Origin of the sequence: Novosphingobium sp. CF614, assembly GCF_900113255.1 — a bacterium.
GTDB lineage: Bacteria > Pseudomonadota > Alphaproteobacteria > Sphingomonadales > Sphingomonadaceae > Novosphingobium.
In genome coordinates this window covers 1-56,531 of the sequence record NZ_FOOR01000008.1, presented here as the reverse complement: position 1 = coordinate 56,531, position 56,531 = coordinate 1, and the positions used below count along the sequence as shown (strand labels likewise).

At 65.5% G+C, this 56,531-nt stretch carries 52 protein-coding genes, 1 tRNA gene and 1 pseudogene (1 of these 54 running past the window's edge); 31 read left to right on the top strand and 23 right to left on the bottom strand.

What is annotated here, in order from left to right:
• Positions 1-2,186: the 3' portion of an efflux RND transporter permease subunit gene (locus tag BM052_RS11080; RefSeq protein ID WP_091146673.1), read on the top strand. 1,060 nt of this gene lie to the left of the window's left edge; the window shows 2,186 of its 3,246 coding nt (coding positions 1,061-3,246); the start codon falls outside the window, past its left edge; its stop codon occupies positions 2,184-2,186.
• 2 nt (positions 2,187-2,188) lie between these two features.
• Positions 2,189-2,545: an ArsR/SmtB family transcription factor gene (locus BM052_RS11075; RefSeq protein ID WP_255406083.1), complete on the top strand. Its 357-nt coding sequence runs from the start codon at positions 2,189-2,191 to the stop codon at positions 2,543-2,545.
• 26 nt (positions 2,546-2,571) lie between these two features.
• Here BM052_RS11075 and cydX read toward each other — a convergent pair whose 3' ends face one another.
• The 3 genes from cydX to BM052_RS11060 are packed head-to-tail and all read right to left on the bottom strand — an operon-like array spanning position 2,572 to position 5,442.
• Positions 2,572-2,682: a cytochrome bd-I oxidase subunit CydX gene (cydX, locus tag BM052_RS11070; protein ID WP_091146668.1), complete on the bottom strand. Its 111-nt coding sequence runs from the start codon at positions 2,680-2,682 to the stop codon at positions 2,572-2,574.
• Between the two features lie 16 nt (positions 2,683-2,698).
• Positions 2,699-3,847: a cytochrome d ubiquinol oxidase subunit II gene (gene cydB, locus BM052_RS11065; protein ID WP_091146666.1), complete on the bottom strand. Its 1,149-nt coding sequence runs from the start codon at positions 3,845-3,847 to the stop codon at positions 2,699-2,701.
• A gap of 11 nt (positions 3,848-3,858) precedes the next feature.
• Positions 3,859-5,442, bottom strand: coding sequence for a cytochrome ubiquinol oxidase subunit I (locus BM052_RS11060; protein WP_091146885.1), 1,584 nt, complete (start codon positions 5,440-5,442; stop codon positions 3,859-3,861).
• Between the two features lie 119 nt (positions 5,443-5,561).
• Between BM052_RS11060 and cydD the strand changes: the two genes are divergently transcribed.
• Together cydD and BM052_RS11050 are read left to right on the top strand one after the other, a co-directional pair.
• A complete protein-coding gene (cydD, locus tag BM052_RS11055; RefSeq protein WP_091146664.1) occupies positions 5,562-7,139 on the top strand; it encodes a thiol reductant ABC exporter subunit CydD in 1,578 nt (525 codons plus the stop codon).
• Positions 7,136-8,731, top strand: a complete 1,596-nt coding sequence (locus BM052_RS11050; protein WP_091146662.1) for an amino acid ABC transporter ATP-binding/permease protein — start codon at positions 7,136-7,138, stop codon at positions 8,729-8,731. The genes cydD and BM052_RS11050 overlap by 4 nt, the downstream gene beginning before the upstream one ends.
• Here the strand turns inward: BM052_RS11050 and BM052_RS11045 are convergent.
• Together BM052_RS11045 and BM052_RS11040 are read right to left on the bottom strand one after the other, a co-directional pair.
• Entirely contained in the window at positions 8,728-9,105 is a 378-nt protein-coding gene (locus tag BM052_RS11045) for an ArsR/SmtB family transcription factor (RefSeq protein ID WP_091146660.1), read from the bottom strand. The two genes, BM052_RS11050 and BM052_RS11045, sit on opposite strands and share 4 nt — an antisense overlap.
• Before the next feature lie 3 nt (positions 9,106-9,108).
• Complete coding sequence (locus BM052_RS11040) at positions 9,109-9,768, bottom strand: peroxiredoxin (protein ID WP_177198434.1); 660 nt, start codon at positions 9,766-9,768, stop codon at positions 9,109-9,111.
• A 196-nt stretch (positions 9,769-9,964) separates the two neighbouring features.
• Between BM052_RS11040 and trxC the strand changes: the two genes are divergently transcribed.
• Positions 9,965-10,420 (top strand): thioredoxin TrxC, encoded by a 456-nt coding sequence (gene trxC / locus BM052_RS11035; protein ID WP_091146658.1) that lies wholly within the window; start codon positions 9,965-9,967, stop codon positions 10,418-10,420.
• 39 nt (positions 10,421-10,459) lie between these two features.
• Here trxC and arsB read toward each other — a convergent pair whose 3' ends face one another.
• The 4 genes from arsB to BM052_RS11020 are packed head-to-tail and all read right to left on the bottom strand — an operon-like array spanning position 10,460 to position 12,589.
• A complete protein-coding gene (gene arsB / locus BM052_RS11030; protein ID WP_091146881.1) occupies positions 10,460-11,515 on the bottom strand; it encodes an ACR3 family arsenite efflux transporter in 1,056 nt (351 codons plus the stop codon).
• A gap of 5 nt (positions 11,516-11,520) precedes the next feature.
• On the bottom strand, positions 11,521-11,691 hold the full coding sequence (locus BM052_RS19925; RefSeq protein WP_177198432.1) for a thioredoxin domain-containing protein: 171 nt from the start codon (positions 11,689-11,691) through the stop codon (positions 11,521-11,523).
• On the bottom strand, positions 11,688-12,209 hold the full coding sequence (locus tag BM052_RS11025; protein ID WP_091146655.1) for an arsenate reductase ArsC: 522 nt from the start codon (positions 12,207-12,209) through the stop codon (positions 11,688-11,690). The genes BM052_RS19925 and BM052_RS11025 overlap by 4 nt, the downstream gene beginning before the upstream one ends.
• A 17-nt stretch (positions 12,210-12,226) precedes the next feature.
• A complete protein-coding gene (locus BM052_RS11020) occupies positions 12,227-12,589 on the bottom strand; it encodes an ArsR/SmtB family transcription factor (RefSeq protein ID WP_091146653.1) in 363 nt (120 codons plus the stop codon).
• Positions 12,590-13,020: 431 nt separating this feature from the next.
• On the opposite strand from BM052_RS11020, the gene BM052_RS11015 reads away from it, so the two are divergent.
• The 4 genes and pseudogenes from BM052_RS11015 (at position 13,021) to BM052_RS11000 (ending at position 17,790) form a co-directional block, all read left to right on the top strand.
• Complete coding sequence (locus BM052_RS11015) at positions 13,021-15,450, top strand: TonB-dependent receptor (protein ID WP_177198431.1); 2,430 nt, start codon at positions 13,021-13,023, stop codon at positions 15,448-15,450.
• Positions 15,451-15,654: 204 nt separating this feature from the next.
• Positions 15,655-16,444, top strand: a pseudogene (locus BM052_RS11010) (IS5 family transposase); the annotation flags it as partial.
• Positions 16,445-16,623: 179 nt separating this feature from the next.
• Positions 16,624-16,893 (top strand): GlsB/YeaQ/YmgE family stress response membrane protein, encoded by a 270-nt coding sequence (locus tag BM052_RS11005; RefSeq protein WP_091146648.1) that lies wholly within the window; start codon positions 16,624-16,626, stop codon positions 16,891-16,893.
• Positions 16,894-17,187: 294 nt separating this feature from the next.
• Entirely contained in the window at positions 17,188-17,790 is a 603-nt protein-coding gene (locus BM052_RS11000; protein WP_091146646.1) for a superoxide dismutase, read from the top strand.
• 178 nt (positions 17,791-17,968) lie between these two features.
• Here BM052_RS11000 and BM052_RS10995 read toward each other — a convergent pair whose 3' ends face one another.
• Positions 17,969-18,184, bottom strand: a complete 216-nt coding sequence (locus BM052_RS10995) for a hypothetical protein (protein ID WP_091146643.1) — start codon at positions 18,182-18,184, stop codon at positions 17,969-17,971.
• Between the two features lie 119 nt (positions 18,185-18,303).
• Between BM052_RS10995 and BM052_RS10990 the strand changes: the two genes are divergently transcribed.
• On the top strand, positions 18,304-20,199 hold the full coding sequence (locus BM052_RS10990; protein ID WP_091146878.1) for a DUF885 domain-containing protein: 1,896 nt from the start codon (positions 18,304-18,306) through the stop codon (positions 20,197-20,199).
• 142 nt (positions 20,200-20,341) lie between these two features.
• On the opposite strand, the gene BM052_RS10985 is transcribed toward BM052_RS10990, so the two are convergent.
• The gene (locus BM052_RS10985; protein WP_091146642.1) at positions 20,342-20,695 is read right to left on the bottom strand and encodes a hypothetical protein; all 354 of its coding nucleotides are present in this window, start codon (positions 20,693-20,695) and stop codon (positions 20,342-20,344) included.
• Between the two features lie 467 nt (positions 20,696-21,162).
• Positions 21,163-22,770: a phosphoenolpyruvate carboxykinase gene (locus BM052_RS10980; RefSeq protein ID WP_369821522.1), complete on the bottom strand. Its 1,608-nt coding sequence runs from the start codon at positions 22,768-22,770 to the stop codon at positions 21,163-21,165.
• A 246-nt stretch (positions 22,771-23,016) separates the two neighbouring features.
• Between BM052_RS10980 and BM052_RS10975 the strand changes: the two genes are divergently transcribed.
• The 8 genes from BM052_RS10975 to BM052_RS10940 all read left to right on the top strand — a co-directional run bounded on the left by BM052_RS10975 (position 23,017) and on the right by BM052_RS10940 (position 29,389).
• A complete protein-coding gene (locus BM052_RS10975) occupies positions 23,017-23,772 on the top strand; it encodes a response regulator transcription factor (protein WP_304528651.1) in 756 nt (251 codons plus the stop codon).
• Entirely contained in the window at positions 23,765-25,378 is a 1,614-nt protein-coding gene (locus tag BM052_RS10970; protein ID WP_091146637.1) for a sensor histidine kinase, read from the top strand. The genes BM052_RS10975 and BM052_RS10970 overlap by 8 nt, the downstream gene beginning before the upstream one ends.
• A complete protein-coding gene (locus tag BM052_RS10965; protein WP_091146634.1) occupies positions 25,375-25,806 on the top strand; it encodes an HPr kinase/phosphorylase in 432 nt (143 codons plus the stop codon). Before BM052_RS10970 ends, BM052_RS10965 begins: the two co-directional genes overlap by 4 nt.
• Positions 25,807-25,899: 93 nt before the next feature.
• Positions 25,900-26,844 carry an RNase adapter RapZ gene (rapZ, locus tag BM052_RS10960; RefSeq protein ID WP_091146632.1) on the top strand — a complete coding sequence of 315 codons (945 nt, stop codon included), beginning with the start codon at positions 25,900-25,902 and terminating at the stop codon, positions 26,842-26,844.
• A 48-nt stretch (positions 26,845-26,892) separates the two neighbouring features.
• A complete protein-coding gene (locus tag BM052_RS10955; protein WP_091146630.1) occupies positions 26,893-27,297 on the top strand; it encodes a PTS sugar transporter subunit IIA in 405 nt (134 codons plus the stop codon).
• The gene (locus BM052_RS10950) at positions 27,294-27,572 is read left to right on the top strand and encodes an HPr family phosphocarrier protein (protein WP_091146628.1); all 279 of its coding nucleotides are present in this window, start codon (positions 27,294-27,296) and stop codon (positions 27,570-27,572) included. Before BM052_RS10955 ends, BM052_RS10950 begins: the two co-directional genes overlap by 4 nt.
• A gap of 19 nt (positions 27,573-27,591) precedes the next feature.
• Entirely contained in the window at positions 27,592-28,431 is an 840-nt protein-coding gene (locus BM052_RS10945) for a TrmH family RNA methyltransferase (protein ID WP_091146626.1), read from the top strand.
• Positions 28,432-28,969: 538 nt separating this feature from the next.
• On the top strand, positions 28,970-29,389 hold the full coding sequence (locus tag BM052_RS10940; protein WP_091146623.1) for an META domain-containing protein: 420 nt from the start codon (positions 28,970-28,972) through the stop codon (positions 29,387-29,389).
• A 39-nt stretch (positions 29,390-29,428) separates the two neighbouring features.
• Here the strand turns inward: BM052_RS10940 and rmuC are convergent, their stop codons facing one another.
• Both rmuC and def read right to left on the bottom strand, forming a co-directional pair.
• Entirely contained in the window at positions 29,429-30,946 is a 1,518-nt protein-coding gene (gene rmuC / locus BM052_RS10935; RefSeq protein ID WP_091146621.1) for a DNA recombination protein RmuC, read from the bottom strand.
• 78 nt (positions 30,947-31,024) lie between these two features.
• The gene (gene def / locus BM052_RS10930; protein ID WP_091146619.1) at positions 31,025-31,594 is read right to left on the bottom strand and encodes a peptide deformylase; all 570 of its coding nucleotides are present in this window, start codon (positions 31,592-31,594) and stop codon (positions 31,025-31,027) included.
• Between the two features lie 244 nt (positions 31,595-31,838).
• Between def and BM052_RS10925 the strand changes: the two genes are divergently transcribed.
• Positions 31,839-33,386, top strand: coding sequence for a glycosyltransferase family 39 protein (locus BM052_RS10925; RefSeq protein ID WP_143084813.1), 1,548 nt, complete (start codon positions 31,839-31,841; stop codon positions 33,384-33,386).
• A 30-nt stretch (positions 33,387-33,416) separates the two neighbouring features.
• Here BM052_RS10925 and BM052_RS10920 read toward each other — a convergent pair whose 3' ends face one another.
• The 4 genes from BM052_RS10920 to plsY all read right to left on the bottom strand — a co-directional run bounded on the left by BM052_RS10920 (position 33,417) and on the right by plsY (position 37,962).
• Positions 33,417-33,596 carry a hypothetical protein gene (locus tag BM052_RS10920; protein ID WP_091146615.1) on the bottom strand — a complete coding sequence of 60 codons (180 nt, stop codon included), beginning with the start codon at positions 33,594-33,596 and terminating at the stop codon, positions 33,417-33,419.
• Complete coding sequence (topA, locus tag BM052_RS10915) at positions 33,593-36,148, bottom strand: type I DNA topoisomerase (protein WP_091146613.1); 2,556 nt, start codon at positions 36,146-36,148, stop codon at positions 33,593-33,595. Before topA ends, BM052_RS10920 begins: the two co-directional genes overlap by 4 nt.
• A gap of 99 nt (positions 36,149-36,247) precedes the next feature.
• Positions 36,248-37,378, bottom strand: a complete 1,131-nt coding sequence (dprA, locus tag BM052_RS10910; protein WP_091146611.1) for a DNA-processing protein DprA — start codon at positions 37,376-37,378, stop codon at positions 36,248-36,250.
• Positions 37,375-37,962, bottom strand: a complete 588-nt coding sequence (plsY, locus tag BM052_RS10905; protein WP_091146609.1) for a glycerol-3-phosphate 1-O-acyltransferase PlsY — start codon at positions 37,960-37,962, stop codon at positions 37,375-37,377. The genes dprA and plsY overlap by 4 nt, the downstream gene beginning before the upstream one ends.
• 110 nt (positions 37,963-38,072) lie before the next feature.
• Here plsY and murI point away from each other — a divergent pair, with 110 nt between their 5' ends.
• The 5 genes from murI to BM052_RS10880 all read left to right on the top strand — a co-directional run bounded on the left by murI (position 38,073) and on the right by BM052_RS10880 (position 42,442).
• Complete coding sequence (gene murI, locus BM052_RS10900; RefSeq protein WP_091146874.1) at positions 38,073-38,915, top strand: glutamate racemase; 843 nt, start codon at positions 38,073-38,075, stop codon at positions 38,913-38,915.
• 20 nt (positions 38,916-38,935) lie between these two features.
• A complete protein-coding gene (locus BM052_RS10895) occupies positions 38,936-39,715 on the top strand; it encodes a hypothetical protein (protein ID WP_255406082.1) in 780 nt (259 codons plus the stop codon).
• 112 nt (positions 39,716-39,827) lie between these two features.
• Positions 39,828-41,042, top strand: a complete 1,215-nt coding sequence (gene hemA, locus BM052_RS10890; protein WP_091146605.1) for a 5-aminolevulinate synthase — start codon at positions 39,828-39,830, stop codon at positions 41,040-41,042.
• A 154-nt stretch (positions 41,043-41,196) separates the two neighbouring features.
• Positions 41,197-41,766 carry an aminoacyl-tRNA hydrolase gene (gene pth / locus BM052_RS10885; RefSeq protein WP_091146603.1) on the top strand — a complete coding sequence of 190 codons (570 nt, stop codon included), beginning with the start codon at positions 41,197-41,199 and terminating at the stop codon, positions 41,764-41,766.
• Between the two features lie 304 nt (positions 41,767-42,070).
• Positions 42,071-42,442, top strand: coding sequence for a PEP-CTERM sorting domain-containing protein (locus tag BM052_RS10880; RefSeq protein WP_091146600.1), 372 nt, complete (start codon positions 42,071-42,073; stop codon positions 42,440-42,442).
• Between the two features lie 111 nt (positions 42,443-42,553).
• Here the strand turns inward: BM052_RS10880 and BM052_RS10875 are convergent, their stop codons facing one another.
• A complete protein-coding gene (locus BM052_RS10875) occupies positions 42,554-44,077 on the bottom strand; it encodes a tetratricopeptide repeat protein (RefSeq protein ID WP_091146597.1) in 1,524 nt (507 codons plus the stop codon).
• Positions 44,078-44,198: 121 nt separating this feature from the next.
• Here BM052_RS10875 and ychF point away from each other — a divergent pair, with 121 nt between their 5' ends.
• The gene (ychF, locus tag BM052_RS10870) at positions 44,199-45,299 is read left to right on the top strand and encodes a redox-regulated ATPase YchF (protein WP_091146871.1); all 1,101 of its coding nucleotides are present in this window, start codon (positions 44,199-44,201) and stop codon (positions 45,297-45,299) included.
• A gap of 193 nt (positions 45,300-45,492) precedes the next feature.
• On the opposite strand, the gene mutL is transcribed toward ychF, so the two are convergent.
• Complete coding sequence (gene mutL / locus BM052_RS10865; RefSeq protein ID WP_091146595.1) at positions 45,493-47,319, bottom strand: DNA mismatch repair endonuclease MutL; 1,827 nt, start codon at positions 47,317-47,319, stop codon at positions 45,493-45,495.
• A gap of 262 nt (positions 47,320-47,581) precedes the next feature.
• On the opposite strand from mutL, the gene BM052_RS10860 reads away from it, so the two are divergent.
• The 6 genes from BM052_RS10860 to BM052_RS10835 all read left to right on the top strand — a co-directional run bounded on the left by BM052_RS10860 (position 47,582) and on the right by BM052_RS10835 (position 53,554).
• Complete coding sequence (locus tag BM052_RS10860) at positions 47,582-48,628, top strand: rod shape-determining protein (protein WP_091146592.1); 1,047 nt, start codon at positions 47,582-47,584, stop codon at positions 48,626-48,628.
• A 73-nt stretch (positions 48,629-48,701) separates the two neighbouring features.
• A complete protein-coding gene (gene mreC, locus BM052_RS10855) occupies positions 48,702-49,586 on the top strand; it encodes a rod shape-determining protein MreC (protein ID WP_091146591.1) in 885 nt (294 codons plus the stop codon).
• Between the two features lie 2 nt (positions 49,587-49,588).
• On the top strand, positions 49,589-50,137 hold the full coding sequence (gene mreD / locus BM052_RS10850; protein ID WP_091146588.1) for a rod shape-determining protein MreD: 549 nt from the start codon (positions 49,589-49,591) through the stop codon (positions 50,135-50,137).
• A complete protein-coding gene (gene mrdA / locus BM052_RS10845; protein ID WP_091146585.1) occupies positions 50,134-52,257 on the top strand; it encodes a penicillin-binding protein 2 in 2,124 nt (707 codons plus the stop codon). The genes mreD and mrdA overlap by 4 nt, the downstream gene beginning before the upstream one ends.
• Positions 52,254-53,366, top strand: coding sequence for a rod shape-determining protein RodA (gene rodA / locus BM052_RS10840; RefSeq protein ID WP_091146583.1), 1,113 nt, complete (start codon positions 52,254-52,256; stop codon positions 53,364-53,366). Before mrdA ends, rodA begins: the two co-directional genes overlap by 4 nt.
• A gap of 112 nt (positions 53,367-53,478) precedes the next feature.
• Positions 53,479-53,554: transfer RNA gene (locus BM052_RS10835), tRNA-Lys, on the top strand.
• A 253-nt stretch (positions 53,555-53,807) separates the two neighbouring features.
• Here BM052_RS10835 and BM052_RS10830 read toward each other — a convergent pair.
• The 3 genes from BM052_RS10830 to BM052_RS10820 all read right to left on the bottom strand — a co-directional run.
• Positions 53,808-54,014: a helix-turn-helix transcriptional regulator gene (locus tag BM052_RS10830; protein ID WP_091146580.1), complete on the bottom strand. Its 207-nt coding sequence runs from the start codon at positions 54,012-54,014 to the stop codon at positions 53,808-53,810.
• A gap of 98 nt (positions 54,015-54,112) precedes the next feature.
• Entirely contained in the window at positions 54,113-54,652 is a 540-nt protein-coding gene (locus tag BM052_RS10825; RefSeq protein ID WP_255406081.1) for a lytic transglycosylase domain-containing protein, read from the bottom strand.
• Positions 54,642-56,531 (bottom strand): ATP-dependent DNA helicase (locus BM052_RS10820; RefSeq protein WP_177198430.1); only part of this gene is annotated, 1,890 nt, incomplete at its 5' end. The genes BM052_RS10820 and BM052_RS10825, both read right to left, overlap by 11 nt.

Here is a 56,531-nt window from a genome sequence, read left to right as displayed (position 1 = left end):
ACCTCGCGCTCGCGACGATCTCGATCGTCATCCTGATCGGCTTTGCGATCGGCTGGCGCGAGGCCGGCGTCACCGCCGTCGTGATCCCGACCACGATCCTGCTGACCATGTTCGCCTCGAACCTCATGGGCTACACGATCAACCGCGTCAGCCTGTTCGCGCTGATCTTCTCGATCGGCATTCTCGTTGATGACGCGATCGTGATGATCGAGAATATCGCCCGCCATTGGGCGATGCCCGACGTTGGCAGTCATGGGCGCACCCGGACCCAGGCCGCGATCGAGGCGGTCGCCGAGGTCGGCAACCCCACGGTGGTCGCCACGCTTACCGTGGTCGCGGCGCTGCTGCCGATGCTGTTCGTGTCAGGCCTCATGGGACCGTATATGGCGCCAATCCCGGTCAATGCGTCGGCCGCGATGGTCTTTTCCTTCTTCGTCGCGGTCGTGATCGCGCCGTGGCTGATGATCCGGTTCGCGCGCAAGGCGCTGTCCGCCGATACCGCGCCTGACAATGGCAAGAGCGGCCATGACGAGAGCGGCGGCAAGCTCGGCGGCCTCTATGCGCGCGTCGCGCACCGGATCATCGACGATCGCAAGTCGGCGCGGAATTTTTTGATCGCAGTCGGCATCGCCACCTTGCTTGCCTGTTCGATGTTCTACTTCAAGGCGGTGACGGTCAAGCTGCTGCCCTTCGACAACAAGTCCGAGGTGCAAGTCGTGGTCGACATGCCCGAGGGCACCAGCCTTGAAGGCACCGGCCGTGTCCTCGAAGACGTCACCCGCCTGACCCGCGAACTCCCCGAAGCGACCGCGATGGAGGCCTATCTCGGCACCTCCGCGCCGTTCAACTTCAACGGCCTCGTGCGCCATTATTTCCTGCGCGGTCGCCCGGAGATGGGCGATGTCATGGTGACCTTGCTGCCCAAGGGTGACCGCGACCGCTCGAGCCACCAGATCGCGCTTGCCTTGCGCCAGAAGCTCAAGGCGCTGAAGCTCCCCGAAGGAACCTCGATCAAGGTCGTCGAAACGCCACCGGGACCGCCGGTGCTCGCAACCCTGCTCGCCGAAATCTACGGCCCCGACGCGCAGAGCCGGCGCGCGACGGCGACCGAACTCGAGAAAATCTTCAAGTCGATCCCCTATATCGTCGATGTCGACAACAGCTTCGGCCAGCCCCGCCCCAAGCTCCGCCTGATCCCGCAGCGCGACCGGATCGATTATTACGGTCTCTCAGCGCGCGACATCAACGATTCGATCGGTGCACTGCTGGGTAGCAAGACCGTCGGCTACGCCCCGCGCGGGGACGAGCGCACGCCGCTGCCCATCACCATCGCCCTCCCCCAATCCGCGCGAAGCTGGACGCAGACGCTGGCCAGCACGCCGGTAGCGGTGTCGCAGACCCCGGCGGGACCGAAACTGGTCGAACTGGGCGCGATCGTCGAGGCACAGCAGGAGCAGAGCAGCCCGGCCATCTTCCGGCGCGACGGCCACTTCGCCGATATGGTGACGGCCGAACTGGCGGGCGATTATGAGGCGCCGATCTACGGCATGCTCGCGGTCGATCGCGCGATCGAAAGCTATGACTGGGCCGCCAGGGGTCTGCAAAAGCCCGTCATCCGTCTCAGCGGCCAGCCCACCGATGAAAACGCAACCAGCCTGCTCTGGGACGGCGAATGGGAGATCACCTGGGTGACCTTCCGGGACATGGGCGCGGCGTTCATGGTCGCGCTGCTCGCCATCTATATCCTCGTCGTCGCCCAGTTCCGCAGTTTCAGGCTGCCGCTCGTCATCCTGACGCCGGTCCCGCTGACCCTGGTCGGCATCGTCATCGGCCATATGCTGTTCCGCGCGCCGTTCACCGCCACCTCGATGATCGGCTTCATCGCGCTGGCCGGCATCATCGTGCGCAACTCGATCCTGCTGGTCGATTTCATCCGGCACACGTCCACGCCCGACAAGCCGCTGCGCGACGTGTTGATCGAAGCGGGTACGATCCGCTTCAAGCCGATCGTGCTGACGGCGGCGGCCGCGATGATCGGTGCTGCCGTGATCCTTACCGATCCGATCTTCCAGGGCCTCGCCATCTCGCTTCTGTTCGGTCTTGCCTCCTCGACCTTGCTCACCGTGCTGGTTATCCCGGCCATCTACGTGGTGCTGCGTGATGACGGGAGACCTGCAAGCAAATGATGATGGACGATACGGCGGAAATTCTGTGCGAGCGCGCGACCGAGGTCGCCGCATTCCTCAAGGTCGTCGCCAACGAGCAGCGCCTGCTGCTGCTCTGCCGCCTGCGTGAGGGTGAAGCGTCGGTCGGCGAACTGGTCGGCTTATGCGGTTTGTCGCAATCGAGCGTTTCGCAGCATCTGGGGCGGATGCGTGAAGCCGGCTTCGTCCAGACCCGGCGCGAGAACACCACGATCTTCTACCGGCTCGCCGATGCCAGGGTGCAAGCGCTGATGACCTTTCTGTGCAGTCAGTTCGGCAAAGAAGACGGCCCGCTCGCCGCGGATCGCGCATCGTCACCCGACCTCGGCCCGGCGTCGTGACGGCGCGTCGGTGTTTGAGCTGGCCTCTATTGCGTCAGGTCTTCGCCGGGATCCGAATGGAACTCATGCCAGATACCGTTGAGGATGCCGAACCCGACGGCCAAGCCAAGACCCAATACCCAGGTGAAATACCACATTGGTCAAGAACCTCGTTCAATAGTAATCGGGATTGGTGCGCACGTCCTGCGTGGTCACGCGGCCGAACAGCACCTTGTAGACCCAGGCCGTGTAGAGCAGCACGATCGGCAGGAACACCAGCGTCACCAGCAGCATGATGAACAGCGTCAGGTGACTCGAAGAGGCGTTCCAGACCGTGAGGCTGGAGCCCGGGTCGATCGAGCTCGGCAGGATGAACGGGAACATCGAAAGCCCGACCGTCGAGATGATCCCGATGGCGGCGAACGACGAGCCGCCAAAGGCCAGCACTTCACGCTTCGACCTAATCCCGATCAGCGCCATGACCGGACCAAGGAAGCCCAGCACCGGCGCCAGTAGCATCCAGGGGTGCGCGCCGTAGTTGGCCAGCCACGCGCCGCGAGCCGCCACGAGGGTGGACAAATGCGGATTGGACGGCCCCATGGGGTCTACCGCGCCTTCGGTTCGGAAACCCATGTTCATGGTCGCGACCATCACGCCGCCTGCGGCGAACAGCAGGATCGCCAGAACCGCCGCGATCTGTCCGAAGCTTTTGGCCCGATCATGGACCGCGCCGCGTTCGATCTTGATCGCGAGCCAGGCCGATCCGTGCAGGACCAGCATGGCTACCGACAGCAGACCTGCGAGCAGCGAGAAATGATGGAACAGTCCGAGCAGCGTGCCCTCGTAGAAGGAGCGCAAGTCGCCGTCGAGCCGGAAGGGAACGCCGGCCAGGACATTGCCGACCGCGACGCCGAACACCAGCGCCGGCACGAAACCGCCGACGAACAGCGCCCAGTCCCAGCGGCTGCGCCATGCCGGATCGGGCTTCTTGGAGCGGTATTTGAAGCCCACGGGCCGCAGGATGAGCGCTGCAAGGACGAGGAACATCGCAAGGTAGAAGCCTGAGAAGCTGACGGCATAGACGAAGGGCCAGGCGGCGAAGATCGCGCCTCCGCCGAGAATGAACCAGACCTGGTTGCCTTCCCAGGTCGCGCCGACCGAGTTTATAACCATCCGCCGCTCTTCGTCAGTCTTCGCGACGAAGGGTAGCAGCGAGGCGACGCCGAGATCGAACCCGTCGGTCAGGGCAAAGCCGATCAGCAGGACGCCCATCAGCGCCCACCAGATCACGCGCAGGGTTTCGTAGTCGATGGGAGGGGCCACGGTCGGTCTCCTTATTCGGCGGGCAGTGGGGCATAGCCGTGGTGAAGCGGGGCGTCCGGCCCGTCATGATGCTCGATCGGACCATGCCGGATCGCTGCCAGCATCAGTCGGACCTCGATCACCGCAAGCGCGCCGTAGAGCAGGGTGAAGCCGATGATCGTCGTCCAAATTTGCGGAACCGTCAGGCTCGAGGCGCCCAGGAACGTCGGCAGCACACCTTCGATAGCCCAGGGCTGGCGGCCGATCTCGGCAAGCACCCAGCCGAATTCGATGGCCAGCCAGGGCAGCGGAATGATCCAGACCGCCGTTCGCATGAACAGCCGGAAAAATCCGTCGCTGGAACCGAAGCGCCGGATCGAGGCAATGTAGAACGCCGCGCCGAAGAAGGCGATAAAGAAGAAGCCGAGGCCGGCCATCACGCGGAACAGCCAGAACATGACCGGGACATTGGGGACCGTCGTCCACGCCGCTTTCTGGATATCGGCGGGCGTCGCCGAGCGCGGGTCGGGCATGAAGCGCTTGAGCAGCATGGCATAGCCAAGGTCGAGCTTGTGCTGCTCGAACTGCGCGCGCGCGACCAGGTCGGTGCGATCGACCTTCAGCTTCTCGACCGCGTCATAGGCCTTGATGCCGCTCTCGATCCGGGTCTCGGCCTTGACCACCAGTTCGTTGATGCCGGAAACTTCGCCGGTGAGGCTGCGCGTGGAGATCAGTCCCAGCACATAGGGAATCTTGATCTCGTAACGCGTCTCGCGCCCTTCCATGCTGGGAATGCCGAAGATGGCGATGCCGGCGGGTGCGGGCTCGGTGTGCCACATGGCCTCCAGGGAGGCGAGTTTCATTTTCTGGTTGTCTGTAAGTGCATAGCCCGATTCATCGCCCAGCACGACGACCGATAGCGAAGAGGCGAGGCCGAAAGCCGCTGCGACCGTGAAGGAGCGCTTGGCAACCGCGACCCACTTGCCCTTGAGGATATACCAGGACGAGACGCCGAGCACGAACACCGAGGCGCAAACATAGCCCGCACTGACGGTGTGAACGAATTTGGCCTGCGCCACCGGATTGAACAGCACCGCCATGAAATCGGTGACTTCCATGCGCATCGTCTCGGGATTGAAGTGCGACCCCGTGGGATGCTGCATCCAGCCGTTGGCGACGAGAATCCACAGCGCCGACAGGTTCGAGCCGAGCGCCACCATGAATGTCGTGAAGAGATGCTGGCGCTTGCTCAGCTTGTCCCAGCCGAAGAACATGAGACCCACAAAAGTGGCCTCGAGGAAGAAGGCCATCAGCCCTTCGATCGCGAGCGGCGCGCCGAAGATGTCGCCGACGTAGTGCGAGAAATAGGACCAATTGGTCCCGAACTCGAATTCCATGGTGATGCCGGTCGCGACGCCCAGCACGAAGTTGATCGCGAACAGCTTGGCCCAGAAGCGTGTTACCACCCGCCAGATCGGCCGGTCGGTCATCACATAGATGCTCTCCATGATGACGAGCATGAACGACAGGCCAAGGGTCAACGGCACGAACAGGAAATGGTAGAGCGCCGTCAGGGCAAACTGCAGGCGCGAAAGCTCGATGACGGCCATATCCACCATGGGTGGGCACTCCTGTTCAGTCGGTACGTTGGACGACTCGGTCCATCATCGCGCGATTATGGTTAGCCGTTAGGCGTAACTATGTATATGAGCAAGCGAGTTTCGCTACGGACCCGATGACTTCCAACCGCGCTTTCCTGTTTTGGCTGCTCGACGGCGTGCTGGCGATTGCCGTGGCGGCAGCCCTGGCGCTTGCCGTCACCTGCCTCACCGAAGGCCCGTTCGGCGGCGAAAGGCTGCTCGCGCCGCTTCTGCTCGTCGCCGCCTGCCTGTGCCGGGCCCAAGTGCAAGTGCTGGCGACCACCGCTGGCCAGCGAGACGCGGCGCGCGAAAAACACACCTGGCGCACGCGCGCCATTGGCGCCGTCCTGCGCGCCCCGGCCGGTTCGCGCGCGATGCTCGGCGAACGGACCGCCGACGCCACCGACCGGATCGAGGATCTCGACGGCTACCACGCCCGCTTTCGACCACTACGATTTGCTGCGGTCGCCACGCCCCTGGCGGTGGCCGCCGCGGCAGCGCTGGCCAGCTGGGTCGCGGCCACGATCCTGCTGGCCACGCTTGTCCCGTTCGGGCTCGGCATGGCACTGGCGGGCACCGCCGCCGCACGCGCCGCGGCGCGCCAGCTTGACGCCTTGAGCAAGCTCTCGGGATTGTTCATCGACCGCGTGCGCGCGCTGCCGATCGTGATCGGCTTTGGCGCACAGGAACGCGTGGTCCGGCAATTGTCCGGGGCCACCCAGGAGGTCGCCCGGCGCACCCTTGCGGTCCTGCGGGTCGCCTTCCTGTCGAGCGCCGTGGTGGAATTCTTCGCCGCGCTCTCGGTGGCGCTGGTGGCGGTCTATTGCGGGTTCAGCCTGCTCGGGCTGCTGCCATTTCCCGCACCTGAAACGCTGACACTCGGCCGAGCGCTCTTCGTCCTCGTGCTCGCGCCCGAATTCTATCTGCCGATGCGCCGCTTGGCGGCAGCCTATCATGACAAGCAGATCGGCGAAGCCGCACTCGATCGGCTCTCATGCCTGGCACCCTCGCCCGGATCCCACATGGCTCCGGCCGTCAACCAGGATAGTCCCCCGCGACTCTGTTTCAGCGCCGTCGAGATCGATTATGGCGATCGGAAGCTTGGCCCCTTCACGTTCGACGTGCCAGCCGGCGAACTGACCGTGCTTTCGGGCCCGTCAGGGGCCGGCAAGTCGAGCCTGCTCAACGCGCTACTCGGACTGGCCCCCGTCACCACGGGCGAAATCCTGATAGACAACCTGCCGCTGGCGGCAACGCGGCTGCAAGGGCAAGTGAGCTGGGCAGGCCAGGCGACGACCTTCCTGCCCGGGACACTTGGCGACAACATACGGCTCGCCCGGCCTGGTGCATCCGACGCCGAGGTGGAAGATGCCGCACACAAGGTCAGCCTGGCGGCGCTACTCTCGGCTCGTGCCGCCGGCCTGGATATGCTTATCGACCCGCATGGCTCGGGACTGTCAGGGGGTGAGCGCAGGCGCGTCGGCATGGCGCGTGCGGTGCTGCGCGACGCACCGCTCTGGCTGCTCGACGAGCCCACCGCCGACCTGGATGCAGCCTCGGCATCGGACCTGATCGCCCTTGTCCAAACGGCCGCCAGGGGACGCACCGTCCTGCTGGTCACCCACGATCCCGAAATCGCGGCATTGGCCGATCACCATGTGGCGATCGCATGACCGACCGCAGGCTCGAAGCACTGCTGGACGAGGTCTCCCGGCCCTATCGCGGCGCGACGCGACTGGCGATGCTCTGTGCGGCATGCGCTGCGATCGCCGGCATTCTGCTGCTGGGATTGGCGGGCTGGTTCATCACCGGCGCCGCACTCGCCGGCGCAGCAGGGATCGCCGCCGTTCAGGCGTTCAACTATCTGTTGCCGAGCGCGGCGATCCGACTGCTCGCGATCGGGCGCACCGTGACGCGCTATGGTGAGCGGCTTTATGGCCACAAGGCCGCGCTGTCCGCGCTCGCGCTCTTCCGTATTCGGCTGTTCGAAACGTTGATCGCCAAGCCGATCGCGAACGTTGAGCGTGGTGCTGGCGACCTCGCCGCGCTGCTTCTGGAGGACGTTGCTGCCCTTGAGGACAGGTTCGTGCGCGCACCCGGCGACGTCGCGGCATTGGTTGGCACGGCCACGGCGCTGGCACTGGCCATGCCAGCCGGCCCGATGGCGATGTATGCGCTCGCCGCCATCGTCGTCGCCGTGCTCGTCCTGACGCGGCTGCTTGCCCGCCGCTGGCTGCCGGCGCGCGCGCTGCGCATCCAGCAGGATATTGCCGCACTCAAGCAGTTGTTCGTCGAATATGCCGCCGCGTCGCCAGAGATCGCCGCTTATGCGCTTGGGCGTTCGGTCGAAACGCAATTGCTGGAACGGGCCGCCGGCCTCGATGCCAAACGAACGGCGTTTGCGCGCGCTGAAGCGGTGCTCGCGGCGATCGTCACGGGAGCGGGCGGGTTGGCGATGGCGGCGATGCTCGGTCTCTCCACGGCGGCGCTGCCGATAACCCTTCTCGCCGCACTGGCTGCGGCCGGCGCGATCGAAACCCTGGGTGCCAGCGTCCGCTCAAGCGGGCGCGAAGCTGTTATTGCCGCCGGGCTTGCTCGCCTCGCGGCGCTGGTCAGCACGCCGCCCATGTCGGGCGTCCCCGGCCCGCTGCTTGCCGGGGATCAGATCAGGATCACCGGCAACAACCAGATGGCCACCCTGAAACGCGGGGATCGCCTGTCCATCACGGGCCGATCGGGTTCGGGCAAGACCAGCCTGCTCGAATACCTCGCAGGCCAACGTACCACTGGCGGCAATGTCGAGATTGATGGCCACTCGATCGCGCACTTGCCTCCCGATACACGGCGCGCGTTGTTCGGCTTCTCGCCTCAGAACGCCCAGATGCTTGCCGGAACGATCGCCGATAATCTGCGTATCGCCCGCATCGGCCTGACGGATGAAGCACTATGGCAGGCGCTTGAGGTGGCATGCCTGGCGGACGACGTGCGTGCCCTGCCCGAGGGACTTGCAACCTGGGTCGGAGATGGCGGAATCCGTCTGTCGGGAGGGCAGCGCAAGCGCCTCTCGCTGGCAAGGGCACTATTGGCCGATCGCCCGTGGCTGCTCCTCGACGAGCCGAGCGAGGGGCTCGATCCGCAGACCGAGGCGCGGATGCGGACGAACCTCGACGAATGGCTGAACGAGACCGGAGCCGGGCTCGTCCTCGTCACCCACAGGACAGCCATGCTGTCCCTGGCCGACCAGCATCTGGCGCTGCCGGGCTAGAGAATTTTCGCAAACATGGCGGCAGATCCGCGGGCCGGCGATGCCTTGCGATCGACCTGCGCTGGCTTATCGACAGGCCCGGTGCCGGCCAGCGCGGCGAGAAAAGTCGCCGCCGCGATGAACGCATCCGGCGCCACGCTGTAATAGACCTGCTTCGCAGCACGGCGGGTCTGAACCAGTTCGGCCTTGCGCAGCACGCCGAGTTGCTGCGACAGGCCCGGTTGCCCAATGCCAGTCACGGCCTCGATTTCGCCGACCGACTTCTCGCCTTGCGCGAGCAGCGTGGCGATCAGCCGGAGGCGGGTATCATGGCCCAACGTCCGCATCACTTCGGCGAGCGCTTCGAGATCGGGGCCGGGCAACGTGTCGACCATCGCCTACGCCTTCCGTGCCTGCGGTTTGCTGCGATGAAACCACACCGGATCATCCGCCTCGGCCAGCAGGGAGGCCTGGTCCTGGTGGGGTGGCAACAGCACCGCGTCGCCGGGATGCCAGCCTTCCGGGGTCACGACATGATCGGCATCGACAACCTGCAGGGCGGCCAACACCCGGAGCATCTCATCGACCGAGCGTCCGACCGTCGCGGGATAGCAGATCATCGCGCGGATGATCCCGTCGGGATCGATGAAATAGGTCGATCGCATCGTCGCCGCGTCGGGCGAACGATCCGAGATCATGCCGTAGGCACGGCCGATAATCAGCGACGGATCCTCGACGATCGGGAAACTCACCGTGACGCCGAACCCCTCGCGGATCGCGCGGATCCAACCCAGATGCGAATAGAGACTGTCGACCGAGACGGCGAGCAGCGCGCAGTCGAGCGCCTTGAATCGGTCGGTCGCCTTCGACAGGGCGACGAATTCGCTGGTGCAGACCGGGGTAAAATCGGCAGGATGCGAGAACAGGATCAGCCAGCGACCGCGAAAGTCGGAGAGATTGACCACCCCCATCGTCGTTCGCGCCTGGAAATTCGGGGCCCGATCGCCGATCTGCAGAAACTGCGGGGCATGGCCCCTATCGACCGACATTTCGTCCATTCCGGGAAATTCCGTTTCACGCACCTTGGCATTATTCCCTACACGATTACATTACAGATGTAAGCGAGAAAGTGGGTGCGGCAAGTATGAGAATCTTACAACGACGCATCGCATGGCTTGCGGCGTGCCCGGCGGGAACGAGTTCCGGTCTTCCCTTGCAAGCGGGCAAGCCTTGTCAATTACAAGGAATAGTGAGATGAATGCAGCCTCGGCTGATCCTGCCGTCATCATTTGCCCCTCGTGCGCAACGGCAAATCGCGTTCCTGCCGCCCGCATCTTGGAAAGCCCGAAATGCGGGCGCTGCAGTCAGATGCTGTTTCAGCATGCACCCGTTGCTGTAAATGGCATGGCCTTCGATCGCCACGTGCAGATCGGTTCCCTGCCTGTGCTCGTCGATTTCTGGGCAAGCTGGTGCGGGCCTTGCAAAGCGATGGCCCCGGCCTTTGCCGCCGCCGCCAAAAGTCTCGAGCCCAGGGTGCGTTTGCTGAAAGTGGATACTGAAGCGGAGCAGGCTGTTGCCGCCCGGTTCGCGATCCGGTCGATTCCAACGCTCATCCTGTTTTCAGGCGGCCGGGAAGTCGCACGCAATGCTGGCGCCATCGACCAGCGCGCCATCATCGGATGGGTCGATCAGCATCTGTCTCGCGGTTAGGGGAAGGCGCCGGGCCTCTCCCACGCATCGCAGCCAACTCTACGAGGCTAAGCTGCCGGGGAACCAGCGCCGCCCGAACCAGAAGGCGACGTTGACCAGCAGGATCAGTACCGGCACTTCGACCAGCGGACCGATGACCGCCGCGAAGGCAACCGGCGAGGCAAGCCCGAAGGCGGCGATGGCAACCGCGATCGCCAGTTCGAAATTGTTGCCAGCGGCCGTGAACGCCACCGCCGTTGTGCGCGGATAATCGGCCTCTACCAGCTTGCCCATGGAGAAGCTGATGCTGAACTGGATCAGGAAATAGATCGTCAGCGGGATGGCGATGCGAATGGTATCGCCCGGCAGCGTCACGATCTCATTGCCCTTGAGACTGAACATGGCGACGATGGTGAACAACAGCGCGACCAGCGTTACCGGTCCGATCCTCGGCAGGAAGCGGGTTTCATACCATTCGTTGCCCATGGCCTTCACCAGCCATTTGCGGGTCAGGAAGCCGGCCAGGAACGGAATACCGAGATAGATCAGCACAGCCTCCGCGATGGTCCAGAAGCTGACATGGATCACGCTTCCTTCAAGCCCGAACAATGGTGGCAAGAAAGCGAGGAAGAACCACGCATAGACGCTGAAGAACAGGATCTGGAAGATCGAATTGAACGCGACCAGCGCCGCGACGTACTGGTTGTCACCCTTGGCGAGCTGGTTCCAGACAACGACCATGGCGATGCAGCGGGCCAGCCCGATCAGGATGAGGCCGGTCATATATTCCGGCTTGTCGCTGAGGAATAAGACGGCCAGCGCAAACATCAGCACCGGGCCGATGATCCAGTTCTGGATGAGAGAGATCGCCAGCACGCGCTTGTCCTCGAACACGCGTGGCAGTTCCTCGTATCGCACGCGGGCGAGCGGCGGATACATCATCAGGATCAGGCCTATGGCGATAGGAATGTTGGTCGAGCCCCAGGACAGGCTGTCGATCGCCTTGGGCAGCCCTTCAAAGCTCGTCCCCAGCGCGACACCCAGTGCCATGGCGAGGAATATCCACAAGGTGAGATAACGGTCGAGGAACGACAGGCGTTCGCGCTTGGCTACCAGGGCAGTCACCGTCCGGTTTCCTTCGCCCAGGCGTTCCCGCGGTTGCCGGCGGGGCCTTCAGACATGGCATGTGGCTCGATCCCCGCATCGCGGAACATGGCCGGCGCGTTGCGCGACATACCGCATCCGGGATTGGGATGGATGACGATATCGCCGAGGTCTTTCCAGCTGGTCATTCGCCCGCTCTTGCCTTGGCGCTGGCGCCTTCGCGCTGGCCGATTTCCTGGAGCTTTCGGCGCGTCGCCATCTCGTCGAGACTGGCGAGCGGGAGAGCCACAAACAGCGAGATCCGGTTCTGCAAATACCGCAAGGCCTGCATGAACGCATCGCGCTGGCCCTTGCCTTCCACTGCCGCCGGATCCTCGATACCCCAATGCGCGGTCATCGGATGACCGATCCAGACCGGGCAGGTTTCGCCCGCGGCGTTATCGCAGACGGTGAATATGAAATCGAACTGCGGCGCCCCCGGCTCGGCGAACTCTTCCCAACTTTTCGAGCGCATCCCCGCCGTGTCGAAACCAAGGCCATCGAGCACCGAGAGCGCCATCGGGTGGACCTCGCCCTTGGGCTGGCTGCCCGCGCTCCAGGCCCGGAAGCGGCCTTCACCGACGTTGTTCAAAATGGCCTCGCCAAGGATCGAGCGGGCACTGTTTCCCGTGCACAGGAAGAGCACATTGTAAATCTTGTCGGACATAGTTCAGCTCCAGGCGTTCAGCTCCAGGCCTTGCAGTCGAGCTCGCCAAGGAGTTCACCGCACATTTCGGGGGCACCCTGGCAGCAATCCTGCATCAGAAAGGTGAGCAACCGGCGCATGCCGTCGTAATCGGCGCGGTAGTGGACAAGCCGGCTTTCCCGCTCGGATTCCACCAAGCCCGCACGTTCGAGAATGCCCAGGTGATGAGACATCGTGGAGGGCGGCACATTCGCGGCCTGTGCGATTGCGCCGGCGACAAGGCCGTCAGGCCCCGCCTTCACCAGCATGCGAAACACGGAAAGGCGCGTGTCATGCGCGAGCGCGCCGAGCGCCTCGATGGCCGAGTCTTGCGGATTCGGTTCCTTCATGGTCGATTCCATCCTTCCAAGGATGTCGAATAATAGTGAGCCGTAGCGACGGTCAATCCATATTTCGAAAATTATAGAATACTCGAACGCCGTTAGGTGCGTCGGTTGGCCAGCGCCCTGTTGGACCAAGCCCGAGCCATCCAAGCGGATCATTGGCGTATATGCGCTTTTCATGCCCAGCGGACACCCGGCGTTCGGCAAGCGCTATCGCCATGCGCCGATGCCGAAGTTCCCGGTCACACCAGCGCGTGGGGCGCCCTGTTCCACATTCGGCGAACAGACCCTTTCGATCCTGGCCGAGCTGGGTTATGGCGAAGACGAGATGGAAAAGCCTGCCACGGACGAAGTCGTCAAGTGGGAAGCCGAGAAGAACCAGCCGGCGAAAGTCGGGGACTGGCACGAAGCAAAAAAGCAAAAAAGCAAAACACAAGGTGGAGGGGATAATGAACGCACGAACGATCCGATCGACTCTTTTTTGCGGCTCGGCGATTCTATCGGCCCTGGTCTACGCTCCCGCGGCGGTCGCACAGGCCGATGCGGATTCTATCGACAACACCGGCGACATCATCGTTACCGCCCGCCGGGTCGAGGAACGCCTGCAGGACGTTCCGATCTCGATCGCGGTCTACAACCAGGAACAGCTCGATGCCCGCAACGTCACGACCATCAACGACGTCGCGGCGTTCACGCCGTCGCTCAGCACCAACCCGCGCTTCGGCACAGAAAACACATCGTTCTCCATTCGCGGCTTCACGCAGGATACTTTCACGGCGGCATCGGTCGCGGTCTATTTCGCAGAGGCGGGCGCACTGCGTGGATCGACCGCGCAGACCACCGGCGAGGGCGCTGGACCAGGCTCGTTCTTCGACCTCCAGAACATTCAGGTCCTGAAGGGCCCGCAAGGCACGCTGTTCGGCCGCAACACCACCGGCGGTGCGATCCTGCTCGTGCCCAAGCGCCCCGAATCCGAATTCGGCGGCTATGTCATGGGATCCTACGGCAACTACGACATGACCCGCCTGCAGGCCGTGCTCAACATCCCCGTCGGCGAAGGCGGCCTGCGCCTGGGTTTCGACCGCATGAAGCGCGACGGCTACCAGAAGAACATCGGCGTCGGCCCCAGCCGCCTGGCCGATACCGACTATGTCGCCGCGCGCCTCAGCTTCCTGGCGCCGCTGACCGACAACCTTGAGAACTATACGGTGCTCACCTACTCGCGTTCCAAGACCGCCGGCACGCTGGCGCGGGTTACCGATTGCCTCTCGACCGCGACCCTGGGCAATATCCCGGCCGGCAAGCTCTCGTGCGACCAAGTCGACAGGCTCAACGCCACCGGCGATTTCTATGCGGTGGAGAGTGCCACCGCCGAGCCGCTCAGCTACGCCCGCCAATGGCAGGCGATCAACACCACGACATGGAACGTCAGCGACAGCCTGACGGTCAAGAACATAGTGACCTACGGTGAGTTGGCCAATCGATTCCGCGCCGACGCGCAGGGCGCAAGCTGGGTGATCCGCGCCGACGATCCGGTCGCCGGCGCCAACGGGACCAATGGCAACTTCACCGGCCTGCGGCTCGGCTTCGCGCTGGTGAACCCCGCTCATGGCGTCGACAACAACAACCAGGCGACCTTCACCGAGGAATTGCAGTTGCAGGGCAATTTCATGGACGGCCGTCTGCATTGGATCCTGGGCGGCTACTACGAGAAGAGCTTCAACCTTGGCGCGCCGACCGGAGCGTTCACGTCGGTATTCGTGTCCTGCAGCGGCGATCAGGTTTCAACTTGCGTCAGCCCCTACCGCGCCACCGGCTCCATCACCGAGTCGGTCCGCAAGCTCACCTTGAAGGGCCTGGGCATCTTCTCGCAGACGACTTACGAGTTCACCGACAAGTGGAGCGTCACCGCCGGCATCCGCTATACCGAGGATCGCTCCGCGTCGATCGACAGGAACTTCACCTATCGGCTTACCCCGGCGCTTTCGACATCCTGTTCATCAGCCGATACGACGCTGCCAACCTGCACGGGACTGACCAAGGCGAAGTCCAGCGCGCCGACCTGGCTTATCAACCTCAGCTACAAGCCGGGCACCGACGCGATGCTCTACGCCAAGTACGCACGCGGCTACCGGCAGGGCCTGGTCAACCCCAGGGCGCTGTTCCCCTACAAGTCGTTCGGCCCTGAAAAGCTCGACAGCTATGAGGCCGGCGCCAAGCTGAACTGGCACGGATCGGCGCCGGGCTACGTCAACGCCGCGGCGTTCTACAACGATTTCAATAACCAGCAGTTCGTGGTGACCTGGGCCGACGCCAACGGGCGCACGTTTTCGGGAATCGTCAACTCGGCGAAGAGCGTCGGTTACGGCGTCGAGCTCGATACCGGCATCGACCTGTTCCACCGCCTGCGCCTGTCGGGCGCGGTCACCTACCTCCATACCGAGCTCAAGGACGTCTTCGTGCCGCCGCAGGGCCCTCCCGGCTTCCCGAACCCCGTCCCCACCGCTGGCAACGGCGATCCTTCGCCGATCGCGCCCAAGTGGAAAGGCGCGGCGTCGGCGCGCTATACCCTGCCGATCCCCGAAGAACTCGGCGAGATAAGCGCGGCGGTGTCATGGCAATACACCGATTCCTACATGTCGACGACGCGGCAGACTTCGGGCGTCGACAGCTTCGACACCTTCAACCTCAATTTCGATTGGAAGGACATCGGTGGAAAGCCGATCGATCTGGGCCTGTTCGTCAACAACGTCACGAAAGAGAAGTACTACGTCTTCGTGAACGACCTGCTGAGCCGGGGATTCCTCTCCAAGATCACCGGCCAGCCGCGCATGTACGGCATGCAGTTGAAGGTCCGCTTCGGCAGCGAGGCCCGCTAATACCAAGACTTGCTGATCAGAACCTGTGGGCCCAGTTGCGGCGCCCCAAGGTCATGATGCGCCAAGGCTGATCGACGAGCTTGTTCCAAGCGTAGCAACAGTGATCGACGATATCCTCGTATGAGAGGCTGACCGAAAAGGAATTTGGGTGATATCAGTGATATGTGATTCAGTCGTGTTTGCGAGACAACGGCGGAATGACACATGTGGACCGATATCACCCGGCGGCAGTATGCCAGAGCCGAGCTGCTTTTGCCCAGCGATTTGACGGATGCTGAGTGGGCGATTTTGGAACCGCTGCTGCCGCCGCGCGGGAAACTTGGCCGTCCGCCGGTTTGGGATTACCGCCAGATTGTGGAGGCGATCCTGTATCTGCTGCGGGGCGGGTTGCCGTGGCGGATGTTGCCGCCGGGGCTGTTCCCGCCCATGACCACGGTGCAGCATTATTTCTACCGCTGGAGCGCGATGGGCCTGTGGAAATCGATCAACCACGCCCTGCTGCTGATGGCCCGCGAAGCGATCGGTCGGGAGGCGCTCTCCCAGCGCGGGCGTCATCGATAGCCAAAGCGTGAAAACGACGGAAAGCGGCGGTCCACGGGGTTTCGACGCTGGCAAGAAGATCAAAGGCCGCAAACGTCATATCCTCACCGACACGCAAGGTCTGCTGGTCGGAGCCATCGTACATACTGCCGATATCCAGGATCGCGACCGCGCTCCCGATGTCCTCGCCAGCATTCGCCACAGCTTCCCCTGGCTGCGCCACATCTTTGCCGACGGCGGCTACGCTGGGGACAAGCTCCGCTCCGCACTCACCAAAATCGGCACATCGTCGTTGGAAATCATCAAACGATCCGACGCCGCCAAGGGCTTCAAACTGCTGCCGCGCCGCTGGCTCGTCGAGCGTACCATCGCATGGCTGAACAGGAACCGCCGTCTCGCCAAAGACTTCGAACGGACCATCGAAAGCGCCACCACCTGGCTCTTCATCGCATCTTACCCCCGGCACCAGCTTCAAAGAGGAAAAGATGATCGCGGCCTGAGTCTACCGGACAGGTCCAGCCCGACCACTAGCAGGGCGCACCATTCAACCTTCCGAGAAACAAGACGGGATGCGGAACCATAGGGTGGGTGGTCCGTTATCTCGGGCAACATGCACGTTTCGGAGAAGGAACAATGACACTGCTGCTCATCCTGCTCGTCGGTGGCATCATCGGCTGGCTCGCTTCGATCCTCATGCGCACCGATGCGCAGCAAGGGATCTTCCTGAACATCGTCGTCGGTATCGTTGGCGCGTTGATCGCCGGTTTCATCATTACCCCGCTGATCGGCGGGGCGCCCATCACCAGCGGCTCGTTCGACATCCTGTCGCTGCTGGCTTCGTTCCTCGGCGCGGTCATCCTGCTGGCGCTCGTCAATCTGTTCCGGCGCGGCTCGATTCGCTGAGCCTGATCGCGTCATGCCAGACGGGATCGCGGCACCTGGCCCGGGAAGACCGAAGACCACCCGTTGACCACGCCTTGACCACAAGGGGGCCGCTCTCGATCGAGCGGCCCTTCGGGTTCTTGAGGGAACTATCCGGAAAAACCCGGCCCCGAAATCGAAATGCCACTAATACACGCTTGAATTGTCACGGGGGACGACAGAAATAGGCCCCCGTGTTCCCGGGGCGCCGACGGCCTTCGTGCCGCGTCGGCGCTTTCACCAAGCGTTCGATAACCTGAAACAGGAAGACTTGCCATGACCATTGCCCTGATGCCGCTGCCTTACGCGCAGGATGCGCTTGAACCGCATGTCTCCAGCAAGACGCTCGAAATCCATCACGGCGCCCATCACAAGACCTACGTCGACAAGCTGAACGCCGCGATCGAAGGCACCGAGAATGCCGGCAAGTCGGTGGAGGAAATCGCCAGGTCGGCTTCGGGCCCGCTGTTCAACAACGCCGCGCAGACCTGGAACCACGGTTTCTACTGGCACTCGCTGAGCCCGGAAAAGACCGAGCCGAGCGAGAGCCTGGCCGCCGCCATCAAGAGCGATTTCGGCTCGATGGACGCGCTGCTGGAAGCGCTGAGCAACGAGGCGGTCAACCACTTCGCTTCCGGCTGGGCCTGGCTGGTCGTCGACGGCGGCAAGCTCAAGGTCATCTCGACCCACGACGCCGGCACCCCGATCACCACCGACGTCAACCCGCTGGTCACCATCGACGTGTGGGAGCACGCCTACTACATCGACCAGATGAACAAGCGTCCGGCCTATGTGAAGACGGTGCTGGACAACCTCATCAACTGGAAGTTCGCCTCGGACAACTTCGACCGCGGCACGAGCTGGACTTACCCCGCGTGATGCCAGGGGTCCGGCAAGCTTGCCTGCCGAACCCCAAGCAGGGCCCGCACGGCTCTTGAGCCTTCGCGGGGCGGATGCCCCGGCATGAAGCAACCCCGCTTCCGACACGGAGGCGGGGTTTTCATTGGCCCGGCGCGAACCCTCGGTCCAAGCCTCGATCCGGTTTGCAAGTCCCCACCTATCGCGGCGCCCGCTGCTTTTGCGCCTCGCTCGAAAGCGACTTCCCCTCGGGCGTCGGCAGGGTCCAGATCACCAGGTTGATCGCCATGACCGCCGCCAGCACCAGCATCAGCACCGCCTGCCTGCGGTAGGGGCCGCCGCGCCGGAAAAGCGCGATGGAGCCCAGGGCGAGGGCGATCGAGGTCAGCACGAGCAGTGAAAGCACGATGTCCATGCCCGGCTCCTAGAGCATCGCGGGGGAAAGTGGGAACCGGTTTTCCGCGAATACCGGCTTCGGATATCGGCTTCGCGAGCCGGTTTGACTTGATCGGCGCGCCCGGCCATCGTCGGAACATGCAGGACACGCCCCAGGACTCCCATTTCGACCCGCGCCGCCCCCTTTCCCGGCGCCATGCCATCCATGCCCTGGCCGCGGGAGCCGCGGGCTTCGCCCTGTCGCGGTCCCTCGCCGGGTCCTCGGCCTGGGCCGCGCCTGTCCACGCGGCAACGCCGTCCGTCGCTGCCGACGGCGCCGCCGCGCTCGATCGAATCGCCTGGCGCCTTCTGGAACATTCGCCCGAGGGCGCGACCGGCCTTGGCGTCGACACCGGCGAGCACGCCGGGCTGCGCTATCGGCTGGAGGACCGCTCGCGGGCCGGCCGCGACGCGCTTGCCGCGACGCTGCGCGAAGACCTGGCGCGGATCACGGCGCTTGACACTTCCGGCTTCGATCATGCCACCCGCACCAGCTTCGCCGTCGTCAAGAGCGCTTACACGACGGCGCTGGACGGCTTCGCGCAGCCTTATGGCGACGTTGCCGTGGGCGGTTGGCGCAACACGCCTTACGTGGTGATCCAGAACGTGGGCGCCTATCTCGATACGCCCAAGTTCCTCGATGCCGACCACCCGGTGCGCGGCGCCGAAGATGCCGACGCCTATCTCGCGCGCCTGGGCCAGTTGGACGCGCAGCTTGACGGCGAGCTGGAACGGATGCGCGATGCCGCCGGCAAGGGCCTGATCGCGCCGGATTTCCTGCTGGACCGCACGATCGCGCAGATCACCAGCTCGATTGCCGATGCCCAGGGCGAAGGCGGCGGCATGGTGGAATCGCTGGTCAGCCGCACCGCCGCGATCCCCGGCGACTGGGGACGCCAGGCGAAGCAGGTCGTCTCCGGGAAGATCGTGCCCGCGCTCGAACGGCAGCTGGCCGAGCTCACCCGCCAGCGCGGCCTGGCGACCGGTGCGCCCGGCATGCGCGAGCGCCCGCACGGCACCGAGTTCTACGCCTGGGCCCTGCGCGCCAGCACCACCACGCCGGTGCCGGCCGAGGAGATCCACCAGCTCGGCCTGGAACAGCTTGCCGAGCTTCATGGCCGCATGGACCCGATCCTGCGCAGCCTCGGCTACACGCGCGGCACGGTGGGCCAGCGCATGGCGGTGCTGGGCAAGGACCGGCGCTTCATGTTCTCCGCCGACGATCCCGGACGCGCCGAGATCCTGGCCTTCATCCGCAAGCGCATCGACTGGATCCGCGCGCAGATGCCGCGCGCCTTCCGCACGCTGGTGCCCGGCAATGTCGAAGTCCGCCGCCTGCCGCTGTCCGAGGAGCCCGGCGCGCCGACCGCTTATGGCGGCGCCGGATCGAAGGACGGATCGATCCCGGGCAAGATGTGGATCAACCTGCGGACCACCGACCTGCACCGCAAGTACGACATGCCCACGCTGGTCCACCACGAATCGATCCCGGGCCACGTCTGGCAGGGCGAATATGCCAACCGCCTGCCGCTGATCCGCTCGATCCTGGCTTTCAACGCCTATTCCGAAGGCTGGGCGCTCTACGGCGAGCAGCTCGCCGACGAGCTGGGCGCCTACGACCACGATCCGGTGGGGCGGCTGGGATACCTGCAGTCGATCGCCTTTCGCGCCTGCCGCATGGTGGTCGACACCGGCCTTCACGCGCGTGGGTGGAGCCGCGACGACGCGGTGCGCTTCTTCATGGAGAAGAACGGCAACAAGCGCGAGGAAGTGACCAACGAAGTGGACCGCTACTGCTCATGGCCCGGGCAGGCCTGCGGCTACAAGATGGGTCACAACCAGATCAACCGCCAGCGCACGCGCGCCCGGCAGGCCCTGGGCCCGGCCTATGACCTGCGCGATTTCGACCAGGCCGTGGTCGACGGCGGCAACGTGCCGCTGGACGTGCTGGCGGAGAATATCAGCGCTTATATCGAGGGCGCGCGCAAGGCCTGAGGAACGCCCGGTCATCCCTGGGACCGCTGGCAGGCGTTCGGCGCGACCATTCGGCGCGGGGAAGCCCCGCCCTGCGCGAGGCCGGTTGTAAACGGGGCCAGCGGTCCCGGATCAAGTCCGGGACAACGCGATACGGGGCGGATCAGCTCTTCCCGAACAGGCCCTTCGCCATGTCGGTGAGGTCGTCGATCGCGTTGCCGTCACCGTCCTTGTCGAAGAAGGCGGAGATCTTCGCGGGATCGGCGGCGATCTGGTTGGCGAACTCCGTCAGCGAGCCTTCCCCGCCGATCGCCGCGATCACTTGCTGGATCGTGCCCATGTCCAGGCCGGTCTTCTGCGCGGCGAGCTGCGCGGTATCGCCCGGCTGCTGATGCGCCATCCCGAGCGCCGCGATCGCTTTTTCCGCCATCGCCGGATCGATGCCGAGCCGGCTTGCGAGATTGCCCACGTCCGCGTGCCCGCTGACCTGGCTGAGGATGCCGTCGAAAAGTCCCATGACCGGTTCTCCTATGAGGAAGCGGGAACATGCACCGGAATCGTGACAAGGCAAAGGCCCGTCTCCTCATCGTGCCTCCTTCTCGGCGAAGGGAATTCATGCGGAGACGCGGAAACTCGAATGAAGAAGAAGAAGAGGATTCGCGCAAAGGCGCAAAGGCGCAAAGGCTCGAAGAGGTCGTTTGGCGCCGCAGGCGTCTTCCATCATGCCGATGCAGCGCCAATCGCCGCCGGTTGAAGGGAAGGCGGCTTCGCCGTGAACACGACATCTTCGCGCCTTTGCGCCTTTGCGCGAATCCTCTCTTCATTCTTCTCCGCGTCTCCGGGTGAAATGAACGCGCGGCTGCCAGCTCGGGTCGAGGATAGAGCCGGCTCGGTCACAGGCGCGGCGGCATGGAATGGTATCGTCCCACGAAAAAGGCCCCGGAACCGAAGTCCCGGAGCCCGTTTCCGTCGATTGGCGCGGCCTCAGGCCGAGACGGGCGCCGCGGCGCGGACGCCGTCGTCGACGTGATCCTCGAACTGCTCGAAATTCTCGATGAAGGCCTTGACCAGCGTCTGCGCGGTCTTGTCATACTCGGCCGGATCGGCCCAGGCGCCGCGCGGATCGAGCAGCTTGCTGTCGACGCCGGGAACAGCGATCGGAACCTCGAAGCCGAAGTTCGGGTCTTCCTTGAATTCGGCGCTGTTGAGGCTGCCGTCGAGCGCGGCGTTGAGCAGCGCGCGGGTGGCCTTGATCGGCATGCGCTTGATGCCTTCCATCGTCGCCTTGCCGCCCGACCAGCCGGTGTTGACCAGCCAGCACTTCACGCCGCCCTTGGCGATACGCTCCTTGAGCAGGTTGCCGTAGACGGAGGGATGGCGCGGCATGAACGGCGCGCCGAAGCAGGTCGAGAAAGTCGCTTCCGGCTCCGTCACGCCGATCTCCGTGCCCGCGACGCGCGCGGTATAGCCGGACAGGAAGTGGTACATCGCCTGGTCCGGGGTGAGCCGCGCGATCGGCGGCAGCACGCCATAGGCGTCGGCGGTCAGGAAAATGATGTTCTGCGGGACCGGGCCGAGGTTCTCTTCCGAGCAGTTGGGAATGAAGTCGATCGGATAAGAACCGCGGCTGTTCTCGGCCAGAGAGTTGTCGTCCAGGTCGATCTGCCGGGTTTCACCGTCGATCACGACGTTTTCCAGCACCGTGCCGAAGCGCTTGGTGGTGGCGAAGATCTCCGGCTCGGCTTCCGCCGAAAGGCGGATCATCTTGGCGTAGCACCCACCCTCGAAGTTGAAGACGGCGGTGTCCGACCAGCCATGCTCGTCGTCACCGATCAGGGTGCGGCTGGCGTCGGCTGAAAGCGTGGTCTTGCCGGTGCCCGACAGGCCGAAGAACACCGCGGTATCGCCATCGGGGCCGATATTGGCCGAACAGTGCATCGGCATCACGCCCTTGGGCGGCAGCAGGTAGTTGAGGATGCCGAACACCGACTTCTTCATTTCACCGGCATAGGCGGTGCCGCCGATCAGGATCAGCTTCTCGGTGAAATTGACGGCGATGATCGTCTCGGTGCGGCTGCCGTGGCGCGCCGGGTCGGCGCGGAAGCTGGGCAGGTCGATGATGGTGTATTCCGGCGCGAAACCCTCCAGCTCGTCGGCCGTGGGGCGCACCAGCAGGGTGCGGATGAACAGGTTGTGCCACGCGAACTCGTTGATGACGCGCACTTTGACGCGATGTTCCGGCTGCGAACCGCCGAACAGGTCGGCGACATAGAGCTTGTCCTTTTCCGCCACGGCCTTGAGGAAATCCTCCTTCAGCGCGGCGAAGTGCTCCGGCGTCATCGGCACGTTGGTCTTGCCCCACCACACCGTGCCTTCGGTCTCGGCGTCCCGGACGATGAACTTGTCCTTGGCGGAGCGTCCGGTGTGTTTACCGGTGGCCACGACGAAAGGACCGTCCGCCGAAAGCATCCCCTCCCCGTTCCTGACAGCATGCTCGACCAGCGGTGCGGTGCCGAGGTTGGCGAAGATCTGCGCCTTCGTTTCTATGCCCTGGCCTTCGAGGGAATAGCTAAGGGAAGCGGTCAATGTCATCTCCTCCAATAGAGCGCGCCGCCGGGAACCCCCCGGAGGCCGAATGTGCAATTCTTGCAAGAATCGGGTCGCGCATAGTCGACACACCCTTTTCCGTCAAATTACGACCAATTGGAACAGTCCTGCGATCGAACGTGAAAGATTTGATCTCGATTTCCGAGTGATTGTCAGGCCGGGCGGCAAGCGCTAGGCACCAACCTTTCCAGTTGCGAAGAGAATGTGCGCGCGCCCATGGCCGATGCCCCGATGCCCAGCACCTCCCCCGGAGGGGCCGCGATGCCCGTCACGGCGCGGCAGCAATCGATCGCACTGGTCGACGATGATCGCAACATCCTGGCCACCGTCTCCATCGGCCTCCAGGCCGAAGGGTTCGCCACGCGCGTCTATGCCGACGGCGAAACGGCGCTCAAGGCGCTGCTCGAAAACCCGCCGGACCTGGCGATCTTCGACATCAAGATGCCCCGCATGGACGGCCTTCACCTGCTGCAGGCCCTGCGCGAACAGTGCAGCCTGCCGGTCATCTTCCTGACTTCCAGGGACGAGGAACCCGACGAAGCCCTGGGACTGGCGATGGGGGCGGACGACTATATCACCAAGCCGTTCAGCCAGCGCCTGCTGGTCGCGCGCATCCGGGCGATCCTGCGGCGCAGCGAACTGGCCAGGACTCCTCCCGGGGACAACGCGCCCAGCGAACTGCCCGAACCGGTGGTGCGCGGCCGCCTGCGGCTCGATCCGGCGCGTCACCAGGTCACCTGGAACGGCGAGCCGGTTTCGCTGACGGTGACCGAGTTCCTGATCCTGGAAGCCATGGCGCTGCGCCCCGGCGTGGTGAAGAGCCGCAACCAGCTGATGGACGCAGCCTACAGCGAGGACGTCTATGTCGACGATCGCACGATCGACAGCCACATCAAGCGCCTGCGCCGCAAGTTCCGCGCGGTAGACCCCGATTTCGGCGCGATCGATACGCTTTACGGCGCCGGCTATTCCTTCGCCGATGGCTGAAAGCACAAGGCCCGCCGTTCGCGACGACCGCGGCCTGCGCCTGACGACAAGGCTGGGGCTGCCCTGGCGGGTTTCGCTGACGGCGCGCATCCTCGCGGTCAACATCATCGCGCTCGCGCTGATAGCGGGAAGCCTGTTCTATATCGACAGCTACCGCCGCGAACTGCTGGCGGAACGCTACCGCCTCGCCAAGTCGGAGGCCGAGATCACCGCGGACGCGCTGTCCGGCGAGAGCGGACAGCGGCGGCGCGAATTGATCGCCCGCATCGGATCGAAGCAGGACCTGCGGCTGCGGCTGTTCGATCCGCGCGGCCGGCTCGTCGCCGACAGCTTCGAACTGGGGCCGCCCTCCTACACGCTGGTGGATCCCGCGACGGAGCCCTGGTATCAGGACGCCGCCCGGATACTCGATCGCGGCATGGACCTGGTGCTCGGCGCGCCGGAAATTCCCGCCTATCGCGATCCGCCCGACGCCACCGCCAAGGCCTGGCCGGAACTGGCATCGGCGATTGCCGAAAGGCGAACCTGGATCAGCCACCAGGCCGCGCCCGACCGGACTCCCATCATCATCGCCGCCACGCCGGTCGGCAGCGAGGGCGCGGCGCTGCTGGTGACGCGCAATGCCCGCGACATCACCGAGAACGTGCGGATGGCGCGCCAGACCCTGGCGATCGTCATCGGCGGCGCGCTGGGCGTCTCGATCCTGCTCTCGCTGTTCCTGGCGCGCACCATCGTCGAGCCGCTGCGCAAGCTGGTGCGCGCGGCGGTGCGGGTGCGCCTGGGGCGCGATCGCAGCGTGATCGTGCCCCGCCTGCCGGACCGGCGCGACGAGATCGGCCTGCTGGCCCGCGCCATTTCCGACATGAGCGGCGCCTTGCGCCAGCGCATCGACGCGGTGGAAAGCTTCGCCGCCGATGTCGCCCACGAACTCAAGAACCCGCTCACGTCCCTGCGCAGCGCGCTGGAAAGCCTCGATCGCGTCGACGAGCCGGACTTGCGCCGCCAGCTGATCGGCATCGCCAAGGACGACGTGCGCCGGATCGACTTCCTGGTCACCGAGATCGCCGACGCCAGCCGCATCGACGCGCAGCTCAGCCGCACCACGTTCGAGCCGGTCGACATGGCGCGCCTCGTCCACGCGCTTGTCGCCGAGCGCGACCAGCGCGGAGTCAACGGCGGCTGCCCGGTCGTGATCGTGCGCGAAAACCCGGATGGCGGCAAGGACGACGGCGGCGACCTCGTGGTGCCCGGCGACGCGGCCCGCCTGGAACGGGTGCTGCACAACCTGCTCGACAATGCCGTCTCGTTCTCGCCCGGCGGCAGTCCGATCGAGATCACGCTGTCGCGCGCCGACGAGCGCGTGAAGATCGCCGTCTCCGATCATGGACCGGGCATTCCCGAAGCGGCGCGCGAGCGCATATTCGAGCGCTTCCACTCGCTGCGCCCTTCGCGCGAGGAGTTCGGCAAACATTCCGGGCTCGGCCTTGCGATCACGCGCACCATCGTCGAGGCGCACTTCGGCAAGCTGGTCGCGACCGACCGTACCGACCGGGCGCCCGGCGCCCGGCTCATGGTCTCGCTGCCGGCCTGGCAATCCGACCGATGACCGCGACGCCCCCCCTCGTCCGGCAGGCGACCTGCGTGGCGATCGGTTCGCGCGGGGTGCTGATCGAGGGGCCGCCGGGCGCGGGCAAGTCCAGCCTGGCACTGGCCCTGATCGATCGGGGCGCCGAACTGGTGGGGGATGACGGCGTGATCGTGACGCCGCGGGACGGGCATCTGATCGCCCGCCCCCATCCGCGGATCCGCGGCCTGCTGGAAGTGCGCAACCTTGGCCTGCTGCCGTTTCCCTGCCGCGATCAGGTGTCCGCCGCGCTGGTGATCGCGCTCGACGCCGACGCGCCGCGCTATATCGACCAGGCCGAGACCGTGGAAATCGCCGGCATCGCCCTGCCGCTGGTGCGTATCCGGCCGCAGGATCATCCGCCGGCGATCAAGGCGGAACTGGCCTTGCGGCATTACGGCCTGCCTTAGTGACACTGCCTTAGTGACAAGGCGTTCCTGAAACCCCCGGTTTCCATTCCCCCCTCTTTTCTTTCGAAGCGCGCGGGCGCAAACAGGCCGGCGATGCGGGATGAGTCAGGGAACAAGGGCGGATCGCCTGGGAAGCAACGCGTATTGCTGGTCACCGGCATGCTCGGCGCCGGCAAGACGACGGCGCTGCGCGTGCTGGAGGACCTGGGCTGGGAAATCGTCGACAACTTCCCGATCCGCCTGCTCGACGGCCTTATCGAAAGCGCCCCCGAAAGTGGCAGGGAGGCCCGCACCCCGCTGGCGATCGGGTTCGATTCGCGCACGCGCGGCTTCGATCCGGCGCGCATCATCGGCCAGGTCAAGGCGCTGGACGATCGCGACGACATCGAACTCAATACCCTGTTCCTCGACTGTTCGAGCAAGGAACTGGAGCGCCGCTACAACGAGACCAGGCGCCGCCACCCGCTCGCCTCGGATGCGCCGGTCTCGACCGGTATTCGCGCCGAACGCGAACTGCTGGCGCCGCTGCGGCGCTGGGCCAACCTGCTGATCGACACCACCGAATTCACCTCGAACGACCTGCAACGGATGATTCGCGAAAATTTCGCCTCCAGCGCGGGCGAGGACATGACGATCACCGTCTCCAGCTTCGGCTTCTCGCGCGGGATGCCGCCGGTCGCCGATCTGGTCTTCGACATGCGCTTCCTCGACAATCCGCACTGGGATCCCGAACTGCGCCCGCAGACCGGACAGGATCCGGCGGTGGGCGACTATATCCGCAAGGATCCGGCGTTCGAGGAGGCGTTCGCGCGCATTCGCGATCTGCTGCTGCTGCTGCTTCCGCGTTATCGCGCGCAGGGCAAGGCCTATGTCCACATCGCGTTCGGCTGTACCGGAGGCAGGCACCGCTCGGTTTTCACGGCCGAACAGATCGCTGCAGCCTTGCGCGAGTGCGGATTTTCGCCCACATTGTTGCACCGCAACCTGGGCTCGCGAGCAGCCGATCTTCTGGAAGGAGGTCTGCGGCGTGAACGATGAATACAAACCCCGGGTGCTGTCGCAGGAAATTCGGAGCGCTTTCCCAGCATGATCGGCATGATCCTGGTTACCCACGGCAATCTTGCCGAGGAATTCGTCCACGCGATGGAACACGTCGTCGGCGATCAGGCGGACGTCGCCACCGTCTGCATCGGCCCGAACGACGACATGGAGCGCCGCCGCGGCGAAATCGCCGAGGCCATCGCCACGGTGGACAGCGGCGCCGGCGTCATCATCCTGACCGACCTGTTCGGCGGCACCCCGTCCAATCTCGCAATTTCGTTGATGCAGGCGGGCAAGGTGGAAGTCATCGCCGGGATCAACCTGCCCATGCTGATCCGCCTGGCCAAGGCGCGCGAATGCATGCCGGTGCGCGAAGCGGTGGCCGCCGCGCGCGACGCGGGGCGCAATTACATAACGATAGCAAGCGAATACCTGGGACAGGATGCATGATCGATTGCCGCGATTCGATGCAGATCGTGAACAAGCGCGGGCTTCACGCACGCGCCAGCGCCAAGTTCGTCAACCACGTCGCCGAACTGCCGCCGACCGTCTCGGTCACCGTGACCAGGGACGGCACCTCCGCCTCGGGCGGCTCGATCCTGGGCCTGATGATGCTGGGCGCCGCCAAGGGCGATACCATCGAGATCAGCTGCTCGGGCGACGGCGCCGAAGCCGCGCTGGCGATGCTGGCGACCCTGGTCAGGGACGGTTTCGGCGAAGAGTGACGGCGCGGGGCTGAGCAGCGTGCCTTCACGCCGTACCATCACCGGCTTTTCCAATCCGCTGGTCAAGTTCCTGCGCTCGCTGCGGGACAAGAAGCACCGCAAGCGGGAGAAGCGCTTCCTGGCCGAAGGCCTGCGGCTGCTGACCGATGCCCGCGAATGCGGCAAAGTGCCGCAGATGCTGGTGATGGCGAAAGGCCGCGAGCCGCATCCGCTGCTCGATTCGCTCGAACAGGCGGTGGAGCGGGCCGGCGGCGAGATCGTCGAAATGGACGAGGAGATCCTCGCCAAGGTCACCGGCAAGGACAATCCGCAGGCCGTCGCGGGCGTCTTCGCCGAATTCGATACCCGGCTGGCCGCGCTGGACCGCGCCGCCGCGCCGATCTGGCTGGTGGCGCAGGCGCTGCGCGATCCGGGGAATCTCGGCACCATGCTGCGCACCGGCGACGCGGTGGGCGCGGGCGGACTGATCCTGATCGACGATTGCGCCGATCCCTTTTCGGTTGAGGCGGTGCGCGCCAGCATGGGCGCGATCTTCACGCAGAAACTGGCCATGGCGCGCTGGGACGAATTCATCGCCTGGCTGCGCGCCGGAGAAGGCCAGCTGGTCGCCGCCTCGCTGCGCGATTCCACCGACTACCGCCGCGCCCCCTATGCGGCGCCCTGCTTCCTGATGGTGGGCAACGAATCGCAGGGCCTTCCCGCCGCCTACGAGCAGGCCTGCGACTTGCGCGTGACGATCCCGATGCTCGGCCGCGCCGACAGCCTCAACGCGGCCGTCGCCGGGGCGGTTCTCGCCTATGAGGCACTGGCCCATCTCGGCGTGGCGGCAGCAGGGGGATCGGGCGGCTCCGGCACGTGAAAACGGGCGGGATGGTGCACGGCGGCGAACCTGGTTGGGGTTATACCAAGTCTGTCGGAGCAAGACCCGTCGTCTCCCTCCTCGCCCGCGAGGTGGCGAAGCCGCCGAAGCAATCCAGGGCAGTGCAAAAACACTCTGGATTGCCGCACCGCCTGCGGCGGTTCGCAAGGACGAAAGGAAGAGGAACAAGAGTTCCGATCAATGCGATTTGGCATTACCCAAGAGGTTGACGGAGGAGTCGCCAGTTGGCCGCTCGCTACCAAGGGTTGGTCGGCATGCTTTCGCCCCCTCCACCACCCGCTTCGCGGGCGGTCCCCCTCCCCGTTCCGGGGAGGATCTGGAAAGGTCGGTGGCGGCCGGCCAATACTAACATGCGTTGATTGCGACTCTTCTGCGCTCCCCTTCAGGGGAGGTGGGGTCTCTCCGTCAACGCCATGCCTGGCGCCGAAGTATCCAAGTTATACGCCACCTATATCCACCAACACCGACCCTGCCGTTCATCGGATTCTCATACGTTGCGTGGCAATGTCGGGAGGCTATGCGACGACTCTGCCTCCTCCTCTTTGCGCCGGCTCTTCTCGCCGGATGCTCGGATCGAGGCGATCGATCGCATCTTGCCGAAACCAGCTGGCGCTTCGAGCGGATCGATGGCGAGCGCCCGCAATCGTCCGGCGCCGAACTTACCTTCGACAAGCGAAAGATCGGCGTGCAGGTCGGCTGCAACCACCTCGGCGGCCCCTGGCGGATGGATGAGAACCGCCTTTTCGCCGGCCCCCTGGCGCAGACCGAGATGGCTTGCAGCGAATCGGCATGGAACCAGGAAAGAGCGATCGGCGCGCTGCTGGTCGCCACCCCGCGCATGAGCGTCGAAGGCAATCGCATGACCCTGCAATCGAGCGGGCACACCGCCGAACTGGTGCGCGTCGAAGGCGTGGAGGAAAGCCGCAAGGGCGGCTGATGCCAAGCCACGTCGATCGGGTATCAGTCATGAACCGGCCTATTCGGCCGCTTCCGGCAGCGCTTTCGCATCCTCGTCCGCTTCGCCAAGCGCTTCGGTGCCATAGCGGGGGACGGACTCGATACGCGGCACTTCGTCGATCTCGCGCTTGCCGATCTCGATGTGCTTTTCGCGCAGGCGCCGTCCGGAACTGAGCACGTTGCGCTCGAAACTGCCGACGAACTTGTTGTAATTGCTGACCGCCGTCTCCAGTCCGGCGCCGACGCGCTTCATGTGATCGGCGGCGACGGCAAGCCGGTCATAGAGTTCGCCGCCCATCCGGCCGATCTCGCGCGCCTCGCGGGCAAGGCCGTCCTGGCGCCAGACTTGCGCCACGGTTCGCGCGATCGCGACCAGATTGGTGGGCGTTGCCAGCAGCACCCGGTTGCGGAAGGCGAAATCCCACAGCTCCGGATCCTGTTCGAGCGCGGCGGCGACGAAATGCTCGCCCGGCACGAACATCACCACATAGTCCGGCGCATCCTCGAACTGGCTCTGGTAGCTCTTGGCGCCAAGCGTCTGGACGTGGTTCCGCATCGAGGCGACGTGCTGGCGCAGCGCCGCGTCCCGGGTGACCTCGTCCTGCGCCTCGAACGCCTCCTGATAGGCGTTGAGCGAGACCTTGGCATCGATCACCAGCCGCTTCTGGCCGGGAATGTTGACCACGGCATCGGGCCTGAGCCGCCCGTCCTCGGTCTCGATCGAATGTTCGGTCACGAAATCGGTATGTTCGGACAAGCCGCACTGTTCGAGCACGTTCCTGAGCTGCTGTTCGCCCCAGCGGCCGCGCGCCTTGGGGGCATTGCGCAGCGAATTGCCGAGCCGCTGGGCTTCCTCCCGCACTTTCTCCTGCCCTTCCCGCATCGACTGGATCAGCCCGGTGAGCTGGCCGAACGAATCGACTCGCTTGGCCTCCAGCGCGGCCACTTGCTCCTCGTAGCATTTCAGCCGTTCTCCCACCGGCGCGAGCAACGAGCGGATGCGTTCGGCATTGGCCTTCTCGCTCTCCTCGAAACGGGCGCCCGCGCGGCGCAGGAAAGCCTCCTGCGCCCCTTCGAGAACTTTGGCGCCGGCATTCTCGAATTCCTTGCGCAGCATGTCCTGCGCGGCGATCAGCAGGCGCTTCTGCTCCTCGAAATTGGCCGACTTCTCACGCAAGGTGGCCAGTTCGGACGCGAGTTCGCGCTGTTCCCCGCGCATCGCCTCCACCTGCCGCGCATGTTCCGTCCGCAGGCGTTCCAGCACCGCCGCGCCTTCGCTCCGCAGCCGCTCCATGGCCTCGCCATGGTCGGCCCGCGCGCGTTCGAGCGATTCCGCCAGGGCATCCGCACGGCTGGCACGTTCGCGCGAGGCTTCCAGATCGGCGAAGGCGCGCAAGTACTTCGCGTCCAGTTCGCGCGCCTCGCGTTCGCGGGATTCGGCTTGCTCGCGCCACTGGACAGCCGGACGCGAGCCGAAAAACCAGCCGAAAGCGAGACCGATGACGAGCGCGGCAATGGCAGCGGCGGCGATTTCCATCCGGGCAGTCTAACCGGAACGTTTCAAGAACACCAGCCCTGTTGGAAACTTATCCCCACCTCATGCCGAACCCGCGCTTCACGCCGCCTTGCGCAGCTTCTCCAGCTTTTTGAGCGCCATCTGGCGCTTCAGGCGCGAAAGGTGGTCGATGAACAGGATGCCCTCGAGGTGGTCGATCTCGTGCTGGAGGCAGGTGGCCAGCAGGCCCTCCATCTCCTCCTCATGGACATTGCCTTCCAGATCCTGCCAGCGCGCGCGGATAGCGGCCGGGCGCTCGACATCGGCGTAGATCTCGGGAACCGAAAGGCAACCTTCCTGATAGACCGCCACATCCTCCGAAGGATGGACGATCTCCGGGTTGACGAAGATCCGCGGTTCCCGCTTCGTCGGTCGGTGGGTGTGATGGTGGCCGCCATGCGCGGTGCAGACTTCGGGCTCCGCGTCCTCATCCTCGGGCTGCAGATCGATCACCAGCACGCGCAGCGGCACGCCGACCTGGATGGCGGCAAGGCCGATGCCGGGGGCATCGTACATCGTCTCGAACATATCCTCGACCAGCGTCTTGAGATCATCGTCGAAGCTTTCGACGGGCTTGGACACCTGCTTGAGACGCGGGTCGGGAACTTCCAGGATTTCACGAATAGCCATGCACGCCAGATAACCATCGCGCGTCGTCGGTGCAAGCCGGTCACGCCGGGCGGCGAGAGGTTTTCCGCTCGGGACGGGCCGTTGCCCCGACCCGGCGCCAACTGCGGCCAGGGCCATCCGGCGGCGTCAAAATCCGGTAACATCCCCGCCATAATGCCCATTCGCGGCGGCAGTGCCTGATCGGAGGGCCTTATCCGGTGCGCCTTATCCGGGGCATTTCCCCGGACAATCGGGATTTGACGCGATGATTGCAGCCGCGGGGCGTCTGGTCGCCCGGATAACCCGCCCGTCCGCGACGCATCGCGGAGGCCGTGGCCCGGCCCGGTTGCTGCCGGCGTGCAGCCTGGCGGCATGCTACCTGGCCGCCGCGATCCTGGTGCGGCTGGCGATGTACGGCAAGCCGGCGGTACAGGTCGACGAGCAGTTCTACCTGCTGGTCGGGCAGCGCATGGCCCAGGGGGCCCTGCCCTACGTCGATCTCTGGGACCGCAAGCCCTACGGGTTGTTCCTGATCTATCGCGCCGTGTTCCTGGTGCCCCTGGACCCGGTGCTGGTCTACCAGGCGCTGGGGACCGCGTGCTCGGTGCTGACGGCGCTGGTGATCGCCCGGACCGCGCGCCTGGTCGCGCCCGAACGCGGCGCGCGCCTCGCCGGCCTGGCCTACCTGCTGTACCAGCCGACCTTCAACGTCGCGCTCGGCCAGTCGCCGGTGTTCTACAACCTGCCGGTCGCGCTGGCGGCACTCGCGGTCGTCCGCGCCGGCCAGCGCCAGCGCGACCGGCGGCTGGCCCTGCGCGGGTGCGGGGTGATGCTGCTGATCGGGCTGGCGATGCAGATCAAGTACACCGCACTGTTCGAAGGCGCCGGGCTGGGCCTGCTGCTGCTCGCGCGCGGCCGCGCCGACGGCTGGAGCCCGCCGCGCCTCGCGGCGACGGCCGCGCTGTGGGCAGGCCTGGCCCTCGCCCCGACCCTGGCGGTGCTGGCGGGTTACGTGCTGGCGGGCCACGGCGAAGCCTTCGTACAGGCGAACTTCCTCTCGATCTTCGGCCGCCGCACCGACTGGGCCGACGCTTTCGCGCAGCTGGCGAAGGAAACGCTGGCGATGCTGCCTTTCGCGCTGGCGATCCTGCTCGCCCCGCGAAGACTGTCGCTGCGGGGGGGCGAAGTACCGGACGCGCTGATGCCCTTGCGAATCTGGGCGGGGTTCGCGCTGGGCGGCTTCCTGCTGATAGCGCCCTGGTACGATCATTACCTGGGTCCGGTGCTGGTGCCTCTCTGCGTGCTTTGCGCCCCGGTTCTGGGGCACGGCAGGCCGGGAGGGCGCTGGCATGCGAACGTGCTGCTGGGCTTCGGGCTGATCGGCGCGGTGGCCGCGCCGGCCTTCCAGCTCCGCGAACGCGGCACCGCCGCCGAATTCTCCCAAGCCACGGCCTTGGTCCAACGCGAGCTCAAACATCCCAAGCATGCCCCGCATCGCTGCCTCTACGTCTACGAAGGGGATAGCGCGCTCTATCGCACGACCGGAGCCTGCATTCCCACCCGCTTCGCGTTTCCCAGCCATCTCGACGCGATGAACGAGGCCGGCGCGCTCGGCGTCGACCCGGTTGCGGAAGTACGCCGGATCATGGCTTCGCGGCCGGGCGTGGTGGTGATGGCCGAAAGCGGGCGCCCCAACCTGCCGAACCTTCGGACCAGGGCATTCATGCGCCGGACCCTCGCGCGGGGGTACGAGCGCTATGCCGGGATCACCCTGGGCACCCGCAAGTTCGGGCTCTACCGCCCGCGCCGCTGAGGCCCAGGTCTAGGTTCAGCAGGTCTAGGTTCAGCGCGCCTTGGCGATCACCATGCCGTGCTGGCGCGCGGCGTCCCTGGTCGATTCCTCGGTGCGGTTGAGCGCCCTGGCGATTTCCTTCAGGCCCTTGCCCTTGCCCGCCAGCACCTGGAGCTTTTGCAGTTCATCGGGCTTCCAGGGCTGCTTGTGCTTGGCGATCTTCTCGCTCATTCGGCCGCCTCCCTGGTTTTCGCCTTCTTCGCCGGGGCCTTCTTCGCGGGAGCTTTCTTCGCGGCGGCCTTCTTCGGCGCCGCCTTCTTCTTGCCTTTGGCCGGGCCCTTCGCCGCCTTCTCGTCGATCAGGACGATCGCCCGCTCGGCGGTCAGGTCCTCGGGCTTCTGGTCGCGCGGGAGGGTGGCGTTGGTGGTCCCGTCGGTGACGTAGGGACCATAGCGGCCGGCCATGACCTTGATCTCGCCGCCGCTGGTCGGATGCGCGCCGAGCACCTTGATCGGCTCTGCCCGGGTCCGCGCGCCGGCGCCGCCCCGGTTGGCCGCGTCGGCCAGCAGCGAAACCGCCGCGTTCATGCCGGTGTCGAAGACCTCGGCGGTCGAACGCAGCTTGGCATATTTGCCGTCATGCATGAGGTAGGGGCCGTAGCGACCTATGCTCGCGGTAATTTCATTGCCCGTCTCCGGATGCGGGCCGATCACGCGCGGCAGGCTGAGCAGCTTGATCGCCCATTCCAGCGTCAGTTCGTCGATGTCCTTGGGGATCGAGGCGCGCTTGGCCTCCTTGCCTTCGCCAAGCTGGATATAGGGACCGTACTTGCCGGTCCTGCGCATGATCTCCAGGCCGGTCACCGGGTCCTTGCCCAGCCCCTCGTCCTCGCCGCCGTCGCCCGCGCCGCCCGGCTGCGCGAACTTGCGGGTGTACTTGCACTCCGGGTAGTTCGAGCAGGCGACGAAGGCGCCGTAGCGTCCGCCGCGCAGGCTGAGGCGCCCTTCCCCGCACTTGGGGCACAGGCGCGGGTCGGAGCCGTCATCACTGGGCGGGAAGAGGTAGTCGGACAGGAACTCGTCGAGCGACTCGGTCACTTCCGAGGGCTTCTTTTCCATGACCTCGTCGCTCTTGGGCTTGAAGTCGCGCCAGAAGGCCTCGAGCAGCGCCTTCCACTCCTGCCGGCCGCCGGAGACGTCGTCGAGTTCCTCCTCCATGCCGGCGGTGAAATCGTAGGCGACGTAGCGTTCGAAGAAGCGTTCGAGGAACGAGGTGAGCAGGCGCCCGGTCTCTTCCGCGAAGAAACGGTTCTTTTCGGTCCGCACATAGTTGCGGTCCTTCAGCACCTGGATCGTCGCCGCGTAAGTGGAGGGCCGGCCGATGCCCAGCTCCTCCAGCCGCTTGACCAGGCTCGCTTCCGAAAAGCGCGGCGGCGGCTGGGTGAAGTGCTGCTCGGCCATGACCTGCTTCTTGGCCGGCATGTCGCCCGCCTTCATGAACGGCAGCAGGCCGGATTCGTCATCGTCGTCCTTCTGGTCGCGCCCTTCCTCGTAGACCGCGAGGAAGCCGGGGAACTTCACCACCTGGCCGGTGGCGCGCAGTTCGTTGCGGCCGGTGCCGTCGCGCAAGGTCACGGTGGTGCGCTCCAGCGCCGCCGAGGCCATCTGGCTCGCCATCGCGCGCTTGAAGATCAGGTCATAGAGCCGCGCCTCGTCGCCCGAACCGAAACGGTCGCGGTTGAATTCGGTCGGCCGGATCGCCTCGTGGGCTTCCTGCGCGTTCTTGGCCTTGGTTTCGTAGTGACGGGGCTTCTCGGGCAGGTAATGGCCCGAATAGCGCTCCGCAATCGCGGTGCGGCAGGCCGAGATCGCGCTCGGGTCCATCTGCACGCCGTCGGTACGCATGTAGGTGATCGCGCCCGCCTCATAGAGCGCCTGCGCCACGCGCATCGTCTGGCTGGCCGAGAACCCGAGCTTGCGCGCGGCTTCCTGCTGCAAGGTGGAGGTGGTGAACGGCGGCTGCGGATTGCGGCGGTGCGGCTTGGTCTCGACTTGCTCGACCTTGAACGCGCCCGCCTCGACCGCCGCCTTGGCGCGCATCGCCGTGCCTTCGTCCGAAAGGCTCAGACGGTCGAGCTTCTGGCCCTCGAACGTGACCAGCTTGGCGGTGAAGTCGGTGCCGTCGTGCGCCATGAGCGCGGCGACCGACCAGTACTCCTGCGCCTTGAACGCCTCGATCTCACGCTCGCGGTCGACGATCAGGCGCAGCGCCACCGACTGCACCCGCCCCGCCGACTTGGCTCCGGGGAGCTTGCGCCAGAGCACCGGCGAAAGCGTATAGCCGAACAGATAGTCCAGCCCGCGCCGGGCGAGATAGGCGTCGATCAGATCCTGGTCCAGCTCGCGCGGGGCCAGCATCGCCTTGGTCACCGTCTCCTTGGTGATGGCGTTGAAGGTGACGCGCTGGACGTCCTTGGGCAGCACCCGGCGATTCTTGAGCAGCTCGCGGATATGCCACGAGATCGCCTCGCCCTCGCGATCGGGGTCGGTGGCGAGGATCAGGCGATCGGCGCCCTTGGCGGCATCGGCGATGGCGCGCACCTGCTTCTGCTTGTCGCCGTAAAGCTCCCAGTCCATCGCGAAATCTTCGTCGGGCCGTACCGAGCCGTCCTTGCTGGGCAAGTCGCGGACGTGGCCATAGCTGGCGAGGACCTTGTAGTCCTTGCCCAGGTACTTCTCGATGGTCTTGGCCTTGGCGGGCGATTCTACGATGACAAGCTGCATGGGTATTCCCGGAATCCTCTCACGCGTGTACGCGCATACATACACGTGTAGGGTGGTTGCCGATCCGGGCTGGCGTCAAGAGGGTTCCGATCCGCTGCATCAGCCCGAAAGACTTACCCTTCCCCCGGCATGGCGAACCAACCTGCCCGCGATCTCCAGTTCCAGCAAGGCCAGTTGCACCGCCGCCGCGCCCGCTCCCGATTGACGGATCAATTCGTCCACCGCGATCGGTGCGGTGGTGAGCAGCGCGGCGATCTCCACGCGATCAGCGGCGAGCGGCTTGGCGGCGAGCGGCTCGGCGGCGATCCATGCCGGGGCGGCATCGCGGAAAGTGGAGCGCGCCTTGCCGTCGAAGCCGGAAAGCAGCTCGATCACGTCCTGCGCCGACTGCACCAGGATCGCCCCGTCGCGGATCAGCTGGTTGCAGCCGTGCGAGCGGGCATCGAGCGGCGAGCCCGGCACCGCCATGACTTCCCGCCCCATCTCGCCGGCCAGCCGCGCGGTGATGAGCGAGCCGGACTTGGGCGCCGCTTCCACCACCAGCGTGCCCGCCGCAAGGCCGGCGATGATCCGGTTGCGAGCGGGGAAGTGCCGTGCCAGCGGCTCGGTGCCAGGCGGTTGCTCGGCAAGGAGCAGGGCTTCGGCCGCGATCCGGCCGTGCAGGCTCGCGTGCTCGGGCGGATAGACGATGTCGATGCCGCTGGCGATCACGCCGATCGTCGAGCCGCTCTCGGGCCCGGCCCCGGCCCGCAGAGCACCCTCGTGCGCGGCGCCGTCGATCCCGCGCGCCAGGCCGGAAACCACGGTCAGCCCGGCCTCGGCAAGGCCGTGCGCCAGGTCCCGCGCCAGCTTGACCGCTCCGGCAGAGGCATTGCGCGCGCCGACCATCGCCACGCAGGGGCGCCTGGCCAGCGCCGGATCGCCGCGCAAGGTCAGGATCGGCGGCGCGCCCTCGGTAGCGGCCAGCAACGGCGGATAGCCGGGCGAATCGTGGAACAGATAGCGTGCGCCGGCCTTGCGCACGGCGGCGATCTCATCGTGGACGCGGCGTTCGGCAGCGGCCGCGTAAGGCTTGCCCGCGCGCCCGGCAAGATCGGGCAATGCTTCCAGCGCGGTGCGCGCGTCGCCGAAGCGGGCGAGCAATTGGGCATATGTGACCGGGCCGATGTTGGGCGAGCGCAGCAGGCGGATGCGGGCGAAAGCCTCTTCCCGCGAAAGGGCCCCGCTCATGCCTTCCCGCTGTTCCCGATCCTGGGTTCGGTGCCGGCGCGCAGGCGGGCGATGTTCTCGCGGTGCTGGAACAGCACCACGGCGGCGATCACCGCCAGCACCGGGGCGGCCCGATGCTCGCCCAGCGCCAGCGCCGCCAGCGGCGCGACCACCGCGGCGGTCATCCCGGCGACCGAGGATATCCGCACTGTCAGCAGCAGGCCGATCCACGTCGCGGCATAGGCCAGCCCGACCGGCCAGGCGAGGCCGAGCGCGACCCCGGCGGCGGTCGCCACTCCCTTGCCGCCCCGGAAACCCAGCCAGACGGGAAAGCAGTGGCCGATGAAAGCGCCGAGCGCGGCGAGGCCGGTCCATTCCGGCCACAGCCGGGCGGCGATCAGAACCGCAACCAGCCCCTTCACAAGGTCAAGCAGTAGCGTCGCGGCGGCCAGGCCCTTGCGCCCGGTGCGCAGCACGTTGGTGGCGCCGATGTTGCCCGAACCGATGCTGCGCAAGTCCCCCGCCCCGCCCAGACGCGTGACGATCAGCCCGAACGGCACCGAACCAAGCGCATAGCCGAGCGCCGAAGCGAGAATCCAATCCATGGCGCAGTGCCTTAGCGACTTGTCACGCCCAGCAGAAGCCGGGTTGCAGCATTCGACGTTCCCTTTGCGCGCGCCGGCGATTAACAGGATGCAAGGTTCAAGGAATGAAGATGGCTTCCGACAGTCTCAGCGCCCCGCACGCCAAGCCGACCGCTTGGGCCCGCCCTGCCGCGCCGATCCTCCTGTTCGATTCGGGCGTGGGTGGGCTGACGGTGCTGGATGAAGTGCGAAAGCTCCTGCCCCAGGCGCCGGTCATCTACGCCGCCGATACCGCCGGCCTGCCTTATGGTTCCAAGACCGAGGCGCAGATCGCCGCGCGCGTTTCCGGGCTGCTTGGCCGCATGACCGAGCGTTTCCATCCGCGCCTGGTGTGCATCGCCTGCAACACCGCCTCCACCATCGCGCTGGGCATGGTGCGCGAAGTGCTGGAGGTGCCGATCGTCGGCACCGTACCCGCGATCAAGCCGGCGGCGGCAATGACGCGAACCGGCGTGATCGGCCTGCTCGGCACCCAGGCGACGATCCGCCAGGCCTATGTCGACCGGCTGGAGCATGAATTCGCCGCCGACAAGCTGCTGCTGCGCCATGGCGCCCCCGGCCTGGTGGACGCGGCCGAAGCGAAGCTGCGCGGCGAGCCGGTGGATGGCTCCGCGATCACCGGAGCGGCCGAGGCGCTGCGCGCGATGCCGGGCGGCGAGCGGATCGATACCGTGGTGCTTGCCTGCACCCATTTCCCGCTGCTGGAGGAGGAACTGGGCCGCGCCTTCGGCCCGGGCGTGCGCTTCGTGCATGGCGCGCAAGGGATCGCGCGGCAGATCGAGCGTCTTACAACGGGACAGGAATGGTCTCGCCAAGTGCCCGACCGCGCGCTATTCACCGGGGCGGGGAATATTCCGGATGCGTATCGCGCAATGCTGACGCATTTCGGATTGCGGGGGGTCGAAAGGTTTTGACGCGACGACTCAATTGGTGGTTGGCCGCATGCATCGTCATCATTGGAATTCCCTACTACTGGTTCCTGCTTGATCCGGGACCAGACGGTACGCATCCCAAGCCGGTGACGATGGCGCAGCTGCGCATGTTGGCCGACACCGCCGAAGGGCCGCGTCCCAGCCAGGTTCGCGTCGAACGGATCGGGCACCGCGACATCACCCGCAACGCGCTCGTCGCCGGCTGGGGCCTGCGCCCGGTGCGCACGGCCATACGCAGCTACGAACTGGTCGTCCCCGGAGGCAAGCCGATCGTGATCGACGCCGGGACGACCCGCGCGGCGGCCCGCGAATTCGACGTGAAGGACTTCGATCAATCCGCGCAGGACCGTGTGAACGGCGCCCTGTCGAAAGCCGGCCGCGTCGTGCTTCTCGCGGAGGGACCGCTGCGCGACGGGGGCCGGAAGGTGAAATGGGCGGCGGCAACCGCATCGATAGCCGTCGCCCCCTATCCGCTTGCTCCGGGGGTCGTTGTCGTCCCCACGCCCGGCCTCGGCCCGCGGGCGAAGATGGTCTACGTCCGGCTCCGGGGCGGGCACGAGTTCCTTTTCACGGGCCCGGCGGCGAACGTCGGCGAAAGCCTGCGCAGCCTGCGCCCGCCTTCAAGGCTGGCCGCGCGCAACGAGGTTCCGGGCTACCGCACCGAATCGAAAGCCTGGTTGACGACGATCAATGTCCTCCAACGGACGGCTCCCCATATGACCATCGTCACCGCTTACGATTTCGCTGATGTGAAGCACGCGGCCAAGAGGTTTTCCGATTAGTCTCAAAGGGACAACCGACTGGTCATGGGCGATGCGATCATGTAATGGGCGCCGGAAATGCCGTCCGGCCCGCCCAGGGTGAAACGGCTGGGAAACGCAGGACTGAGGCTTCGTGAACTACGAACACATTTTCGACCAGGCGATCGAACGCCTTCATTCCGAGGGGCGCTACCGGGTCTTCATCGACATCCTGCGCAACAAGGGCGCCTATCCGAACGCGCGCTGCTTCGCCGGCCACAACGGGCCCAAGCCGATCACCGTATGGTGTTCGAACGACTACCTCGCCATGGGCCAGCACCCCAAGGTGATAGAGGCGATGGAAGAAGCGCTGCATGACGTGGGCGCCGGTTCGGGCGGCACCCGCAACATCGGCGGCAACACGCACTACCATATCGAGCTGGAGCGCGAACTGGCCGATCTGCACGGCAAGGAAGGCGCGCTGCTGTTCACCTCGGGCTACGTCTCGAACGATGCGACGCTTTCGACGCTGGCCAAGCTGCTGCCGGGCTGCGTGATCTTCTCCGACGAACTCAACCACGCCAGCATGATCGCCGGCATCCGCAATTCGGGCTGCGAGAAGAAAGTCTTCCGCCACAACGACCTTGAGCATCTTGAGCAGCTCCTGGCCGAAACCGATCCCGAATTGCCCAAGCTGATCGCGTTCGAATCGGTCTATTCGATGGACGGCGACGTTGCCCCGGTCCACGCGATCTGCGACCTGGCCGACGAATACAACGCGCTCACCTACATCGACGAAGTCCACGCGGTAGGCATGTACGGTCCGCGCGGCGGCGGCATCACCGACCGTGACGAGGCGGCCCACCGCATCCACATCATCGAAGGCACGCTGGGCAAGGCCTTCGGCGTCATGGGCGGCTACATCGCGGCCGACCAGAAGGTGATAGACTGCATCCGCAGCTATGCGCCGGGCTTCATCTTCACCACCTCGCTCTCGCCGGTGCTGGTGGCGGGCGTGCTCGCCTCGGTCAAGCACCTCAAGAGTTCGAGCGTGGAGCGCGAAGGCCAGCAGCGTTCGGCAAGCCTGCTCAAGCAGATGTTCCGCGACGCCGGCCTGCCCGTGATGGATTCGACCACGCATATCGTCCCGCTGATGGTCGGCGATCCGGTGCGCGCCAAGAAGATCAGCGACATCCTGCTCGCCGAATACGGCGCCTATGTGCAGCCGATCAATTTCCCGACCGTGCCGCGCGGCACCGAACGCCTGCGTTTCACCCCTGGCCCGGCCCACACCGAGGAAATGATGCGCAATCTCACCGCCGCGCTGGTCGAGATCTGGGAACGCATGGAGATGAAGCTGGCGGCCTGAGCCGTCCGTTCCGTGAAATCGAGGCACCACGGCTTGATCGCCGTGGCTTGCCCCGCCGGCGATCCGGCAAGCCGATGTTGACAGTCTCTCCCGGCGACCGCCACTGCACCGCGAAGCCATGTGCGATTGCCCCGCGGAAGGAGAGGGAGATTCGATGCAGATCTGGGTCGGCCTTGGAAATCCCGGACCGCAATATGCGATGCACCGGCACAATGTCGGCTTCATGGCGGCGGATGCCATTGCCGAGGTGTACGGCTTCGGCCCGGTGCAGAAGAAGTTCCAGGGCTGGTTGCAGGAAGGCCGCATCGGCAGCAGCAAGATCCTGCTGCTCAAGCCGGCCACTTTCATGAACGAGAGCGGGCGCTCGGTGGGCGAGGCGATGCGCTTCTACAAGCTGGAGCTGTCGGCGCTCACCGTCTTTCATGACGAGTTGGACCTGCCCCCGTTCAAGGTCAAGGTGAAGCAGGGCGGCGGCCATGCGGGGCACAATGGCCTGCGGTCGATCGATCAGCATCTGGGCGCCGATTTTCGCCGCGTGCGCCTGGGCATCGGCCACCCCGGACACAAGGACCGGGTCACGGCCCATGTCCTCGGCAACTTCGCCAAGGCCGAGATGGATCCGTTGGCCGACATGCTGGGCGCCGTCGCCGCCGAGGCGGACCGCCTGGCGGCCGGCGACGACGCGCGCTTCATGAACGACGTGGCGCTACGCCAGCAGGACTGATGCCGGGCCGCGATGAATGGAACGCGTCGAGCGCCCTTCCGGGGAGGGGAGAGGAGACTCGATCAATACATGCCGAAATCGGCGCAAGGAGCCCCAAATCTGCTCCACGCCCGCTCACCCTGAACGTGTGGTTCGTATTTTCGATTCGATGCTCCGGCCACCTTTCCGCCGGAATCGTGTCGAGTTAGCTTACAGATTACGCACCCGCTTAAACACGTTAACTATCATAACCCCCAAGAAACTGGGATTGGCACGCAGTTTGCGAAGCATGGTGTCAACCAATTCGGGAAAAGGGGTATTCAATATGATCCGCAAGACGCTTCTTGCTCTTTCCTTCGCTGCCGGTTCCACTCTGGCGCTGAGCACGCCCGCCCTCGCCTGGGGCGGCCACACGCACTACTGCGATTGCGGCCACTCGGCCGGCTCGGCGTCGTGCGGCACCACCACCACCTCGGGCGGCACCACCACGACTTCTGGCGGAACCACTACGACTTCCGGTGGCACCACTACGACCTCGGGTGGCACCACCACCACTTCGGGTGGCACCACCACGACCTCGGGCGGAACCACCACCACTTCGGGCGGCACCGACGTTCCCGAGCCCGGCATGCTCGGCATGATGGGCCTGGGCCTGCTCGGCCTGGGCTATGCCCGCCGCCGCAAGACCCGCGCCTGATCCAGGCTTCCCGGCCGTTCCATCGCGCCCATCGCGGGAACGGCCATCGGGGAGTCCCCAGGCCGATCGCTCCCGAGCGGACCTGGAATCAGCCCAAAGCCGTCGCCGGTTTCAGCCGGCGGCGGCTTTCGCTTTCTTGAGATCGCGCGCGATCACGGGATTACGTGGGTCCGCCGTGGCGGCGGCCTCCAGCAGGCGTAGCGCGGCGGCAAGATCCTGCCCGCCATTGAGACGCACCAGCCCGGCGAGATAGAGATAGTCCGGATTGTCCGGCAAAGCGGCAAGCGCCTGGTCGGCGTACCCGATCGCTTCCGGTGCACGGCCCAACCCGCTTGCCGCCAGCGCCATTCTCTTGAGCACTTCCGGATCGTGGCCTTGCTGAAGCAGCCGGCCGTAGACCGCGAGCGCTCGCGGCCAGTCCCGACGCGTCAGCGCCGCCTCGCCCTGCCCGATCAGAGCCATGTTCGCCTTGAGCCGTGCCGGCTCCAGCCGCGCGCGCAAGCTGCCCGCCTCCGGCGCGCCGACCGCGCGGGCGGCCTTTTCGGCACTTTGCAGGATTTCGGGGCGCGCGAGCGTGCTGGCCGCCAGCGGTCCAAGCGTGGCCCAGGCGCCATCGGCATCGCCGCTGGCGAGTTGCGCCTCTCCCAGCATCATGCGCGAATAGGGATTGCCGGGAAGCGTCAGCACCGCCCGGTTGAACAGCACGCGCGCCTGTTCGGCATAGCCAAGCCGCAGCAGCGCCTCCGCATAAGTCATCTGCAGGCCCGAGCCCGGCTCAAGGTCCGATTCGCGTCCTTGCAGCCCAAGCCGGATCTTTTCCCATTCACCCTTCTCGGACATCAACTGGTACTTGAGCGCTTCCACCGCCGGATCGTCCGGCGCGATCTTTCCGGCCTGCTCGACCAGCCTGGCCGCATCTTCGAGCTTGCCCTTGGCGTCGTACTGGTTGGCCAGCGCCAGCATCGGCGCCACGCGGTCCGGGTAGGCATCGATGGCCTGGCGGTATGCGTCGATCGCGCGGTCTGTCCTTCCCAGCGCGGCAGCCAGATCGCCCCCCAGGACCAGTGTTTCGTAGGATTTCGGGGCGATCCTGCGCATGCGTTCATGGATCGCGGCGGCACCGGGCAGGTCGTTCGAAACCAGCTTGTAGCGGGCATAGGCCTCGGCAAGGCGGATGTCGTCACCCGCAGCCATTCCCCTCTCGAAGGACTGGGCCGCCTTGTCGTCATCGCCCATGGCAAGCTGCGCCTGGGCGCGGATGCGCCAGCCCTCGATGCTCGCGTCGTTGCCCAGCAGCGCCAGCGCGTCTTCGGGCTTCTTGCGGAGGAGCGCGATCTCGGCCTTCATGCGCGGCAAGCCGGCGCTCTTGACCCCCGTCTGCGCAAGCCGCGCCAACGCGCCCTCGGCCCCATCGGGATCGCCAAGGCGCAGCTGGGTCCGCGCCATCAGCGCCAGCATCTCCGGATTGTCGGGCTGCTTCAGCAGCGCCGAGGCAAGCTGCATTCGCGCCGCCTGATAGTCCTGCGCGGCGAAACTGCCGCGCGCCTTGTTCAGAAGGGTCTCGGGACTATCGCCGCAACCGGGCAGCGCGCCCAGCACGGCGAGCGGAATAGCCAGTCGGATGATCCTGTTCATGACCGGCAACCTAGGGGCAATGCCTGAAATTTCCGTCAACCCGATGCGGTTCCCGCCGCCGAACTGGCCAAGACCGATCCCGGCCGCTATGGGCGGCGAAATTTTCATTCCGGAGTTACACATGGGTTTTCGTTGCGGGATCGTGGGCCTGCCCAATGTCGGCAAGTCCACCTTGTTCAATGCGCTGACGGAGACGCAGGCGGCGCAGGCGGCGAACTATCCGTTCTGTACGATCGAGCCCAACGTGGGACAGGTCGGCGTGCCCGATCCGCGCCTGGACAAGCTGGCCGAAATAGCGCGTTCGGCCAAGACCATCCCGACCCAGCTTTCCTTCGTGGACATCGCCGGCCTGGTGCGCGGCGCCTCCAAGGGCGAAGGCCTGGGCAACCAGTTCCTCGGCAACATCCGAGAGGTCGACGCGATCATCCACGTGCTGCGCTGCTTCGAGAACGACGATATCCAGCACGTCGACAACAAGGTCGATCCCATCGCCGATGCCGAGACGGTGGAGACCGAACTGCTCCTGGCCGACCTGGAGAGCCTGGAGAAACGCGTGCCCGCCGCACAGAAGCGCGCCACCGGCGGCGACAAGGAATCGAAACTCGCCGCCTCGGTCCTCGGCCAGGCGCTCGACCTCCTGCGCGAAGGCAAGCCCGCCCGCCTGACCCGGCCCCGGGACGAGGAGGAAGCCCGCGTGTTCCGCCAGGCCCAGCTCCTTACCGCCAAGCCGGTGCTCTATGTCTGCAACGTCGAGGAGGAGTCCGCCGCAGAGGGCAATGCGTTCTCAAAGCGCGTCTTCGAAAAGGCCGCGGCGGAAAACGCCACCGCCGTGATCGTCTCCGCCGCGATCGAAGCTGAGCTCGTCGGCATGGAGCCAGAGGATCGCATGGTCTTCCTTGAAGAGATGGGCCTGCACGAAACCGGCCTTACCCGCATCATCCGCGCCGGCTACGAGTTGCTGCACCTCCTGACCTTCTTCACCGTCGGCCCCAAGGAAGCGCGCGCGTGGACCGTGCACAAGGGCGCCAAGGCTCCCGAAGCGGCCGGCGAGATCCATTCCGACATGCAGCGCGGCTTCATTCGCGCCGAGACCATCGCCTATGACGACTTCATCACGCTGGGCGGCGAGGCGGGCGCCAAGGAAGCCGGCAAGCTGCGCCAGGAAGGCAAGGAATACCTGGTCCACGACGGCGACGTGATGCACTTCAAGTTCAACGTCTGATACCAAGTCGCTTTGAGCGAGACTCATCTCCGCCCTTCGTCCATTGCGAGCCGCCGAAGGCGGTTCGCAATGGACGAAGGGAAGGGAAACGAGAGTTCCGATCCATGAGATTTGGCATGAGCCGCAGGCCAGCGCAGCCAAACAAGCTCAGGACGTCGGCCGGGGCGGTTGGCCCTCCGCTCAGGTCCCCGCGCTACTTTCGCCCGAACAGTTTCTCGATATCCTGATGGGCGAGCTTCACCCATGTGGGCCGGCCGTGGTTGCATTGGCCCGAGCGCGGCGTGCGTTCCATTTCGCGCAGCAGGGCGTTCATCTCCGCGACCGATAGCGAGCGGCCCGCCCGCACCGAGCCGTGGCAGGCCATCGTCGCCAGCACCAGATCGAGCTTCTCGCCCAGCAACAGCGCGTCGCCGTTCTTCGCCAGATCGTCGGCAATGTCGCGCACCAGCGCTTGGACATCGCTCTTGCCCAGCACCGAGGGCACCGCGCGCACCAGCATGGCGCCGGGGCCGAACCGTTCGATGACAAGGCCGAAGCCGGCAAGGTCCGCCGCCTTGTCCTCCAGCGCATCGCAGGCGGTTTCCTCCAGCTCGACGACTTCCGGCAGCAGCAGCGCCTGCGAGCGGGCCAGGGCATCCTCGGCCCCCGCCGCCTTGAGCCGTTCGAGCGTCAGCCGTTCGTGCGCGGCGTGCTGATCGACGATGACGAGGCCGTCCTCGGCCTCGGCGACGATGTACGTGCCCGCCACCTGCCCCCGCGCGACGCCGAGCGGATAGCGCAGCCCCTCTTCGCTCCGCTCCGTCACGGGCTCGGCGCGGGCGGCGGGCTGGGCCATGACTTCGGCCTCGTAGGCCCGCCACGCGGTGCCGGCCTCGGAAACCCGCGAATCCGCGAAACGTGTCGGCGACGGCGAATACGCGCGCGCGAAAAGCGAACCGAGCGAACGCGCGGCGGGCCCCGTCGAAGCCCCCGCCACGGGCTCGACTTGCCAGCTGCCCATCGCGCTCATGGAAGGCTGCTGGGCGCTCTTCTGGCCCGCACTCTCCAGCGCATGGCGCAGCGCGCCGACCAGGAACCCGCGCACGAAAGCCGGGTCGCGAAAACGCACCTCGGTCTTGGCGGGATGAACGTTGACGTCGACTTCCTCGGACGGAATTTCGAGGAACAGCGCCAGCACCGCATGGCGATCGCGCGCGAGCATGTCCGCATAGGCGCCCCGCACCGCCCCGACCAGCAGGCGATCCTTCACCGGCCGGCCATTGACGAACAGGTACTGGTGATCGGCGACGCCGCGATTGAAGGTGGGCAAGCCGGCGACCCCGGTCAACCGCGCGGCGCCGCGCTCGGCCCCGATCAGCACGCCGTCCTGCGCCAGTTCGCGCGCGACCAGGCGGGCGACGCGCGCCGCCAGTTCCTCGCGCGGCTGCACCGCCAGGACCCGGCGCCCGTCATGCTCCATGACGAAGCCCACTTCGGGCCGCGCCATGGCCAGGCGGCGCACGATGTCCAGGCAGGCGGCATATTCGGCGCGCGGGCTGCGCAGGAACTTGCGCCGGGCAGGCACTTTGGCGAACAGCTGCTCGACCCGGATGCGCGTGCCCGGCGGCAGCGCGGCCGGGCCCTCGGCCGCGACTTCGCCGTGATCGACCGCGCGTTTCCATCCTTCGGCGGCGCCGTGCGGGCGGCTCTCGATCGCGAGGAGGGCGACCGAACCGATCGAAGGCAGCGCCTCGCCGCGAAACCCCAGCGTGGCGACCTGTTCGATATGCTCGTCCGGCAGCTTGGAAGTCGCGTGGCGTTCCAGCGCGAGCGCGATCTCGCCGGGACCCATGCCGCAGCCGTCGTCGGTCACTTCGATCATGTCCAGACCGCCCGAGGCGATGCGCACGGTGATCTGCGTCGAACCGGCATCGATCGCGTTCTCGACCAGTTCCTTCAGCGCCGAAGCCGGGCGCTCAACCACCTCGCCCGCGGCTATGCGATTGACGAGATGTTCCGGAAGACGGCGAATTGTCGGCATTGGATTCCTTTTTTCCGCTCCCTGGCGGAACCGGCTCCCCGCCAGCGCGTGGGTCATGGTTCCAGCCCCGACCGCAACCGGACGACCATAACGACGAACCGCATGGAATTCGAGACGGACTCCGGACGAATCCCACCGGAAATCGCCACAAAATTTTGGCGTTTCGGGAATCGATGGGCTAAGGCGGCCCTTCCATGCCAACCTGCCGGTCGCCGGTGTCGAACGCTCATCGGCAAGCGACTGGAAAAACAACGGATTTTAGATGGCCGGTCCCTTTTCGCGATTCTTCAAACTCGGCTCCCAGAATATGGCCATCGATCTCGGGACGGCCAACACGCTTGTCTACGTGCAAGATCGCGGAATCGTGCTGAATGAACCTTCGGTCGTCGCCATCGAGACCCTGAACGGCGTCAAGAAGGTGAAGGCCGTGGGCGAGGATGCCAAGATGATGATGGGCAAGACGCCCGACAGCATCGAAGCCATCCGCCCGCTGCGCGATGGCGTCATCGCCGACATCGAGATCGCGGAAGAAATGATTAAACATTTCATCCGCAAGGTCCATGGCAAGAAGAACCTGTTCCGTTATCCCGAGATCGTGATCTGCGTGCCCTCGGGCTCCACCTCGGTCGAACGGCGCGCGATCCGCGATGCGGCCAGCAACGCCGGCGCCAGCCAGGTCTACCTGATCCTGGAGCCGATGGCCGCCGCGATCGGCGCCGACATGCCGGTTACCGAGCCGGTCGGCTCGATGGTGGTCGATATCGGCGGCGGCACCACCGAAGTCGCGGTGCTGTCGCTGCGGGGCCTGGCCTACACCACCTCGGTGCGCGTGGGCGGTGACAAGATGGACGAATCGATCGTTTCCTACGTGCGGCGCCACCACAACCTGCTGATCGGCGACGCGACGGCGGAGCGCATCAAGAAGGAATACGGCATCGCCGTAACCCCGGCCGACGGCGTGGGCGAAACGATCCACATCAAGGGCCGCGACCTTGTCAACGGCGTGCCCAAGGAAATCACCATCAGCCAGGCCAACGTCGCCGAAGCGCTGGCCGAGCCGATCGGCGCGATCATCGAAGGCGTGCGCATCGCCCTTGAGAACACCGCGCCGGAGCTGGCCGCCGACATCGTCGACCAGGGCATCGTGCTGACCGGCGGGGGCGCGCTGATCCAGGGGCTCGACGAATATCTTCGCGAAGAGACCGGGCTGCCGGTCAGCGTCGCCGAGGATCCGCTGTCCTGCGTCGCGCTCGGCACTGGCCGCGCGATGGAGGATCCGATCTATCGCGGCGTCCTGATGTCCGCCTGATACGTCGCCAAGGGCGGCGGCGTCAGCCCCGCGCAGGGGGAAGCGCCGCCAGGAACACAGGAGTGCATGGCGCATGGCACCGCCTGCAAATAAGCGCTCCGGCTTTTCCCGCAGGGCGCAGTATTCGACGTTTTTCAGCTACACTGCGGGCGTGATCGGCGCCGTGGTGGGGCTGGGGCTGGTCGTCGTTTCGATCGCCAGCCCCGGGGCTTTTTCCGGCGTGCGCGGAATGGCGGCCGACATGACCGAACCCGCCGGGCAGGCGACCGCGACCGGACGCGCCTATGGCAAGGAAGCGCTTGCCGGCATCGGCGGCTTCTTCACCACCCGCAGCGAACACGCCCGGCTGGAGCGTGAGCTTGCCGAAGCCAAGGTCCGGCTTGTCGAGGCGCAGGCGACCATGGCGGAAAACCGCCGCTTGAAGCGGCTGCTCGATCTCAAGGAAGCCGAGCCCGACGCGGTTGCCTTCGCGCGCCTCACCAGTTCGACGAGCACCAGCACGCGCCGATTCGCGACGCTGGGCGCGGGGCGCGACAAGGGTGTGGCCGAGGGCATGCCGGTACGTTCGGCAACCGGCCTTATCGGCCGCGTCCTGGAAGTAGGCGCTTCCAGCGCGCGCGTGCTGCTGATAACCGACAGCGAAAGCCTGGTGCCGGTCCGCCGTGCCCGCGACGGCGTGCCCGCCTTCGCGCAAGGCCATGGCGACGGCACCGTCCGCGTCCGCCTGATAAACCTGGGCATCAATCCGCTCAAGAAAGGTGACATGCTGGTCTCCTCGGGCTCCGGAGGACTCTATCGGCCGGGCACGCCGACGGCGATCGTCACCGAGATCCTGCGCGACGGCGCGATCGCCCGGGTGCTGAGCAATCCCTCTGACGCGGACTTCGTAATGGTCGAACAGGCATGGGCGCCGGAAGCCCCCCCGCAGCCCGCCTCCCCCAAGACCGGGCGCGAATGACCATGGCCCGGCTTTCCCGCCGAGACGGCACGGCAAGGCAGAGGATCAACCGCGCGCCGTCCCCCCTGCTCGCCCGCGGCCTGCCCTGGCTGACGATCCTGCTCGGCTCGCTGCTGCCTGGCTTGCTGCTGATCGCCTCGGCGCCGGTGCTGCCGCCGTTCGGCTTCCTGATCTTCGTCGCCTGGCGCCAGTTGCGCCCCGGACTCCTCCCGATCTGGTCGGGACTGCCCCTTGGCCTGTTCGACGATCTCTATTCCGGCCAACCCTTCGGCTCCGCGGTACTGTTGTGGTCGATCGCCGCGATTGCCCTGGACCTTATCGAAGCCCGCTTGCCCTGGCGCAATTTTCTGACCGAGTGGCTGGTGGCGATCGGCCTGATCGTGGCTTATATCGTGCTGAGTCTCGCCCTGGCGAACATGGCCGGCGCTGCAGTCTCCCTGCCCGTCATAGTGCCCCAGATCGTGATCTCCGTGCTTTCCTACCCGCTCGTCGGACGCGTTGTCGCCATGGCGGACCGTTTCCGGCTCACGCCTTTCATGGTCCTGCGATGAAGATCCGATTCCGGCGCGCACTCGCGAAGCGCCACATGAGCATGGGTACGCTGCGCAACAGCTTCGACCGGCGCAGCCTGGTGATCGGGGCGCTGCAAGGCGGCATCGGCACCATCCTCGCCGCGCGCATGGGCTATCTCGCCATCTTCGAAAACGAGAAGTACAAGCTCGAAGCCGAAAGCAACCGCGTCAACCTGTCGCTGATTCCACCACGCCGCGGCTGGATTCTCGACCGCCACGGCATCCCGCTCGCTTCGAACCGCGCCGATTTTCGCGTCGACGTGATCCCCGAGCGGATGGAGGACGCCCCGCGCACCATCGCCCGCCTGGGCCAGCTTCTCTCGCTCTCGCCGATCGCGCTGCAGGACTTGCATGACAAGCTCGACAAGGTGAACGGCTTCGCCGCGGTCGAAGTCGCTTCCGGCCTCGACTGGGAGCGCTTCGCGGCGGTCAGCGTGCGCCTGCCCGACCTGCCCGGCGTGGTCACCCAGCGCGGCTTTTCGCGCTATTACCCTGCCGGGCCATCGGTCGGGCACCTGATCGGCTACGTCGGAACCGCCTCGGCGGAGGATTACGAGAAGGACCACGATCCGCTGCTGGTCACGCCCGGCTACAAGGTCGGCAAGGACAGCCTGGAGAAGATCTTCGAGCAGGACCTGCGCGGCACCCCCGGCGCCCGCCGCGTCGAGGTGACCGCTTCCGGGCGCATCGTGCGCGACCTGGATACCCGTGACGACGTGCAGGGCAAGACGCTGAAACTGACCATCGACGCCGGTCTGCAAGACTACGCCGCCCGGCGCATCGGCCCGGAATCAGGCGCGGTGGTGGTGATGGACTGCCATGGCGGCGGCATTCTCGCCATGGCCTCGATGCCCAGCTTCGATCCCAACAGCTTCTCCGACGGTATCGGCCGCCTCGAGTGGAAGATGCTGTCAGACGACGACCACGTGCCCTTGCGCAACAAGGTCTTGCGCGGGCTCTACCCGCCGGGCTCGACGGTCAAGCCGATGGTGGCGCTCTCGTTCCTGGAAGCCGGGCTGGATCCCGGCGAATCGGTATTCTGCGGCGGCGGCCTGCGCGTGGGCAACCGCGTGTTCCACTGCTGGAACCGGCGCGGACATGGCCAGGTCGATATGGCCAAGGGCATCTACCAGAGCTGCGACGTCTATTTCTACCATTTCGCCCAGCGCATCGGCATGAACCCGATCGCAGCCATGGCCCGCCGGCTCGGCCTGGGACAGGAATTTCCATTGCCAGTGGTCGGCCAGTCTTACGGCACCGTGCCCGATCCGGCCTGGAAGCTGCGGAAATACCACAAGGAATGGCAGACCTTCGATACCGTCAACGCCACCATCGGCCAAGGTTATTTCCTGGTGAACCCGCTACAGCAGGCAGTCATGGCCTCGCGCATCGCCAGCGGCCGCAAGCTGATACCGCACTTGCTCCACGGCCCCAGCGATGAGCAGGCGCCTTCGCTGGGCATTTCGCAAGAGCATCTGGACCTCGTCCATTCGGCGATGAACGAGGTGGTCAACGGCCGCGGCACGGCGGGGCGGGCCAAGCTGCCGATCGCCAACGTACAGATGGCGGGCAAGACCGGCACCGCCCAAGTGGTCGGCCTCAATGTCGGTAGCGGCAAGGGCGGGCTGTGGAAACACCGCGACCACGGTCACTTCATCTGCTTCGCACCCTTCGACAATCCGCGCTATGCCTGCGCGGTAATGGTGGAGCACGGCGGCGGTTCGGGTGCCGCCTACCCGATCGCACGCGATGTCATGACCTATCTGTGGGACAAGCAGAAGGCGATGGATACGCTGCTCGATTTCGAGAAACAGTGGGGCGGCACGCCCAAGCAGCGGCTCGACACCCGTTACCGCACTTACGCGGCGCAGTACGGCGTCAACGTTCCCGCCATTTCGCCCGAGGAGGAAAGAGCCAAGGTGCGTGAGGCCGAGGACACCCAGAACGAGCCGCAGCCGATCGTCAGCGACGCACAGTCGCCCGCGCCCGAGCCGGTCGCACCCGGGGACGGCGCCCCCGCGCCGGCCGCCTCGCCGACCGAGCCTGCGGGGGCCTCTGATTCAGCCGGTGCCAGTCCGATAGTGGGAGGAACGCAGTGAGCCGCTCGGTGGTGCCGGAGGCGATCTCGCGTCAGCCCTGGCAGATGCTGGTCCCGCTGTTCGGTCTCGTCCTGCTCGGCGCGGCGGTGCTCTATTCCGCGGCGGGCGGACACCTGCAACCTTATGCGCTCAGCCACGTGATCCGGTTCCTGATCTTCCTGGCCATGGCGACCGTGATCTCGCGCCTGAACCGAAACCTGTTCCGCGCGGCCGCCTATCCGGTCTACGGCGTCATTGTGACGCTGCTGGTGCTGGTGGAACTGATCGGCGCCGTCGGCGGCGGCAGCCAGCGCTGGCTCAACCTGGGCTTCATGACCCTGCAACCCTCGGAACTGATGAAGCCGGCGATCGTGCTGGTGCTCGCCAGGTTCTACGAATCCCTCCCCGCGCCGATGACCGCCAGCTGGCGCGGGCTGGTGCCGGCCAGCGTCCTGATCGGCATCCCCGCCGTGCTCGTTATCCTCCAGCCCGATCTCGGCACCGCGCTCGCGATCTGCTTTGGCGGGGCGGTGTGCATGTTCCTGGCCGGGCTGCCTCTCTCGTGGTTCCTGGGCGTGGGCGCGGCAGCCTCGGTCGCCGCGCCGATCGCCTTCTTCACTTTGCTGCACGACTACCAGCGCAACCGCGTGCTGACCTTTCTGGATCCCGAAAGCGATCCGCTCGGCACCGGCTACCACATCACCCAATCGAAGATCGCCATCGGTTCGGGCGGTATATTCGGCAAGGGCTTCGGCAACGGCACGCAGAGCCACCTGCAATACCTGCCCGAACCGCACACCGACTTCGTCTTCGCCACCATGGCCGAGGAGTGGGGCCTGCTGGGCGGCCTGTTCGTGCTGTTCGTGTTCGCCGTGACCCTGACCTGGAGCACGAACGTCGCGCGGCGGGCACCCGATCGGTTCTCCAGCCTGCTTGCAGCGGGCATGACGGCAACGATATTCTTCTATGTCGCCATCAACCTGATGATGGTCATGGGGCTGGCCCCGGTGGTGGGAATCCCCCTGCCCTTCATGAGCCACGGAGGCACCTCGATGCTCACCAATATGATCTGCCTTGGCACTATCATGGCCGTAAACCGTTGGAATCAAACAAACCGCACCCGCCTCTGAAACAATTCCAAGTTTCCCCTTCCAATGCCAAAAACATTCGGTATAGGAGCCACTCCGCCGCCGAATCGGCACGGCCACGCAGCACTGCAAGGCCATCCAGGCACGGTAGCGTGGACGCATAGCTCAGTTGGTAGAGCAGCTGACTCTTAATCAGCGGGTCCTTGGTTCGAGCCCAAGTGCGTCCACCAAAACCTTCAATAAAATCAATTACTTATCATCTTAGAAGCATTGCCTGCATTCGCGCGCTTTGGAATTTGCGCAACAGTTTGCGCAACAAATTTGAGGTGATGCGAGGTTCCGGAAGGTTCAATCAGGTTCGAAAATATTCTGCCGGTTGATCGCCGTCAGACGGGCGAGATCCCCGAGGCCCATCGACCGAATCATTCTGCCCGGGCAGAAGCGTTAGATGTTTGTTGTTGGACAAGAAGCCGCCGCCTCGTTTCAGCCTCCCCACGGAGCCCGTGAAGAACGTTCCATCGCACGCTCGGCCAGCCATTGATCGATCTCGTCCTCGATCCAGCGATTTGTGCCTTCGCCGAGTTTGAGCGGCGGCGGGAAGCGCCCCTTTCTGATCAAACGATGCAAATGTTGCCGAGTAAAGGGAATGCCCTTCGCCTTCAGATCGGGGAAAGCCAGGTAGCTAGACATGCGGGAATCCGTGATTCTTGGTGGTTCGCGTCGGTGTCGGCGTGCCGGCCCGTCGTCGGCGACGCCAGTTTGCGATATGGCTACCTGCCCAAAGCGGGTCATTCGGCAGCATCGCTCGCCTCCTTTCCTGATACAAAGACACCAGGGCCGAAGCGCCGCTGCATTTTCATGGCGACCGAATGGGCATAGTGGCGTTGCCGCCACGCAGTCGGGCTGTGGTATACCCCGACCGCAGTCCAGTAGTCTCGCGTGACGCTCAGACCGCTCAGGAATATCCAGCGAGCAGCCCGAACATTGAAACACGCGTCGTTGACCAACCAGAATCGGACGTCGCGTGGTGAGCGCCTCGTTAGCGCCGCGAGCTTTGAAACCCAGAAGCTGTTCACCTGGAGTGGCCCAAGATCGTGCGTACCGTTCGTGTTAGTGACCTCGGCACCGATCCAGCCAGCCTCCTGATCCCGCAAACCCCAAAGGGTCTTCTCAAGCCAGGCGCGTCCGCCTGCGGCCTGCCGAATGCATTGCCCCAGTCGAACCTCGTGGTCGATTGAAGTTGCGGGACGAGCTTCGGTGCTACCCGTTGACGCGAGCAATATCGCGAGAGGCAGCCAACGTCGAACGTGCTTCGCATCAGCGATCATGGCCACCTCCATGATCCTGGGCAGGAGCGTGCTGGGGCTCAGCGGCAGGTTGCTGTGGCGCAGTCGGGGGTGATCTCCCGTCCCCATGCCCATCGCCCCGTGGAGGACTTCGTTCGAGCAGAGAAACGATCCATCGATCCATGAAGGTGGCTATGGATTGCGCGCGCCCGGCGATGTATGCGGCGAGCCCATCCGGCCGCGCCACCTCGGTTTGTGTCTGAGCCGCCGCTCGCCACTCCTTGCGTGCCTCTCGATCGATCCGCTGCTCATCACGCAATCGATCCCAGCGCTCGCCATGCCGCGCTGTGCGCCCTTTCACGCTGTCCTGCTCGATCCGCCCCAGCCCCTGAAGGGAGGATGTCTTTTCACCCGATCGCAGCATCAGCTTGTCGACTAGGCGCTCTCGGTCTTCGGTCCAGAGGCTCGCGCCGAACCTTGCGCGGGTGATCGCCGTGTAATAATTTTGTCCGGTCACAAGCGGTGAGTTCACGGGCGCGAGCACATAGACCCGGTCGTAGGTCTTGGACTGGGCCGAGTACACGGTCTCCCCATAGCCGTGGTCCCAGTTCCTATATTGGGAGAGATCGATCTCTTGGCTTTTGCCGTCCCGATCCCAGCGGATCGTCGCGAGCGGGCCTTCGAGCCGCTCAACCGTTCCTCGCTCGGCGTTTTTGAGATCCAGTTCCTTGTTGACCAGACGCCACTGAATACGGTCACCGGCAGCAAGGTCGCGTTGCTCTTCCTTGAATACGTTGAGCTGGGAGGCCCGTCCAAGGCGGGGATCCCATTGGATGGTGCGGCCATGCTCATCGACCAGATTGACGGTCTGACGCCCCCGAGCGTCCCGCCCGACGCCGATAACCTTGTATTCGGCCTCGCGGGCAATCCCGAGCCCGACGTTATCGCGTGAGAACACAATGACCTGTCCCCGGGAGTAGAAGCGCGCGAAATGCTTCTCCTGATCGGTCATGCCTGACGGCGACAGGACCGACAGCCGTGTCTCTTCGGCCGCGATCGCACCTTCCGTTTTCAAAGCCTCGCGGACCTTAGTGTTGACGATCAGACGGGTCGCATTCTCCAGGACGAGGATATTCGTCTTCTCACGGTTTTCCGGGCTTAGTCGCGTCCAGTCGGCGACGAGGGACACGGCCAGCCTCTCGCTGTTCTCTCCGCTCATCACCTTGTCCAGCGACGAGAGCGAGCCGTCGTAGTTCTGAAGGCGTGCCAACCGCACGGCCTGCGTCAAATTGTCCGTTTCCTGCCGGACAGGCTCCCTGAGTTCAGCCTTGGGCAGTCCAAGACGTTGCATCAGCCAGAAGGGCTTGCCCTGTTCGATTGCTCCCGTCTGCCGGGTGTCGCCGAGCAGGAGGAGGCGTGCGCCGGTTGTCCTGCTGATTTCCAGGAGACGTACTGCCTGGCGATTGCCGAGCTGGCCAGCCTCATCGACAACAAGGACATGGCTGTCATCAAGTCTGGCGCCGCCACTGGCAAGGAGGCTGGCGACGGTGCGGGACTCGATACCTGCCTTTTTGCCCAGTTCGGCCGCCGCCGAAGAGGTCGGAGCAAGGGCGATGAGGGTCGCGTCGTCAGCCGCTGCTTCCCGCAACGCGCCGATGATGGTCGACTTGCCCGATCCGGCGACACCGTGAACGCCAATGATCCGGTCCTCGCTCCGCCCAAGGTGGAGCAATGCCGTACGCTGTTCCGGGGTCAGATTATGGGCAAGACCGGAATCCCTGAGCGACGCAATCGAGGCCAGCGGACTGGCATCCCTGAGAGCCAGGTGTTGATTTCCGCTGAGAGTTGACCCGGGATTTCCATCGAGAAGTGACCCGGGTGGGTGGTATGTCCCGCAGTGCGGGCAGTGGGTCAAGCGGGT

What these genes read in the sequence shown, in the direction of transcription:
- BM052_RS10920 (WP_091146615.1), bottom strand. Translation starts at nt 33,596, where the DNA reads ATGAGCGAGAAGATCGCCAAGCACAAGCAGCCCTGGAAGCCCGATGAA.
- trxC (WP_091146658.1), top strand. Translation starts at nt 9,965, where the DNA reads ATGAATGCAGCCTCGGCTGATCCTGCCGTCATCATTTGCCCCTCGTGC.
- cydX (WP_091146668.1), bottom strand. Translation starts at nt 2,682, where the DNA reads ATGTGGTATTTCACCTGGGTATTGGGTCTTGGCTTGGCCGTCGGGTTC.
- BM052_RS10860 (WP_091146592.1), top strand. Translation starts at nt 47,582, where the DNA reads ATGGCCGGTCCCTTTTCGCGATTCTTCAAACTCGGCTCCCAGAATATG.
- BM052_RS10990 (WP_091146878.1), top strand. Translation starts at nt 18,304, where the DNA reads ATGCAGGACACGCCCCAGGACTCCCATTTCGACCCGCGCCGCCCCCTT.
- BM052_RS11015 (WP_177198431.1), top strand. Translation starts at nt 13,021, where the DNA reads ATGAACGCACGAACGATCCGATCGACTCTTTTTTGCGGCTCGGCGATT.
- mrdA (WP_091146585.1), top strand. Translation starts at nt 50,134, where the DNA reads ATGAAGATCCGATTCCGGCGCGCACTCGCGAAGCGCCACATGAGCATG.
- BM052_RS11045 (WP_091146660.1), bottom strand. Translation starts at nt 9,105, where the DNA reads ATGGTCGACACGTTGCCCGGCCCCGATCTCGAAGCGCTCGCCGAAGTG.
- BM052_RS10875 (WP_091146597.1), bottom strand. Translation starts at nt 44,077, where the DNA reads ATGAACAGGATCATCCGACTGGCTATTCCGCTCGCCGTGCTGGGCGCG.
- BM052_RS10825 (WP_255406081.1), bottom strand. Translation starts at nt 54,652, where the DNA reads ATGATCGCTGATGCGAAGCACGTTCGACGTTGGCTGCCTCTCGCGATA.
- BM052_RS10830 (WP_091146580.1), bottom strand. Translation starts at nt 54,014, where the DNA reads ATGTCTAGCTACCTGGCTTTCCCCGATCTGAAGGCGAAGGGCATTCCC.
- ychF (WP_091146871.1), top strand. Translation starts at nt 44,199, where the DNA reads ATGGGTTTTCGTTGCGGGATCGTGGGCCTGCCCAATGTCGGCAAGTCC.
- BM052_RS10955 (WP_091146630.1), top strand. Translation starts at nt 26,893, where the DNA reads ATGATCGGCATGATCCTGGTTACCCACGGCAATCTTGCCGAGGAATTC.
- mutL (WP_091146595.1), bottom strand. Translation starts at nt 47,319, where the DNA reads ATGCCGACAATTCGCCGTCTTCCGGAACATCTCGTCAATCGCATAGCC.
- BM052_RS10995 (WP_091146643.1), bottom strand. Translation starts at nt 18,184, where the DNA reads ATGGACATCGTGCTTTCACTGCTCGTGCTGACCTCGATCGCCCTCGCC.
- BM052_RS10880 (WP_091146600.1), top strand. Translation starts at nt 42,071, where the DNA reads ATGATCCGCAAGACGCTTCTTGCTCTTTCCTTCGCTGCCGGTTCCACT.
- rmuC (WP_091146621.1), bottom strand. Translation starts at nt 30,946, where the DNA reads ATGGAAATCGCCGCCGCTGCCATTGCCGCGCTCGTCATCGGTCTCGCT.
- BM052_RS11040 (WP_177198434.1), bottom strand. Translation starts at nt 9,768, where the DNA reads ATGGACGAAATGTCGGTCGATAGGGGCCATGCCCCGCAGTTTCTGCAG.
- BM052_RS10985 (WP_091146642.1), bottom strand. Translation starts at nt 20,695, where the DNA reads ATGGGACTTTTCGACGGCATCCTCAGCCAGGTCAGCGGGCACGCGGAC.
- pth (WP_091146603.1), top strand. Translation starts at nt 41,197, where the DNA reads ATGCAGATCTGGGTCGGCCTTGGAAATCCCGGACCGCAATATGCGATG.
- topA (WP_091146613.1), bottom strand. Translation starts at nt 36,148, where the DNA reads ATGCAGCTTGTCATCGTAGAATCGCCCGCCAAGGCCAAGACCATCGAG.
- BM052_RS10950 (WP_091146628.1), top strand. Translation starts at nt 27,294, where the DNA reads ATGATCGATTGCCGCGATTCGATGCAGATCGTGAACAAGCGCGGGCTT.
- BM052_RS10940 (WP_091146623.1), top strand. Translation starts at nt 28,970, where the DNA reads ATGCGACGACTCTGCCTCCTCCTCTTTGCGCCGGCTCTTCTCGCCGGA.
- BM052_RS10980 (WP_369821522.1), bottom strand. Translation starts at nt 22,770, where the DNA reads ATGACATTGACCGCTTCCCTTAGCTATTCCCTCGAAGGCCAGGGCATA.
- mreC (WP_091146591.1), top strand. Translation starts at nt 48,702, where the DNA reads ATGGCACCGCCTGCAAATAAGCGCTCCGGCTTTTCCCGCAGGGCGCAG.
- BM052_RS11005 (WP_091146648.1), top strand. Translation starts at nt 16,624, where the DNA reads ATGACACTGCTGCTCATCCTGCTCGTCGGTGGCATCATCGGCTGGCTC.
- BM052_RS11050 (WP_091146662.1), top strand. Translation starts at nt 7,136, where the DNA reads ATGACCGACCGCAGGCTCGAAGCACTGCTGGACGAGGTCTCCCGGCCC.
- rapZ (WP_091146632.1), top strand. Translation starts at nt 25,900, where the DNA reads ATGCGGGATGAGTCAGGGAACAAGGGCGGATCGCCTGGGAAGCAACGC.
- BM052_RS11075 (WP_255406083.1), top strand. Translation starts at nt 2,189, where the DNA reads ATGGACGATACGGCGGAAATTCTGTGCGAGCGCGCGACCGAGGTCGCC.
- BM052_RS11000 (WP_091146646.1), top strand. Translation starts at nt 17,188, where the DNA reads ATGACCATTGCCCTGATGCCGCTGCCTTACGCGCAGGATGCGCTTGAA.
- murI (WP_091146874.1), top strand. Translation starts at nt 38,073, where the DNA reads ATGGCTTCCGACAGTCTCAGCGCCCCGCACGCCAAGCCGACCGCTTGG.
- BM052_RS10965 (WP_091146634.1), top strand. Translation starts at nt 25,375, where the DNA reads ATGACCGCGACGCCCCCCCTCGTCCGGCAGGCGACCTGCGTGGCGATC.
- def (WP_091146619.1), bottom strand. Translation starts at nt 31,594, where the DNA reads ATGGCTATTCGTGAAATCCTGGAAGTTCCCGACCCGCGTCTCAAGCAG.
- plsY (WP_091146609.1), bottom strand. Translation starts at nt 37,962, where the DNA reads ATGGATTGGATTCTCGCTTCGGCGCTCGGCTATGCGCTTGGTTCGGTG.
- dprA (WP_091146611.1), bottom strand. Translation starts at nt 37,378, where the DNA reads ATGAGCGGGGCCCTTTCGCGGGAAGAGGCTTTCGCCCGCATCCGCCTG.
- BM052_RS11020 (WP_091146653.1), bottom strand. Translation starts at nt 12,589, where the DNA reads ATGGAATCGACCATGAAGGAACCGAATCCGCAAGACTCGGCCATCGAG.
- BM052_RS10925 (WP_143084813.1), top strand. Translation starts at nt 31,839, where the DNA reads ATGATTGCAGCCGCGGGGCGTCTGGTCGCCCGGATAACCCGCCCGTCC.
- BM052_RS11025 (WP_091146655.1), bottom strand. Translation starts at nt 12,209, where the DNA reads ATGTCCGACAAGATTTACAATGTGCTCTTCCTGTGCACGGGAAACAGT.
- mreD (WP_091146588.1), top strand. Translation starts at nt 49,589, where the DNA reads ATGGCCCGGCTTTCCCGCCGAGACGGCACGGCAAGGCAGAGGATCAAC.
- BM052_RS10970 (WP_091146637.1), top strand. Translation starts at nt 23,765, where the DNA reads ATGGCTGAAAGCACAAGGCCCGCCGTTCGCGACGACCGCGGCCTGCGC.
- cydD (WP_091146664.1), top strand. Translation starts at nt 5,562, where the DNA reads ATGACTTCCAACCGCGCTTTCCTGTTTTGGCTGCTCGACGGCGTGCTG.
- BM052_RS19925 (WP_177198432.1), bottom strand. Translation starts at nt 11,691, where the DNA reads ATGACCAGCTGGAAAGACCTCGGCGATATCGTCATCCATCCCAATCCC.
- BM052_RS10975 (WP_304528651.1), top strand. Translation starts at nt 23,017, where the DNA reads ATGCCCAGCACCTCCCCCGGAGGGGCCGCGATGCCCGTCACGGCGCGG.